At 53.6% G+C, this 42676-nt stretch carries 36 protein-coding genes, 5 tRNA genes and 1 pseudogene; 15 read left to right on the plus strand and 27 right to left on the minus strand.

Annotated features, from left to right (window positions below; genetic code table 11):
• The first annotated feature begins 91 nt into the window (after window positions 1-91).
• Window positions 92-207: transfer RNA gene (locus HXY34_04480), tRNA-Ser, on the plus strand.
• 124 nt (window positions 208-331) lie between these two features.
• Window positions 332-1135 (plus strand): alpha/beta hydrolase, encoded by an 804-nt coding sequence (locus HXY34_04485; protein NWF95379.1) that lies wholly within the window; start codon window positions 332-334, stop codon window positions 1133-1135.
• Here HXY34_04485 and HXY34_04490 read toward each other — a convergent pair.
• Window positions 1122-2720, minus strand: coding sequence for a tRNA uridine(34) 5-carboxymethylaminomethyl modification radical SAM/GNAT enzyme Elp3 (locus tag HXY34_04490; protein NWF95380.1), 1599 nt, complete (start codon window positions 2718-2720; stop codon window positions 1122-1124). The two genes, HXY34_04485 and HXY34_04490, sit on opposite strands and share 14 nt — an antisense overlap.
• Window positions 2721-2839: 119 nt before the next feature.
• On the opposite strand from HXY34_04490, the gene HXY34_04495 reads away from it, so the two are divergent.
• Entirely contained in the window at window positions 2840-3001 is a 162-nt protein-coding gene (locus HXY34_04495) for a 30S ribosomal protein S30e (protein ID NWF95381.1), read from the plus strand.
• On the opposite strand, the gene HXY34_04500 is transcribed toward HXY34_04495, so the two are convergent.
• Together HXY34_04500 and HXY34_04505 are read right to left on the minus strand one after the other, a co-directional pair.
• Entirely contained in the window at window positions 2991-3806 is an 816-nt protein-coding gene (locus HXY34_04500) for a dihydroorotate dehydrogenase electron transfer subunit (GenBank protein NWF95382.1), read from the minus strand. The two genes, HXY34_04495 and HXY34_04500, sit on opposite strands and share 11 nt — an antisense overlap.
• A gap of 23 nt (window positions 3807-3829) precedes the next feature.
• On the minus strand, window positions 3830-4699 hold the full coding sequence (locus tag HXY34_04505; protein NWF95383.1) for a dihydroorotate dehydrogenase: 870 nt from the start codon (window positions 4697-4699) through the stop codon (window positions 3830-3832).
• Between the two features lie 112 nt (window positions 4700-4811).
• Between HXY34_04505 and HXY34_04510 the strand changes: the two genes are divergently transcribed.
• The 4 genes from HXY34_04510 to HXY34_04525 all read left to right on the plus strand — a co-directional run bounded on the left by HXY34_04510 (window position 4812) and on the right by HXY34_04525 (window position 8240).
• Window positions 4812-6059, plus strand: coding sequence for a C/D box methylation guide ribonucleoprotein complex aNOP56 subunit (locus tag HXY34_04510; GenBank protein NWF95384.1), 1248 nt, complete (start codon window positions 4812-4814; stop codon window positions 6057-6059).
• The gene (locus HXY34_04515; GenBank protein NWF95385.1) at window positions 6056-6742 is read left to right on the plus strand and encodes a fibrillarin-like rRNA/tRNA 2'-O-methyltransferase; all 687 of its coding nucleotides are present in this window, start codon (window positions 6056-6058) and stop codon (window positions 6740-6742) included. Before HXY34_04510 ends, HXY34_04515 begins: the two co-directional genes overlap by 4 nt.
• Before the next feature lie 8 nt (window positions 6743-6750).
• Window positions 6751-7185 (plus strand): DUF61 family protein, encoded by a 435-nt coding sequence (locus HXY34_04520; protein ID NWF95386.1) that lies wholly within the window; start codon window positions 6751-6753, stop codon window positions 7183-7185.
• Between the two features lie 86 nt (window positions 7186-7271).
• On the plus strand, window positions 7272-8240 hold the full coding sequence (locus HXY34_04525) for a transcriptional regulator (protein ID NWF95387.1): 969 nt from the start codon (window positions 7272-7274) through the stop codon (window positions 8238-8240).
• Window positions 8241-8244: 4 nt separating this feature from the next.
• Here the strand turns inward: HXY34_04525 and HXY34_04530 are convergent, their stop codons facing one another.
• From HXY34_04530 to HXY34_04580, 11 genes and pseudogenes are all read right to left on the minus strand, one after another.
• The gene (locus HXY34_04530; protein ID NWF95388.1) at window positions 8245-8898 is read right to left on the minus strand and encodes a ribonuclease HII; all 654 of its coding nucleotides are present in this window, start codon (window positions 8896-8898) and stop codon (window positions 8245-8247) included.
• A 331-nt stretch (window positions 8899-9229) separates the two neighbouring features.
• Window positions 9230-9334, minus strand: a tRNA-Trp gene (locus HXY34_04535).
• Between the two features lie 677 nt (window positions 9335-10011).
• The gene (tuf, locus tag HXY34_04540; protein ID NWF95389.1) at window positions 10012-11307 is read right to left on the minus strand and encodes a translation elongation factor EF-1 subunit alpha; all 1296 of its coding nucleotides are present in this window, start codon (window positions 11305-11307) and stop codon (window positions 10012-10014) included.
• A 214-nt stretch (window positions 11308-11521) separates the two neighbouring features.
• Window positions 11522-12700, minus strand: coding sequence for a PLP-dependent transferase (locus HXY34_04545; GenBank protein ID NWF95390.1), 1179 nt, complete (start codon window positions 12698-12700; stop codon window positions 11522-11524).
• 96 nt (window positions 12701-12796) lie between these two features.
• Window positions 12797-13474, minus strand: a complete 678-nt coding sequence (locus HXY34_04550) for a 30S ribosomal protein S7 (protein NWF95391.1) — start codon at window positions 13472-13474, stop codon at window positions 12797-12799.
• Between the two features lie 7 nt (window positions 13475-13481).
• Entirely contained in the window at window positions 13482-13925 is a 444-nt protein-coding gene (locus HXY34_04555; GenBank protein ID NWF95392.1) for a 30S ribosomal protein S12, read from the minus strand.
• A 130-nt stretch (window positions 13926-14055) separates the two neighbouring features.
• On the minus strand, window positions 14056-14469 hold the full coding sequence (locus tag HXY34_04560) for a NusA-like transcription termination signal-binding factor (GenBank protein ID NWF95393.1): 414 nt from the start codon (window positions 14467-14469) through the stop codon (window positions 14056-14058).
• 32 nt (window positions 14470-14501) lie between these two features.
• Window positions 14502-14795 carry a 50S ribosomal protein L30e gene (locus HXY34_04565; protein NWF95394.1) on the minus strand — a complete coding sequence of 98 codons (294 nt, stop codon included), beginning with the start codon at window positions 14793-14795 and terminating at the stop codon, window positions 14502-14504.
• A 102-nt stretch (window positions 14796-14897) separates the two neighbouring features.
• A complete protein-coding gene (rpoA2, locus tag HXY34_04570) occupies window positions 14898-16106 on the minus strand; it encodes a DNA-directed RNA polymerase subunit A'' (GenBank protein NWF95395.1) in 1209 nt (402 codons plus the stop codon).
• Window positions 16107-16121: 15 nt separating this feature from the next.
• Window positions 16122-18776 (minus strand): annotated as a pseudogene (locus HXY34_04575) (DNA-directed RNA polymerase subunit A').
• Window positions 18777-18781: 5 nt separating this feature from the next.
• Window positions 18782-22288 (minus strand): DNA-directed RNA polymerase subunit B, encoded by a 3507-nt coding sequence (locus HXY34_04580; GenBank protein NWF95396.1) that lies wholly within the window; start codon window positions 22286-22288, stop codon window positions 18782-18784.
• Window positions 22289-22947: 659 nt separating this feature from the next.
• On the opposite strand from HXY34_04580, the gene HXY34_04585 reads away from it, so the two are divergent.
• Window positions 22948-23089: transfer RNA gene (locus HXY34_04585), tRNA-Asp, on the plus strand.
• Between the two features lie 7 nt (window positions 23090-23096).
• On the opposite strand, the gene HXY34_04590 is transcribed toward HXY34_04585, so the two are convergent.
• Entirely contained in the window at window positions 23097-23816 is a 720-nt protein-coding gene (locus tag HXY34_04590; GenBank protein NWF95397.1) for a ubiquinone/menaquinone biosynthesis methyltransferase, read from the minus strand.
• A gap of 102 nt (window positions 23817-23918) precedes the next feature.
• On the opposite strand from HXY34_04590, the gene HXY34_04595 reads away from it, so the two are divergent.
• The 3 genes from HXY34_04595 (at window position 23919) to HXY34_04605 (ending at window position 26456) form a co-directional block, all read left to right on the plus strand.
• The gene (locus HXY34_04595; GenBank protein ID NWF95398.1) at window positions 23919-24407 is read left to right on the plus strand and encodes a DinB family protein; all 489 of its coding nucleotides are present in this window, start codon (window positions 23919-23921) and stop codon (window positions 24405-24407) included.
• Window positions 24404-25402, plus strand: a complete 999-nt coding sequence (locus HXY34_04600; protein ID NWF95399.1) for an SIS domain-containing protein — start codon at window positions 24404-24406, stop codon at window positions 25400-25402. The genes HXY34_04595 and HXY34_04600 overlap by 4 nt, the downstream gene beginning before the upstream one ends.
• Before the next feature lie 76 nt (window positions 25403-25478).
• Window positions 25479-26456, plus strand: a complete 978-nt coding sequence (locus HXY34_04605) for a HEAT repeat domain-containing protein (GenBank protein ID NWF95400.1) — start codon at window positions 25479-25481, stop codon at window positions 26454-26456.
• A gap of 1 nt (window position 26457) precedes the next feature.
• Here HXY34_04605 and HXY34_04610 read toward each other — a convergent pair whose 3' ends face one another.
• Together HXY34_04610 and HXY34_04615 are read right to left on the minus strand one after the other, a co-directional pair.
• On the minus strand, window positions 26458-27219 hold the full coding sequence (locus HXY34_04610) for an SDR family oxidoreductase (protein ID NWF95401.1): 762 nt from the start codon (window positions 27217-27219) through the stop codon (window positions 26458-26460).
• A gap of 52 nt (window positions 27220-27271) precedes the next feature.
• Window positions 27272-27628 carry a hypothetical protein gene (locus tag HXY34_04615; GenBank protein ID NWF95402.1) on the minus strand — a complete coding sequence of 119 codons (357 nt, stop codon included), beginning with the start codon at window positions 27626-27628 and terminating at the stop codon, window positions 27272-27274.
• Window positions 27629-28391: 763 nt separating this feature from the next.
• Here HXY34_04615 and HXY34_04620 point away from each other — a divergent pair.
• Window positions 28392-30617, plus strand: coding sequence for a DUF1156 domain-containing protein (locus HXY34_04620; GenBank protein NWF95403.1), 2226 nt, complete (start codon window positions 28392-28394; stop codon window positions 30615-30617).
• Here HXY34_04620 and HXY34_04625 read toward each other — a convergent pair.
• From HXY34_04625 to HXY34_04645, 5 genes are all read right to left on the minus strand, one after another.
• Window positions 30600-31415, minus strand: coding sequence for an energy-coupling factor transporter transmembrane protein EcfT (locus tag HXY34_04625; GenBank protein NWF95404.1), 816 nt, complete (start codon window positions 31413-31415; stop codon window positions 30600-30602). The two genes, HXY34_04620 and HXY34_04625, sit on opposite strands and share 18 nt — an antisense overlap.
• Window positions 31416-31648: 233 nt before the next feature.
• A complete protein-coding gene (locus tag HXY34_04630; GenBank protein ID NWF95405.1) occupies window positions 31649-33094 on the minus strand; it encodes an ABC transporter ATP-binding protein in 1446 nt (481 codons plus the stop codon).
• A 10-nt stretch (window positions 33095-33104) separates the two neighbouring features.
• Window positions 33105-34172, minus strand: coding sequence for an ECF transporter S component (locus HXY34_04635; GenBank protein NWF95406.1), 1068 nt, complete (start codon window positions 34170-34172; stop codon window positions 33105-33107).
• Window positions 34169-35725, minus strand: coding sequence for a metallophosphoesterase (locus HXY34_04640; protein ID NWF95407.1), 1557 nt, complete (start codon window positions 35723-35725; stop codon window positions 34169-34171). The genes HXY34_04635 and HXY34_04640 overlap by 4 nt, the downstream gene beginning before the upstream one ends.
• A gap of 91 nt (window positions 35726-35816) precedes the next feature.
• A complete protein-coding gene (locus HXY34_04645; GenBank protein NWF95408.1) occupies window positions 35817-36791 on the minus strand; it encodes a hypothetical protein in 975 nt (324 codons plus the stop codon).
• A gap of 391 nt (window positions 36792-37182) precedes the next feature.
• On the opposite strand from HXY34_04645, the gene HXY34_04650 reads away from it, so the two are divergent.
• Window positions 37183-37291 (plus strand) — tRNA-Arg (locus HXY34_04650).
• A gap of 50 nt (window positions 37292-37341) precedes the next feature.
• Here the strand turns inward: HXY34_04650 and mtnA are convergent.
• Both mtnA and hycI read right to left on the minus strand, forming a co-directional pair.
• A complete protein-coding gene (gene mtnA / locus HXY34_04655; protein ID NWF95409.1) occupies window positions 37342-38403 on the minus strand; it encodes an S-methyl-5-thioribose-1-phosphate isomerase in 1062 nt (353 codons plus the stop codon).
• Window positions 38388-38903: a hydrogenase maturation peptidase HycI gene (hycI, locus tag HXY34_04660; GenBank protein ID NWF95410.1), complete on the minus strand. Its 516-nt coding sequence runs from the start codon at window positions 38901-38903 to the stop codon at window positions 38388-38390. The genes mtnA and hycI overlap by 16 nt, the downstream gene beginning before the upstream one ends.
• A gap of 76 nt (window positions 38904-38979) precedes the next feature.
• On the opposite strand from hycI, the gene endA reads away from it, so the two are divergent.
• Both endA and tadA read left to right on the plus strand, forming a co-directional pair.
• Window positions 38980-39606, plus strand: coding sequence for a tRNA-intron lyase (gene endA / locus HXY34_04665; protein NWF95411.1), 627 nt, complete (start codon window positions 38980-38982; stop codon window positions 39604-39606).
• 80 nt (window positions 39607-39686) lie between these two features.
• Entirely contained in the window at window positions 39687-40892 is a 1206-nt protein-coding gene (gene tadA / locus HXY34_04670; GenBank protein NWF95412.1) for a Flp pilus assembly complex ATPase component TadA, read from the plus strand.
• A gap of 48 nt (window positions 40893-40940) precedes the next feature.
• Here the strand turns inward: tadA and HXY34_04675 are convergent.
• From HXY34_04675 to HXY34_04685, 3 genes are all read right to left on the minus strand, one after another.
• Window positions 40941-41100, minus strand: a tRNA-Arg gene (locus HXY34_04675).
• A 328-nt stretch (window positions 41101-41428) separates the two neighbouring features.
• Window positions 41429-42118, minus strand: coding sequence for a ribose 5-phosphate isomerase A (gene rpiA, locus HXY34_04680; GenBank protein ID NWF95413.1), 690 nt, complete (start codon window positions 42116-42118; stop codon window positions 41429-41431).
• Window positions 42119-42368: 250 nt separating this feature from the next.
• The coding region (locus HXY34_04685) for a hypothetical protein (GenBank protein NWF95414.1) at window positions 42369-42676 on the minus strand (308 nt) is incomplete at its 5' end.

Raw genomic sequence — 42676 nt, forward strand, 5'->3', positions numbered from 1 at the left:
CTGTCAACCTCCCGGAGAGAGGACGTACAAGAAGCTTAAAAGCAGTTCTCACGGCTGACACATAGACAACCCTTCAGGGGTGGCATTGGGTGCCGAGGTAGCCAAGTTGGACCACGGCGCCGGTCTTGAGAACCGGTGTGCTCTGCACGCAGGAGTTCAAGGGCTGCGACACTACGTCGGGCCGAACACATCTCCTCCTCGGCGCCACCAATGGCAGTACTCGTGGACGGCTGCCGCAGAGAGCGAATGAGGACATGGGACTCTCGCAGGTGCATTAGGGGAGGAACAAAAGAGCGGAATCCTTTTCGTTTGTATCTGTGCATCAGTATCCATGCCATTTGTAGAGACCAATGGAGTGCGGACATACTACGAGCTCGAGGGAGCTGGTCCTCCGATTGTCTTCATTCACGGGGCGGCATGTGACCGGGACATGTGGCGTCCACAGGTGGAGTACTTTGCAGACAAGTGCAGTGTGATCACATATGACCTGCGTGGACATGGCAAGTCTCAGGGCTCGGACGGCAGATACAGCTGCAGACTCTTTGCGGACGACTTGAATGCACTGCTACAGAGTCTCGATGTCAGGGAACCAGTAATCTGCGGCATCTCGTTGGGAGGTATGGTAGCTCAGGAATACACTGTGAGATATCAGCAGAATCTTCGTGGTCTAGTCCTTGCTGACACTGCAGTGTCAACCACACTGCGTTTCTCGGACAGAGTGCAGAAGGCATTGTTTCCGAAGAGGTTGGTCTTGTGGATGGTTAGGAACATGAGCAGGAAGAGGTATGCAGACTTCTCATTCCGGTTCTTCAAGATGGCCCCAAGTGTGCGTGAATACCTCGTAGAGAAGCAGCTTGCAATGAGTCAAGAAGAACTCCTGAAAGTGATTGAGGCGGCGTATGACTTTGAACTACTCGATTTGGCGTCTGTATCAGTGCCGACTCTGGTAATCATCGGGGAGAATGAACGCAAGTCGGTCTTTCCACACGCAGAGAAGATGCTCCAGCTGATATCAAACTCGAGAAAGGTGGTAATCCCAGGGGCAGGACATGCATCAAATCTGGAGAACCCGATGGGATTCAACCGGGCATTAGAGAAGTTCCTTTCTGAGCTTCCCAGTCCTAGAGCGACTTAGCCATGTAGGGGCCCAAGTCCCTGAAACCCAGGCGCCGGTAGTACTCCTTCACACCCAGACCACTGTTAACAAGAATCGTGTCTGCTCCAAGCTCATCGCGCCCAATGCTCTCTGCAGCCTCTATGAGCCACTCACCCATTCCGAAGTGCTGCCACGCATCACTCCTTCTCTGACGCAGTTCAACAGCTGTCCCATATACCCTCAGTTCTCGGATAATCGCGCAAGGCCCAGCTGTCATCTCCCGTCTGTGCGATGCAGTGCTCGGGCGTCGGAGGCGCAGGAAACCAACTAGAACGTCATCTTCAGGGACTTCCAGAGACAGGAACAGTTCCTTGCCCCCAGAGGCGTCGTACTCCCTTCGGACCAAGACCACATCCGCCATGTTGACTCTCTTGCCAGTCCTGAGTTCGTAGTGTCCCACCTCCCGATATCGGATGGTACGGTCCCTGAGACCAAGCTGGTTCATCCGCTTCTGGACAAGCTCGCGAAGGTTGCCACAGTCAAGTCCTGCCTCTATCTGATGAAGTGGGATGTCTCTCTGCATCCTCTGGATTCGGACATACTCGGGCATCTCGGCTATGGCAGTTGCCAAGAGACCTACAGTCTGGTCAGTATCATATGGCCGGTATTCCCCAGCCGTCCACCATTCATAGAGCTTTGTGTGCTTGACCACAATCGTAGGGTAGATCTTCAGCATATCGGGCCGGAAGGCCGGGTCTGAGAAGAGACGGCGAAAGTCGTTCAAGTCGGACTCGAATGTAGCCCCCGGGAGCCCCGGCATCATGTGGTACGCCACCTTTATGCCACTGTCACGGAGTAGCTGAGAGGCGCGGACAACGGAGTCAACGCCATGGCCTCTCGAAACGCGGTGAAGAATTGAGTCAGAGAGAGTCTGGACACCAATCTCGACCCTTGTAGCGCCCATGTAGAGTAGCTCGTCAACGCTGCCAGGGGTCACCAGATCGGGTCGTGTCTCAAATGTTGTGCCAATGTTCCGGACAGGCGCTCTCTCATTCTTTCGCTTTGCCTCGTCCAGACTCCCACTCTCGGATTGATTCATCGCGTCAAGGCAACGCTTCACAAACTCTGCTCTATACTGGGCGTCCTTTGAGCACCAGTCGCCACCCATGACAATCAGTTCGGCCTTCTGGGTTGTGTGACCGGTGGCCCGGAGCTGGTCAAGCCGACTGTGCACCTGTCGAAACGGATCGAAGTCATTCTGAATCCCTCGCATGGTTGCAGGCTCATGGCCGGTGTAGCTCTGGGGAACACCGAGGTCTGGCCCACCGGGACAGTAAGCGCACTTGCCATGGGGACAGGCCTGCGGTCGAGTCATGACAGCAATCACTGCCACCCCGGAAGCAGTCCGGACCGGGCGTTTGCGTAGCAGTCTGCTCAGAAAGTCCACCTCCTCCGGTCGCGCATGTCCAAGTATGTCCGCATTAGATGGGATTGTGGGTAGATGATACCTTGCGCAGACCCGGTTCTTCAGCCGGTTGATGTGATGCCTGTCGAGGGGTACCTCTGAACGCAGGATCTCTTCGATAATCTCTCTGCAGACGGAGGCGGATGTCGCTTCAGGCATTGGAGCCTGCTGAGTGGGATGTGCTCATTAATGCCACGATAGGGGGCAAAAAGATGGTGATGCTTGGATAGCTTTTTATTGGCTTGGCAGAGCCATGAATATGAACAGGGGAACAAGATATGCCAGGTTCACACGGCTCACTCACAAAGGCGGGAAAGGTCCGAGAGTCCACGCCAAAGGTCACCGGGCGTGAGCGACATACTCCAATCCCGCGCGTGCGCAACAAGCGCAACTATGTCAAGAGGTTCATCCGCGGGCGTACCGTCGGTGTCAGAGCTTAGAGGAGAAGCTCCTTTTCACTCCTGTGGCATCCCTCTGGTAGTTTCCAAACTCAGTCAGCTCCATGAGGCGTGATTCATCAAATACAGGACCGTCCAAGCAGACCAAGTCACCAGTCGGGTCCATGGCACAGGTGCCACATAGGCCGCAGCCACACTTCATATGCCTTTCCAGAGATGCCTGAATGTGAATACCAAGTTCACGTGTGAGACGATACAGGTTGATCATCATCATCTCAGGACCACAGGTATATACCCTGTCGAAACTCGACTCATTCAGAATCTCCGCTGCCAGTTGTGTCGCGAGCCCGCGGTATCCTGCGGACCCGTCATCTGTAGCAGTCCTGACAGTCAGTCTAGGGGTCTTGATGGACCTCAGCTCGGTTTCAAACAGCAACTCACTACTCGTTCTAGCGCCTACGACCACAGTGGTCTCAGCCCCCAGCTGGACCAGACTGTGAATGAGCGGCCGAAGAGGCGCCATTCCAATGCCGCCACCTACAACCAATGCTCTGTCCCGGAAGACTCGGAAACCATTCCCAAACGGGCCACGGAGTCCCAGACGGTCGCCTTCTGACATCGATGCGAGAGCCTGAGTGGCAGGTCCCACAGGCAATACCGAGATGCCGGTCTCAGAGTCCTCCCAATAGGATATGCTCATTGGAATCTCATCTATGCCCGGCGTCCAGACCATCAGGAATTGACCGGGTTGGAATGGTTCAGCATGGTCCGACTCAAGATACAGTGTACGCACACGCTTGTTTTCCTGTCTCACGCGCCTGATTCTTACAGACCTTGGACGACCCATCCTGTGCTCTATAGTCATGACAATCAACTCCGCGCAGCAAGACCTATGATTTCAGAAAGCTCAGAGAAGCCCGCTTCTCGCAGGTAGGCCTCCACACCCTCCCGAACTCTCTTGAACACGTCCATTCCCCAGAGGACACCCGTACCAATCTGGATGGCACTGGCGCCCGCCAAGTGCATCTCTACTGCATCTTCCCATGTAGACACTCCGCCCACACCAATCACAGGTATGCTCAGCGCTTGATAGAGGTCGTACACACAACGTACGGCAATTGGGAAGATTGGAGGACCGGACAGCCCACCAAAACGATTGCCCAACACAGGTCGTCGCTGGTGGATGTCAATGCGCATTGCGCGTACGGTGTTGATTGCTACCACTGCATCCGCACCTGCTCTCTCCGCGGAGGCGCCCACCGACACGATGTCTGACGCATTCGGCGTCAGTTTTGCGAAGACCGGACAACTCACTAGGTCCTTCACGGTCTTTACGTAGCGATACGTCAGCTGGGGGTCATGCGATATCTGACTTATCTCTGCATGAGGACAGGACAGATTCAGCTCTATTGCGCTAGGCCGGACTTCGGCAGCCTTTGATGCGACCTTTGCAATCTCGTCAAGAGAGTTACCGAATATGCTGAGGACAACAGGGACCCCGATCGTTGCGAGGTCTGATAGCTCGTCCACAAAAGCATCGATACCGGGGTTGGTCAGACCGACTGCGTTCAGGAGACCTCCATGTGAGACTGTCAGTACCGGACCGTCATGTCCCTTGCGCGGGGTCAGACCAATGGACTTCGTCACAACTGCGTCGGCCCCGTTTCGCGCGACTCTTCTGAGCAGTGATGCAGTCATCCCAAGCACGCCCGATGCAAGCCAGTAACCGGAGATCCTCATGCGCACTCGCCCCTGTCAGATACCGGACGGGTGTAATAAGCACAAGGGCGGCCGAAGAGACAGACATTTATCAGGCACCTAGACTCCAGTGAACTATTGGAGCTCCCGAGTCATGTTAGTCTACCTCGTCAGTACTGCATACGGGTTGTTCGCCCTTGATGAAAACAGCAGAGTCCTGATTGAGATGTGGACCTATCCGGATATCGAGAAGTCCATACAGGAACTGAGCCAGCTCAATCAGGGAGAGACCACTGACATGCTGGGGGAGATGGTCAACAGAGTCAGAGCCCTCAACCCCGAGGCAGTGGTGGTCGAGCAACCGGAGATGGCGAGGGCACTGACCAACACGGGGCTAGAAACTAGGCTTGAAACTGTGTCTTTGCCAATCAAGTGGTTCAGGACAGCCTTGGTGGACCAATTAGTCAATGCCAAGACCGCAGGTCCAGAATGTGACACAAAGCGGTTCTTGAAGCAGGTCGCAGTTGGGCTCGCACAACAGACGATAACGCGAGCCAGTGAAGAGAGGGACATATTGACAAAGCAAGCGATAGATGCCATTGACGAGTTGGACAAGGCCATCAACATAATAGCCATGCGAACCCGCGAGTGGTTCTCCATGTACCAGCCAGCACTTGACCGTCTGGTGGAAGACAATGAGGTCTTCAGCAGACTCGTGACTAACGTGAGGACGAGTGAGAATGTGGACCTTGACGCACTCCGAGAGATGGGTCTGACGGCAGAGCTGGCGGATGCGGTGGTGTCTTCTTCAGTCAGCGGCACAGGAGGAACACTGAGTGAACAGGATTTGGAGGCCATCCGCACTCTGGCTGAAACCGTTGAAAACATGTATAGGTCACGACGGCGACTTGAAGAGTACATTCAGACAATGATGAAGTCCATCGCGCCGAACATAACAGCCCTAGTGGGCCCAGTGGTGGGGGCCAGATTGATTAGTCTGGCAGGCTCGCTAAAGGACTTGGCAGCCCGTCCGTCAAGCACAGTTCAGGTACTGGGTGCTGAGAGAGCACTCTTCAGAAGTCTCAAGACAGGAACGGACCCACCCAAACACGGAGTCATCTTTCAGGTCGCCGATATCAACGCAGCACCCTACTGGCAAAGAGGAAGAATTGCCAGGGCTCTGGCAGGCAAACTCTCGATAGCAGCAAGAATCGACGCATTCTCCAAGAGAGACATGGGCGAAGAACTCCGACTGAGCTTCCAGAGGCGTGTTGAAGAGATAAGAAGGCAGAACCCGGAGGCACCTCCGCCAAGACCAACCAAGAGGGGCGAGCCGAGGCGTACATATCGAAGAGGGCGTGGTTTCGGAAAACCATCTGGGAGAGGAGGTAGGCGACATTGAGAGTCACCAACCATCGATTTCCCGGTGTCTATGTGACAGAAGAGGAAGACAGGAAGTACCTTGCGACGAAGTCGCTGACGCAGGACATTCAGAGCTTCTATGGAGAGCGAGTCGTGAAGGTCGATCAAGATGTCTACCGACAATGGTCTCCGAGAAGGTCCAAGCTGTCAGCAGCCATTCAGAATGGACTGAGGGAACTCCCAATCCAACCCGGTTCCAGAGTGCTGTACTTGGGGGCAGCATCTGGTACCACAGTGAGCCATGTTTCGGACGTGGTTGGGGAAACAGGTCTGGTTGCTGCGGTTGAGTTCTCAGCAAAGACCGCAAGGGGACTCCTGCGGCTTGCAGGGCTGCGCTCGAATGTTGTGCCGATAGTAGAGGATGCGCGACACCCATCCAGATACACCTCGTTGCTGACCGGCACGGTTGACGTGGTCTACCAAGATGTAGCACAGCCGGACCAAGCAAGAATCCTCTCTGACAATCTCAGGACATTCTGCTCATTCGGGTCATGGGGGATGATTGCCATCAAGGCAAGAAGCATAGACTCCGCATCAGACGCATCCCAAGTCATTGATCGAGAGATAACGAATCTCGACTTGCTAGGACTGGAGGTCGTTGAAGAGGTCAACCTAGAGCCCTTCGAGAAGGACCACATGATGGTAACAGTCAGAGTGAGGTAGAGCGCTCCTTGAGCGATCACATTGAGCGTATGCTGGAACGCGAGATTGACAGCGTAAACGACCACCTTCCGAAGAAGGCTGTGCCTCTGAGGGACCTAATGAGGATGAGCAGACCCACGTACGAAACAAGAGGGGGCGAGACCTCCTTCCTAGTCAGGAAGGAGCTGGAGTACGTTGCCAGTGAAGTCCCAGAACGGTACCACGGTGATGTGATGATTCCGGTGGTGATTCTGAGACGAATGGACTTAGGACAGGGAATCTACACAGTGGCTGGGACAAAACCAACACTCTTCTTGATCCATCGCATCTTGGGCGACGCAGACGGAGACTGGGACAGACTCGGAAGCTGGGAGGCAGTCGACAGACTTGCCCGCCCTCAAGTGCAACTGGTCAGGAGAAGGTTGCCTTCGACCACTTGCATCGGATTCACCACGCAATGCTAGAGTCCGTTTCTTGCTTCGGTCTTCGACTCAGCTGCCAATTAGCAAATCTGAAAAGGCAGGTTCACGGAGTCTTTCTGATAGTGAGTATGACAAGAGATAGAACCCAGCTCCTAGAAGAGGCCGAAAACCGCCTAGTGGAGGCTGGATTTACTATATCCACTCGCTGTGACATCAGACCCAGCTGCTTTGACCTAGTGGCTCGCAGGGGAGACCAGATTGTCTTGGTCAAGGTGCTCGCAAATATAGATGCCATGACAGAGGAGGATGCCAAGGCTTTGGGGATTGTCGCCGCTTTCTTTAACGCAACCCCGCTCGTGGTAGGGCTCAGGACACGTCGCAGCCCTCTAGAGGAGGGACTGGTCTACCGCCGGTATGGAGTCACAGCAATCACACCAGCGCTAATAGCTAGCGAGGTCTCAGAAGACAAACGGCCTCGGAGCTTTGTACAGAGGGGCGGCAGGTTTGTAGAGATAGATGGCGCGGAACTCAGGAGGGCTCGTGAAGTCCGCGGGATGACTCAGGAGCAGCTTGCAGACTGTGTACAGGTGTCTGCACGGGCGATTCTTGCCTACGAGAGGGAGGAGATGGATGTGAGCACCGAGGTCGCAGAGCAGCTTGAAACAGTCCTTGAAACAGACCTGATAATTCCAATTGATGTGTTTCGCAAGTCGGATACCAAAGGTCTGACACAGAGAAACCTGCCTGAAATCCCAGAGAACGTTTCATATCTGGAGAAACGTGTCAGGGACTTCTTTGAACGCCTGGGAATGAAGGTGCTGTGGACGGACCGTGCACCATTCGACCTGGCTGCGAAGGAGAAAGGTCCTCCACTGATGTCGAGTGTGGGGTCAATCAGGAACCCGGGGCTACAGAAGCGGGTGGAGATAATCAAGAGCGTTTCCAAGGTCACCGAGTCGGAGGCAGTGGTGATTATCGAGGAAGGAAAGGCTGACGAGAATATCGCGGACATCCCGGTCATAAGACAACTCGAGCTTGATGAGATAGACAAGCCACAGGAGCTGCGGAGAATAATAGCGGAACGTTCTGATGGCTGATTACTCATTCTGACAGACGAGAAGACCTCCAAGTCTTTCGTACTATGTCTGGCAGTTCTTCGTGCCGTTCTAGGAAGCCTCTGACAAAGGCGATACTCTTGGGGTCGGAGGGATAACCAGACCCAAAGTCACCATACTCGCGATGCAGAAGCTGCACTGCAGAGTCGCGCTCGACCTTTGCCACTATCGATGCAGCAGACACGACGGGATATGTCGAGTCCGCCTTGTGACAGGATATCAATGTGCAGTCTTCTGGCTGAATCCCGGCGTGCTCCAGAACCATCCTGCCAAATCGTTCCGGATTGACGTCTGCTGCATCCAGTATGGCACTGGAGGGCTTCATAGTACGTAGCGCCAGAGCAAAGGCGCGGACCTCTATCACGTTCAGCGTGACTCCTTGTGTCCTGAGCCGATCAATGTCTGCAGCAGAAACTGTCTGTACAGAGACGTCAATGGCAATCTCCCGAATCGCCTCACAGAGGGCACTCCTCCTTCTGGGAGTCAGGCTCTTGGAGTCGCGCACACCAATCTCCTTCAGACGCAGAATGCCCTCCGGGTCTGCAAGGACCCCGCAGACCACGAGTGGTCCAATCATGGGCCCCCGTCCGGCCTCATCGACGCCCGCAATGCGCCATGACTCAGGAGGCAGGGGACTCATTCCAGCAGATTCCTCAGCATCGTTCGTATCTAGTTGGACATTGTCCTGTATAGGAGACTTGTCATGCCCAGGACACTGCACTGAAGCCATTCCTTAGAGGCACGCAAGTCTCGGACGGCCTGATTCTCAGTACAAGTACATCTGGCCATATAAGTTCCACTTACAACGCGTTCGAGTCGATCCGGCACTCAGGCAGTCTTTTGCAGACTCTTGTGTCGTCGACATCTCTCTCCATGAATTACACTCGATGGTCTTCGGACACCACAGACACGAACTCTAGGCACAATTCCTCTCAACGGCAATAGGCTTCTAGGTATGTCCTGAGAGAATGTGGGGGCGCCGAGATTTGAACTCGGAACCTGCGAGTGGCTCATTCTATGACCCCGTTGTCATAAGATCTGGAGCCCGACGCCATACCGGATTAGGCCACGCCCCCGTTGCTAGTGTGGGCATACCGACGCAGGGAGGGCAGTAATAAGAAGATTTCGCCCGTTAAGGCAGTACGAGATGACATTACATATGAACGGATGAAGACTGACAACGTTCACTACAGCAAGGTGGGCACTCCTACCGCATCGAAGACCAGACGCACGTCCGCGGTCAGAGGACGGTCAGCGATGATGTCTCCTGCACTCGGGGACTGTTGAGCGAGGAGGCAAGGACCACAGATGGGGATGTGAGTCGCGACTTGATTTAAGGTCATGTCAGTTCTGCCGAGCAGGATAGTGGAAGATGGGGTTTTGATACATCGACGCTCTTGTGGGTGTCATTTGAAGTCGCGGGGACGCATTCGGATGAGGTCAAGAACTGTGAAACGAGGTGAACAAAGTGTACCCAGCGTTGCCCCCGGACCCAAGTCTACCCTGGTGAAGACTCAGGGAAGAAGACCACATACAGGCGAGGTTGTTCATTCCTGTGCAGCCTCGCCTCAGCTTAGCCCGAAAGGACGTCAGAAGCAATCTGGTCGGGTATTCATCTTCTTTTTTTTTGAGTCTGACTGAGTATCGACTCAATGAGTAATAGTTGTACCTGAAGCTGATACAAAAGATAGTGCTTTCAGAAACAGAGAAGAACGGGGGCCTTGCAGGCCCACGTTCTCAGAATGACAGGATACTATCTCTTGGTGATGTCAAGAACAACTCCAACGGCCACAGTCATACCCATATCACGTACTGCGAATCGGCCCAGTTGGGGGAGCTCCTTGTACTTCTCGATGACGAGCGGCTTCAGGGGCACCAGCTTGGCAATCATGGACTCGCCCTTCTTGACGAAGTCCGGATTCTCCTCAATCACCTGACCAGAACGCTGATCGAGCTTCTTGAGGATTTGATCAAACCTGCAGGCCACCTGGGCGGTGTGAGTATGGACGACAGGGGTGTAGCCCACCGTGATAGCGGTTGGGTGCTGTATGACCATCACTTGCCCCGTGAAGTCCACAGCGACTGTTGGCGGATTATCAACAGGACCGACAACGTCACCACGTCCAACGTCCTTGCGCTCGATGCCGCGCACGTTGAAGCCGATGTTGTCGCCAGGGACGGCTTGAGCAAGCTGCTCGTGGTGCATCTCTATGGTCTTGACTTCTCCGACCTTGTTGGGGGGCATGAAGATGACCTTCTGGCCGGGCTTCATGACACCAGTTTCGATGCGGCCTACGGGTACTGTGCCAACACCCTTGATGGAATAGACATCGTTCAACGGTAGTCGCAGGGGCTTGTCAATCGGTTTGGGTGGGAGCGTGACAAGGTCGAGCGCTTCCAGCAGACAGGGACCATTGTACCAAGGTGTCAGATTTGGTGTGCGGACCTTGAGGTTGGCTGCATCAATTGCAGATGTGGGAATGAAGGGAATCTGGTCAATCTTGTAGCCGATACTCTTGAGGAAACCGCCAACCTCCTCCTTGATCTCCTTGTAACGTTCCTCGCTGTACTTGACGTCATCCATCTTGTTGATACAGACAATCAGTGATGGAACGCCTAGGGTCATAGCAAGGTAGGCATGTTCCTTGGTCTGTCCACCGACACCAACGCCAGCCTCGAACTCACCAGTCTTCGCAGACACAACAAGCATTCCCACGTCGGCCTGAGAGGCGCCCGTGATCATGTTCTTGATGAAGTCCTTGTGACCCGGTGCGTCGATGATGGTGTAGTAGTACCGTTCGGTGATGAACTTGAAGAAAGCGATGTCGATTGTGAGACCTCGCTCTCGCTCTTCCTTCAGACGGTCCAGCGCAAAAGCCCATGCCCAGCTGGGCCGCCCAAGTCTCTCTGCTTCGGCCTTATGCTGTTGGAACGTTCTCTCGTCAACAGCGCCTGTTTCGTAGAGCAACCTGCCAGTCATCGTGGACTTGCCATGATCGACATGTCCGATGACGACCAGGTTCAGGTGCTCCTTATCTTTCTTGGACAAGGGTTGTTCACCTAGTACATATCTACAGAGTCCCCTAGTTGGGAACCTGCTTGGGCCTCTCTTGGTGAGTTGCTTTTAATGCTTTCGTCAAAGCGCAGTGACCAGAGAATGAGAACTCTGACTGAGGAGCTGGAGTATGTGGTTGACTATACTGTTAACAAGACGGACCACCGTTGGACTTCAACGTCGAAATCGGTGACTGTAATGGAAACAGTCACACACTGAATGCACTCTCAAGTGAGTCCTTTATGTCTTGAAGCAAATCAACGGGATCCTCGATTCCTACGGAGAGCCGAACCGTCGACTCTGTTATGTTCATGCCAGCGAGCACCTCATTAGGAATACCGTGGTGTGTAGTGAGTACGGGGATACTGACCAGACTCTCGACGCCGCCTAGGGACACCGCGTTCAGAAACAGTTCGAGCGAGTCAACAAACATCTCTGCGACTCTCAAATCACAGCAGAGGTCAAGTGTGAGGATGCCTCCAAAACCATCCATCTGCCTACGCGCAATGCTGTGACCCGGGTGGTCAGGGAGGCCAGGATAATGGACTCGTCTTATTCGCTTGTCTTTGAGTAACTCTTCCGCCAAATACAAGGCAGAGGAATTGTGCCGCTTCACACGTAGCTCAAGAGTCTTGATTCCTCTGTCGAGAAGGAAGGACGCGAAGGGGTCGACTGTCCCGCCCAAGAGCTTGGCCGTGCTCCGAATCCTTTCAAGCTGTGTTTTGGAGGCGGAAACTGAGCCTGCTATGATATCACTGTGTCCACCTAGGTACTTGGTTGCGCTGTGAATCACCACATCAATCCCCAACTCGTGGGGGCGCTGATTGATTGGTGTCGCAAAGGTGTTGTCAATCACAGAGATGACTCCGCTGGACCTAGCACCTTCTGCGACCGCAGAGATATCGACTATTCGCAGTGTAGGATTTGTGGGGGACTCAAAGAAGCAGAGGCGGTACTTGGATTTGGAGTCGACAATTGCGTCCACAAGGCACTCCGTGCTGACGAAGTCCGTTTCGATTCCAAACTTGGGAAGGATGTCCTCGAACAAGTGGAGCGTGCCGCCATAGATGGAGTCACATGAGAGAATCCTGTCACCTTTTCGTGCAAGACCAAGGACTGTGGACGATATTGCAGCCATCCCGGAGGATAGGACTACACTGTCATCGGTGCCTTCGAGAGCACTGAGCTTCTCTTCCACATTCCGTGTTGTAGAGTTACTCCAGCGAGTGTAGACGTCTTTGTTCGAAACACCAGTGACCGCCGCCAACAGATCCTGCTGGTTATCGAAGACAAAAGTGGAGGCCTGTACAATCGGTTCTACGGCCGGGCCCGCATGCTTTGGACGGTTTCCCTGTACACACCTGGTGCTTAGAGACCTCTTTCGCATTGTGCTCAACTGGTCAGTTCAATGAGATTGGAAACTGATAACATATGCGAAAGAGGAAGACTTAGTTCTCTTGGTCGTGGGCGGCTCTGAACTGGACTACCTCGCAGACCTGGCAACGCGCTCGCGTTCTTCCTTTCTAGACACCGCGAAGCTGCCCGGGTCACCCTTGAACGCCAATAGGAGTTCGTCAACAATACATTCCTCGTAGGACTTGGTGTTTCCGTGTGCACTGCGGGCCGCTCCGATTGCGAGATACCTGAGGGCCACGTCAACTCTCCGCTGTGGTGACACGTCCACAGAACGCGGATAAGCCATTCCACCATAGGAGATTCTGGTGGTCTCCTCTGCAGGTGCAGCATTCTCTATGGCGGTCACGAGCACTTGGATGGGGTTCAGACCAGTCCTGAAGTCAATCATCTCAAAGACCCTTCGGACCAGAGAGACTGCTCTCAGCTTTTTGCCTGAGCTGCGGCCAGTCCGGGTCTTCTTCTCCTTGCGGCCACCGCCATTAAGGAGCTTGTTGGCAAATCGCTCAACAATCGGCACACACGACTTGTGGAAGCTGCGGGCAGCGTGCCTACCGGAGGTGTGTGGTACAAGTACAGGCTTGAGGCTGATGTATCGGACGAGACCGGGGTCTTTGATCTCTACTCCAGTCGGGTCCCACTTGCCAAACAGAAGCAGTCCTGAAGTTGTCTTCGATGCCGCGTCTATCGGGGCACTCTCAGAGGTCTCAGTACGTGCCGAGTCGTCTCTCCTGTCGTCGGACATCATATTCACCTCAGCGTATAGGCTTCTCCTTCTTTCCATAGATGAGTGACTCAAGTGATACGCCATTGACCTTTGTAACACGCCACCGAACACCAGGCAGGTCACCGAATGCACCACCGTATGCGCCACCTATGCCTTCCACCACTACTTGGTCATGCTCATCTACGTACTTGAGAGCTCCATCACCCGGCAGGAAGGCCGAGATCTGCTTTCCGTTCTTTGAGAGCTGCACGCGGACACACTTCCTGATAGCGGAGTTGGGCTGTTTGCTCTCGACACCGACGCGTTCGAGAACTATGCCTCGTGCCTGGCAGGCTCCCTCAAGTGGGTCAGTCTTCTTTGCAAGCTTGAGCTTTCTACGTTTGTAAGTTGACCTGCTCCAGCGGAACTTCCTGCGCTTGAGCTTGAGAGTTCGTCCGGCGAACTCACCGACAGGACTCTTCGAATCTGTCAATTGAATACCTCGTATGGTGGTTGTGCGCTGTGATGCACCCACATTTGGGGCGCACTAGGCGGTAATCAGAGCATCGCCCTGCTGTCGCCTTTTAAGCATTGTGAAACGGAGGCCTATGCAATGCAGGAAACTAGGCAATCATGACGTTGTCGAGACCAAAGTGTCTCTTCGCTAGAATCCTTGCCCGTGCCACATTTCGGCCGTCGCGACCAATAGCAATACCACGGTCCTCGCTCTTCACTGTGACTGAAGCCACCACCGCCCCATCTCTGGTCTCGGTGAGTCGCACTTGCTCGACGCGGGCAGGTGCCAATGCACGCTTCACAAACTCCTCTGCGCTGTCAGCCATCTCAACCACGTCTACAGGTCTGCCGAAGGCATCAGATGCGGAACGAACATTGCAGCCGCCCTTTCCAATTGCCTTTCCAAGCTGCTTCTCAGGCACGACGAAGATGAGCCGGTCTGCCTCATCATCGCGAACAACGTCGACGGCTGAGGCGCCTGTGATTCTCTCGAAGGTGGCAATCAATGCCATGTCGTCCATGGACAACTTGACGCTAGGCAAGAGGCTTCGCCTCACGGAAGCTTGAGGATCTTCGAGTCACCAGGGTCTATGACTGCAACGGCGGAGACCATAAACGGTCTGCCGATGACCTCACCGAGCTCCCAGGTGGTCCCTGCGAACTCCTCGATTCTGACGCCAGTCAGTTGTGCGTATCGCTCCAAGTCGCTGTAATCATCGCGGGGACAGTTCCTCGCAACAACAATCATTTTCGCCTCGCCTTTCTTGACGGCATCTATCGAGGACTTGGCACCAATCCTGCACTTGCCGGTTCGAACTGCGCTGGCAATCGACTCGTTAAGGCTCAAATCAGTCTACCTCTCTATTCAATGTTTCACGTTCTTGAGAGCCCGTGGCGGATTGCTGCAGACTTGCAGTGGTTTTATGCCTTCCGCCGTGGGCGTGCGCTTCTATGGACTCTTGGCAGGTGCCTCAGTGACTGGTGCTTGGGGGTTCATCAACAGGTCTATTGAACCTGTACCGAGAGGAATGAGCTGCCCCAGAATCACATTTTCGGTGATTCCTCTCAGTGGATCTTTCGCCCCCGCGATGCCCGCGTTCAGAAGGTGGTTGATTGTCACCTCGAAGGCTGCTCGGGCCAGAGCGCTGTTCTTCGACCCAGATATGCCATGCCTGCCAATCTGACGGATGGTACCGTCAGTGGTCATCATGTCAGCCACCAATATGATGTGCCGAACGTCGACATCCATCCCCTGTTCACTAAGCACGCTCATGGCCTCTTGGATGATGGCGTTGCGAGTCGCTTCAATCCCCAGAATCTGGTAGATCTCACGAAGGTTATTGGTATATATTCGGTGAGGATTGACTCCCTTGACCTCCAATGCCTCTTGGAGATTCGAACCCTCGGTATGAAGAACGTACTCCTCGCCTTCTTTTCGGATGACAACATGGGTGATTGCATTCAGTCCCTTCACTCGGACCTCTCGAATCTTCTCGCTCAACCGCTGCAGCTCAGCAAGGGTCTCGTTGGCCGGGTATACGAACACCGAGTTCTCACTGACCTCTACTTCTCCTTTGGTCTTGATCTTCAACTGTATCGCCTCGGCAATCTGCTCGGGAGTGAGACCCTTGTCTTCCATCAACTCGGGGTCAAGTCGTACATCAATTGCCTGTCGCAGGAGGTCAATCGAGATATTGCTGGCGACGCTCTCCACTAGGACCATCTCTATGTCTCGGGCCACCATTCGGGCCTTGCTGCGATCATTGGCAACCGAAGGGTCCAGATGAAGGCGCATTATGGGGGTACTGGGGTTGTTCCGAGCGTCTACAATCTCAATCAACCTAGGGAGACCTTGTGTCACGCTGAGCTCAGCCACACCTGCATAGTGGAACGTCCGCAGGGTCATCTGTGTGCCGGGTTCTCCTATGCTCTGAGCCGCGACTGTCCCCACGGCCTCGCCGGGTTCGACAAGGGATAGCTCATAGGATTCCAGCACATTGTCGCATATCTCATCGAACTCCTTCTTAGTGAGGCCGGGTATCTGACGCGTCTTGGCTTCAAGCTCTTCGATGACCTTCGGAGGAAGTCTACGCTCGTCCCTCATCTTGCTGAAGCGTTTTTCCATATACTCATCGATTGTACTTGCGGTCTTGGACATGAGTAATCAACCACCTTAGTCGCTCCGGCCCTTGCCGAGAACCTTCTCTATTGCTATGTCAATGTTCACAGAACGTCCATGGTCGGACTTGCTTGGGTCGACGCCGTCGTCTCCAAACTTGAACTGCACAATCCTGCCAGGCGCCGTACGGACTGTCCCGTCGGTCTCCACCTTCAGGTCTTGTAGAGCTGTCATCAGTCGCCGCTGCATATAACCTGAAGTGGATGTGCGCACAGCCGTGTCGACAAGCCCCTCACGCCCTCCTGCTGCGTGGAACTAGTATTCAATTGGGTCAAGACCCTTCTTGTAGCTTGCAGTCACAAAGCCACGAGCACGAGCGCCTAAATCGCCACGTTCAAAGTGAGGAAGTGTGCGGCCGACATAGCCCCTGCTGATGCGCTGACCGCGAACTGCCTGTTGACCAACCACGGCTGCCATCTGCGACAGGTTGAGTCGAGAGCCCCTTGCGCCCGTCTGGGCCATGATGACAGCAGAGTTCTCAAGCCCAAGGTGCTCTCCGGCGATATTACCTGCGGAGTCTCGCGCCTGAGCCAGTGTGGCCATGATCTTCCGCTCAAGAGTTTCAAGAAGCGTCTGACCAGGGCTGGGTTCGAGCTCTCCACGCTTGTAGGTCTCTATGAGCTTTTGCACCTGCTCTTCAGCGTCTTCTAGAATCTTCTTGATTCTCTGCTGTGCCTCTCGCGGCAGTGTCACATCATCCAGACCCATTGTAAAGCCCCTGTCAGTGATGAGACGCACAAGAAGTCGTCCTATCGAGTCCATGAATACACGGGCTGCTGTCGAACCCTTCTCTTTGATTATCCGGTGAAACAGCGAGTCCGGTTCACCTGCGCCAAAGGCCTTCTCATCCACTACTCCGAAGAGTAGGTGGCCATCACGAATGACCACATACGCATCGTATTCACAGTTCTCCTTCTTGCAGACAGAGCACTTCCTGCAGATATTCGCTTTGAAGGAGATGTTGATACCACTAGGCACAAACATGCTAAAGATCTGTTTGCCAGTCCAGAGCTCTACAGGAGCCTTGATAGCAGGCTCAGGGAGCTGGCCTTCATACTTGGCAGTTGCCATCAGCTGGTTGACCTGATTGAGAGTGTAGAGGCTTGATTTTCTGGTCAACAGGAAGGCAGCAGAGATATAGTCCTGCAGCGCTCCGATGATTGGGCCGCCATACCTGGGAGAGAGAATCTGTTCCTGTACGCGCATGAGTACGCGTGCCTCCGCACGAGCCTCCTCCGACTGTGGTACATGTAGGTTCATCTCGTCCCCATCAAAGTCTGCATTATAGGGGGGACACACGTATAGAGAGAGCCTGAAGGTTCGGTATGGCATCACTCGCACCTCGTGAGCCATGATTGACATCCTGTGAAGGGAGGGCTGTCGATTGAACAGGACTATATCGCCATTGTCGAGGTGTCGCTCGAGTATGAAACCTGGTTCCAGACTGTCAGCGATAATGGTGCGCTCCTTGACAAATCTCAAGTCCACTCGTCGTCCGTCAGACCGAATCACATAGTTACAACCCGGATGAACGTCTGGACCACGCATCACAAGAGCTTTCATGTCTTCCATGTTCCACTCGGTGACTCTCTGCGGTATTGTCAGTATCTTTGCAATCTCTTCAGGCACACCGACCTCGTTCATGCTTAGATTCGGGTCCGGAGAGATGACCGTACGAGCCGAGAAGTCGACTCGCTTGCCAGACAGGTTTGAACGGAAACGACCCTCCTTGCCTTTGAGCCGCTGTGAGAGTGTCCTCAGCGCACGTCCTGACCTGTGTCGTGCAGGGGGAATGCCACTCACCCCATTGTCAAAGTATGTAGTGACATGGTACTGAAGGAGTTCCCAGAGGTCTTCCACGATGAGCTGGGGAGCTCCCGCATCCAGGTTCTCGCGCAGCCGCTGGTTGATACGTATGATATCGATGAGCTTGTGGCTAAGATCGTCTTCTGATCGGACTCCAGACTCGAGAGTAATCGAGGGGCGGACTGTCACGGGCGGTACTGAGAGAACGGTCAGGATCGACCACTCCAGTCTTGCGGCCTCAGGATTGATACCTAGTAGCATATAGTCTTCATCAGACACGTTCTCGAGTCTTGCGCGGATGTCAATAGGGGTCAGTCGAACGGAACCTGTTTCTCCGACTTCATATATTGAGGTGGGCTTTTCGAGTTTCAACTTCAGTTGTTCGGCCTCACAGTGAGGACACTGTTTGACCTTGGATGCCCGCTTGAGAATCTCCTTTGAGAGGTTTGCTGTTCTCTGACCTATGTCAGGGTACTTCTTGAAGAGTCGGGAGAAATGAGCGACTTCTTCTTCAGTCAACAGAATCCTGTTGCACTCTCTGCAGATGGCACGCAAGACCTTGTGAATCACCTTGGCGTAGCCTGCATGCATGACTGGACGCGCGAGCTCAATGTGCCCAAAGTGTCCGGGGCAATTACCTACACGATTTCCACATGTCCTGCAGCGCTGTCCGGGGTCAATCACGCCCAGTCGAGTGTCCATGATTCCGCTCTCTATGGGGTAACCATCCTCATCGTAAGTGTCAGCAACCACTATCTGCGCAACGGACATCTTGCGAATGTCCTCTGGCGAGAGGAGACCAAACTCAATTTCATCAATCTTCTTGGTAGAGATACCAGACATCATGGCTAAATCATCTCCTTCAATCTCAGCCTACAGGCCAAGCCTAATGACATCATTTCCTGGATGAGTAGCTTGAAAGCATAGGACACAACAACACTGCTTATTCTAGCATTGGTACCGCAGATGGGACAGTAGTAGATATCCTTGTTACGATCGTAGACGCCAATCAGCCCACACTCCTCACACACAAGCATGTTGCTTTTGTCAGACTCGTCGAGAAGCCTGCCTTTCAGGAGTATGGCCGCCCCATGACCAATCAGGACATCTCGCTCCATCTCTCCGAACCTGAGACCGCCCTCCCTTGCTCGACCCTCGGTTGGCTGTCTTGTGAGAATCTGGACTGGTCCTCTGGCGCGGGCGTGCATCTTGTCAGCGACCATGTGGTGTAGCCGCTGATAGTAGATGACACCGATGAATATGTCTGTGGTGAGTTTCTGGCCTGTGACACCCGAGTACATGACCTCTCGACCTGTGTGCTGGAATCCATGGTCGTGAAGAGTCTTGAAGAGCTCTTCTTCCGTGACACCACAGAAAGGAGTGGCATCCTGTTGCTTGCCATCCGCACAGCCAGCCTTGCCAGCAATCATCTCCAAGATCTGCCCGATTGTCATTCGGCTCGGAATGGCATGTGGGTTGATTATCAGGTCCGGTACAACACCGTCCTCAGTGAAGGGAACATCCTGCTGTGGCACAATGTAACCCACAACGCCCTTCTGGCCGTGACGAGACGCAAACTTGTCGCCCAGCTCAGGAATGCGCAGGTCTCGGACCTTGACCTTCACAAGGCGGTTTCCGTCGATGGTCTCTGTGAGAATGACACTGTCGACCACACCAGCCTCTCCATGTCGTACTGCAACTGAGGTCTCGCGTCGGTTCGGAGAAGTGATTTCGAACTCCGAGTACTCCTCAAGAAACCTAGGTGGGGAGGTTCTGCCAATCAGCACATCGCCGCCTTGTACTTCCACCTCCGTCTCGACTATGCCGTCTTCACCAAGGTTGCGGTAGGCTTCAGATGCGCGATATCCTCGAACACTGCGGTCAGGCACCTCGAACTTGTCCTCCTGTCCGCCAGGGTACTTTCGCTCTTCGCTCTCGTAGACTCTTGCAAATGTGCTTCGGCCCAGCCCCCGTTCGATGGAGGCCTTGTTCATGATTAGAGCATCTTCTATGTTGTAACCCTCAAAGGACAGTATCGCAACTACGAAGTTCTGACCTGCGGGACGCTCCTCATAGCCGATGGAGTTCATGGGGCGTGTCTTCACCATCGGTACTTGGGGGTAGTGGAAGAAGTGCGACCTCGTGTCGGCCCTGTATCTGAAGTTCGATGCAGGAACACCAACGGACTGCTTCGCCATTCCAGCCATGTACACATTACGTGGGGACTGGTTACGTTCAGGGAACGGTATGAGCGCTGCGGAAATCCCAAGTATCGTAGACGGAACAATCTCAAGATGAGTCGTCTTCGAAGAGATATCCTCGGGGGTCATAGCAATGAGAGTGTTCTCTTCCTCTTCCGCATCCAAGAACTCGACAATCCCATTCCGTAGAAGATCCTTGAATCCCCACTCCCCATCGGTCACCATGCGCAGGTGCTCTTCAGTGAGGCGACTGCGTCCGTTCTCCACGATTATCAATGGGCGCCGGACCCGTCCCGCATCACAGTTGACTTGGACTTCCCGAGTGTCCTCGTAGTACGCAATATTGACCTCGTTGTCTATCTCTCCAGCGCGACGCTTCTGCCGAATGACCTTGACAAGCACTTGCGGAGCGGCATGGATGCCAACTAGACGTCCGTTGAGAAACACATCTGCTCCCTTCGTCCCCCGTTTGCCCTTCAGACGCTCGATGTGTTCCACATCGGCCTTGAGCAGAGCGCGCTCTACCGATTCCTCATCTGTACCGACAGAGATGTAGGCCATCATGGCGATGTTCTTGACAAGTCCACAGTTGGGTCCCTCAGGGGTCTCATTGGGGCAGATCTTTCCCCAGTGAGTCGCGTGGAGGTCCCGCGCCTCAAAGTGTGGCTGAGACCTAGACAGAGGCGACACTACGCGTCGTAGGTGTGATAAGGATGAGATGTAGTTGGTTCGGTCAAGGAGCTGGGATACTCCAGCCTTTCCTCCGACCCAGTTGCCGGTGGCAAGAGCATGCTTGAGTCTCTGGGTTATCACATCCGCGCGTACTGCAGTCCTTATGTTCGGTTTTCGACCTCGAACCGCGGTCCGTTCAAGCTGGTACTTGATGTCACGTGTCAAGGAATAGAGTGCCACTCTGAATAGTGACATCAAGAGGTCACCAGACAGCTTCAACCGCTTGTTCGAATAATGGTCCTTATCATCAGCTTGGCGTTTGCCAAGGACCAGTTCGAGCAGCCTTTCGACCATCTGCCCAAGATAGTAGGCCTTCTGAAGTCTGTGCTCAGGCTCAGTGCCTATGTGAGGCAAGAGATATCGGTCAAGCACCTTCTCGGCACGGGACAGCCGGTATTCCTTCGTCTGGCCGACCGCGACTCGCTTTCCAATGAAGTCCAGTGCGTTCTCGCGCGTAGACCCCGTTGCCTCCTCGCTTGCCCCAGCGTTTATTGGCGCGGACTGTTCAATAGTCACTATGAGCTCGTTCCGAACGTCTTCGTCATCGGATATTATATCGACAATCTCGCGGTCAGACTCTACACCCAGAGCCTTGAGGAGGATTGCTAGGGGAATCTTGCCGGGAACTGATGGAAATGAGACACGCAGCTCTCCTGTGCGCTTTCTCTCGATTGTGACGGGTGCTCGGAAACCACGGGATGTGGAGAAGACCTTTGCAATGTGCGTATAACTTGAGCTCTTGCTCGCTTCTTCGATGAGTATCCTGTTTGGCGCCAAGTCCTCCTGGGTGACCAATACTCGCTCAGACCCGTTGATAATGAAGTAGCCACCAGGGTCCTTTGGGTCCTCGCCATGACGGATGAGTTCCTCATCACTGAGACCATGCAGAAGACACTTCTCGCTTCGAAGCATGATGGGGAGGTCGCCAATGTAGATACGAAGGGTTTCCATTCGCGTGGTGACTGTGCCCTCCTTTCTTACAGGAGTCATGTTGAGGTAGAGCTTGCTTGCATAGGTCAGGTTGCGTATACGAGCCTCATTTGGATAGAGAGGGTGTTCACTGCCATCTGCCTCTCGAACTGACGGCGCCTCGACTTCAATCTCACCGAGCTCCACGTAGTAGCCCTCGACTTTGGGAGCGAGGCGGCCCACGCTCGTGACTACCTCTTGCAATTCATGGTCAATGAACCGATTGAATGAGTCAAGATGCTGTCCTACTAGACCACGATCCGCGAAGTATGCCTCAATTACGGGCCAGTACTTCTGCCGTTCTTCTATACCCAAACCTGTCACCACATCCTGATGAGGGACGGGGAAACTACTGCGGGTCTGTTGCTTCCCAATGCATGAACCCAGAGAAGTCCGAGTTCGCTCACTCGCCGCAATAGCCGCCCCGTTGCTGTCACCCGGGCAGTAGAGCATACCCACGCTTGTCACGGACCATGGCGGGCTCGGCGGGATTTGCTCCGCGCCGAGGGACTCTCGACACGCTTGAACCCGCGGCCCCTGCCCGACCAAGACATCGTTTCTTGGCCTTCAGGTTAAAAGCCTCAGCCGACGAGACAGAAGGACTGTTTCGAAGACTGCTGCGCTGCCTGCCTGCGCCACGAGCCCGGAACACACCTGCAGCCATCTGACACTCCATTGCTGGCAATATCAAGTATGGTCATGCATGTATGGGAAGCTGTTCTGCCTGAGCACCGGAGCCGGGTTGCTGTGTCAATAAAAGGCTTACGATGAAACGAAGACATTTGGCATATCAGCTGCCACCAATCTGCGTTTCTGTGATGTAGAATGTGTGAGGTACTGCGGCATAATAAACTTACTCTGCCACCGAATTCGGCTGCAGAAGTCAAGTCCGAAGTCGGCAGAAGAACCAGCGCTGCCTGATTTGCACCTAACATGAACACTGAAGGCCACCCCCTGCCTCAGTCTCAGCCATGCGGTGACAGGTCGTGACCACTTGTGCAAGAGCCCTGTCCCCGGGACATGGAAGAGACGGAATGCCAACGACAACTTTAAGTGAAACACGGTCGTCGAGGGTCAGAGCATGCCCGTAAGACGGACAGCGTTTCACAGGTGCCCCTGTGGTATAGCTCGGCTAGTATTCAAGACTGTCAACATCTGGTCCTGAGTACGAGCCTGATGGCAGATCTCTTGAGACCCGGGTTCAAAGCGAAGCGCGATTGTTCGAGCCTCCTGAAACTCCCGGCGGGGGCGCCACTTCATTCTACTGAGACCATACAATGCTGACAGGTACTTTCCTAGCGAAGTGGATCGCAGCTGCGCCTAGGAGAAGATGCTCATACGCCACCTGAGTGAAACCGGAATGGCTCAGCATCGTTGCAAGTGCTGAGGCGTCATGGAACCGAGTAACAGTAGTTGATAGGTGAACATATGCTTCATCATGTCCAGAAACAAGAGCCCCTATGAGTCGGACAATCTGCCGAACGTACAAATGAAACATCCAGCGTATGCAAGTGCGTGGCGGCTGACTGGTTTCAAGGTTGATGAACAAGCCACCGGGTCGCAGAACTCTGAGAAACTCGCCAAGTCCGCCATGCAGCCCGTCGGGGGGAGTATCAAGATTCCGAGTTGCGAACGAGATGCTAACCACGTCGAAGGTGTTGTCCGAGAATGGCAGACTCTTCGCGTCAGCCAGACTGAACTCTACGCCTATGGTCTCAGTCTTCTTGCGGGCCACTCCGAGCATCATTGGACTGAAGTCCACTGCGACAACTCGTGTTCCAAGTGGAGCAATGCGGTAGAGGTATGCGGCCATCTCTCCCGTGCCAGTACAGAGATCCAACCACAAACGCCCACCATGGAGTGCAGCAGCCCTTGCAGCACGGCGCCTCCAGAACACGTCAAGGCTCAGAGTGAGGAGGTGGTTCACCAGCTCGTAGACGTAATACACTCGGTCAAACAATGTGCGAATGGTCCTTCTCATCTCATGAAGACTTCCTAGTTTGGCATAGGTGAGGTCATACGAAGAGGCTCTGTTTCCGTTAGCATCATCCACATTAGGACAGAGGCAAAGTTGCAGAAGGAAATGATCCAGGCTATAACAACTCTCTTTGAGCACAACTTCATTCAGAGGGAACGGATGAACAGGATGCTCAGGCAGTTGACGCATGAAGAACTCAACAGGGACTTTGTGGCACAGGCGTCAATCATACGAGTTCTGCATCACATTGCAGCCACGGAACACTACTGGATTGGCTCAGTGCTTGGTCACAAGTACGAAGAGGAGGAAATCGCATCAGGAGGACTCGAGTTGGACGAGGTCATGCGATACTGGAAGAAGGTCGAGATGGGCACCAGAGACTACTTGGGTACACTCAACGAGAGTAGGCTGGCATACGTGATAAGCGTCCAGTGGCCGATAGGCACAGTGAGCTTCACAGTCGGCAAGGCACTGCTGCATCTTGCAAGTCACGAAGTGCATCACAGAGGCCAGATTGCGATTCTGATGAGACTGCTTGGCTACGAACCTCCTGTTGTCGACATGATTCAGTCCCCCGAGTGTGAGATAGAATGAGCCAGTTCTTGGAGATGAACTATAGAGCAATCATAGGACAGGCACTCGCACTGCGTAGGACCGCTCAATCTGTTCGACCAGATGACTCGGTCGTCACTCAGGGAAAGCACAGGATAGTGTTGTTCGGTTGCGGGGACTCCTATGGAGTGGCCGAACTCGGTCGGTGGACCTTTCTCTCTATGGGGCTCAATGCGGTCACACTCTCACCGGGAGAGACGAAGTACGTACAGCTCACAGACCAAGACTTAGTGATAGCTGTGACCGCGTCAGGACGGAGCATTGAGCTAATTGAAGCACTCAAGATGACAAAGAGAAACGGTGTCAGCACAGTAGTCCTGACTGACAATGGCGAGGGGATGGCGAGTGACTACGCAGACTGGCTCTGGTTGACAAAGTCAGGTGCTGAGAGTTACAACATCAGTCCTTCTGCAACAACAACATCAGCCATGGCATATCTCCTGCTTGTTGCATCTCAAATCGATGGGACGCATCAGCAACTGAAGACGGACTTGGACAGGCTGTTGGACAAAGCTGATGATGCACTACAGTGGGCAGAGGCAGAAGGTTCACGTCTGGCGGAGTTGGTAGTTCCACAGAGTGCGCTGTATATGATATCCGAAGGACCAAATCTCGTCGCAGCACAGATAGGCATGATGAAGTATAATGAGTTCGGAGTTGCGAAAGGCATAGCAGCAATTAGGGAAGAATTCAAGCATCACTATGTCCTCTCAACAGGCGGTACCGACAGCGCTGTGCTTATTCTGGACACTCCTAGTCCCCGAGATCAGGACTATATGAACTCGTTGAGAAAGGTCCTTGATGCGCGAGTATATGGTCTGTCTGCTTCTGCTGCACTGGGACTTCACAGTTCTCTGGTTCAGGTGATACCGAACACAATGGCGATGCAGATGGCGGCATACCACACAGTCAAAAGACACAGCCCCTCCATGATGTGGTTTAGGCAGCCTAACGCCCAGGCATTCAAGATATACTAGCAATATGCTTCAGCATTTGCAGGGAAAGAAGCCTCAATACACAGAGAAACAGGCACAATGGTGGTGCTACAACCTCATGAGTACGAGTGATCTCCTCGGCATGCTACAAGACATGGCGAGTCCAGAGAACCGGAGATGTGTAGCGGAGTATATCAATGCACATGAATCCGAATTCAGAGAGCTCCTCACGAGTCTGTTTGAGAGGAGCACGGTTCCGGCAGAAGTAAAGCTTCAGCTTATGAACATAGTAGACCTCCTCTCGGAGCAGAACACTGTGGCGTTTCTTGAGTGCGCGATATCCGACACTGATTCAGTGGTGAGGGTGCAGGGCCTGCAGGCGACCTATCGGACCAGAACGGAGTCGCTTAACAAGAGGATTGTGTCCATAATGAGAGACCAACACGCTTGCTTCGAGGAGAGGAAGTGGGCAATTCACATCCTTGCCAGCACCGACCCGGAGAGATATGGAAAGGGAATACGAGAGATTGTCAGAGATTGCTCAGAGCCCGCAGAGATCAGGAAGGAGGCAATCTTTTCTCTCACATGCCTACACGACACCGAGAGCCTTGGGCTGTTATGTGGAGTGCTGGGAGACCCTAGTGTTGAGATACGTCAGTCAGGAGCGTGGGCATTGAGCAAGATAGGCTCTCCGGAAACTGTCAACTGTCTGTTCTCAGCGATGGAGGATCCCGATGGTGTCGTTCGTGACTGGGCAATACGAGGTCTAAGGGATATGGACGACACAAAGGCGCTTCATGGTCTTGCAAAAGCAATCGTCAGAGCAGAGCCTGAAGATCAAGTGCGGCTAATCCGCTTGGTTGTGGAAAGACGTTCGGAAGTCGTGCTGAGGGCAATAGCACAGGTACTCAACTCCCATGATGTGAGAGTGAGGAGAGAGGCAGCTTGGGCCATGGCTGTGTCCCCATATCCTCCCGCGAGCAGCTCACTAGAGGCACTCCTCGAGGACGAGGACGAGGACGTACGCAAGTATGCACAAGCGGCACTTACGAGGATTGGAAAGGGGGACGTGAACGAGGGAGGCTTCTTGTTCTGAGTCACATCAGTCCCCGATATAGACCACCATCTATGAGCAGCAGGGCGCCATGTATGTAGCTTGCTAGGGGGCTCATCAGGAAAGCACAGACTCTGCCGAACTCGTCCGGGTGGCCCATGCGACGAAGGGGAATTCTGGACAATATGTGCTCTTCACCAGACGGGCCTTTGGTCTTGGCCATCAACTCATCAACGCGCGCGGTTCGGATATAACCGGGACACACTGCATTCACGCGTACTCCATACGGAGCGAACTCGTCAGCGACAGTGCGCATCATTCCAATCACAGCAGTACGCAGGGAGTTGGACAGAAGCAGGTTGTCCAGTGGTTGTTTCACAGAAACTGATGTGCTGTAGAGGATTGATGCGGAGTCGGCCTTGCGCAAGAGAGGTAGTGCACACCGAGTTAATCTGACCGCACTCATCAGAGTCAAATCGAAGGCCGACGACCATTGTTGGTCAGATAGGTCTTCGAACCGGCCGGGCGGCGGACCCCCTGCATTGACGAACAGCCCATTAAGATGACCGTGTTTCTCGCGAACCAGACGCAAGAGACGCTCGATGTCATGATGTACCTTTAGGTCAGCAACCACATACTCAGCGCCTGTTCCGAGCGAGTCAGTTGCTGACTTCAGCGAGGACTCATTTCTGCTGCAGATGGTCACCTTGGCGCCCTCTTCAACAAGAGACTTCGCCACGCTGTAGCCCAGACCACGAGAGGCAGCAGTGACAAGAAACACCTTTTCCTTCAGTAGAAGATCCATTCTCCAAGACCAGAGTGATAGGAGAACAAACCTCTATTTCATTGCGACGGAGCTAGCCAGCCTCTGGATGGACAAGAGGTTCCGTTCTGGCACCCATGGCAACTTCCACCTGTCTGCCCTTGTCCTCTCCATGCGGAGGCATCTCTGGTTGCGTCTTTCCACACATTGTGACTTCAAGGTGGAGGAAAGCTGCACTCAGTCGACGAAAGTCCTCTGCCAACTTGAACTCACCAAGCCCGAGTGAGTTAAGTGCCTTCTCTACCTTGCTTGCTGTCAACGTACTGCTGCTTCCAGATGCGAACGAGATTAGAATGCGTTGTTCGTCAACATCGGGCATCTTGTAGACTGTGTGACAGGCTATGCCCATCTCCCTTAGACCATGTTTAATCCTAGTTTCAATTGGATTCATTCTAGCTGTCCACCAATAACTGGTACGTGTCAGAGTACTAAAACACCTGTAATGGCGGGGTATTACCAGTCACGGATGACCCGGACAGGTGTATGCCTGTAGACAGGGGCAGTATGAGGAGAAGAGGCTTAGCCAACGGTACAACGGCAGGACCCGGCGGCCGATGTTGTAACTCTCGCGGAACAGGATGACATCGAGAACAGACCAACGAAGAAGCAGAAGCAATGAAGTGGTCGGGACGGGGGGAGTCTCCGTTAATGCGAGATACGCACACTTTTGAGCCCCCAACAGGCGGATTGCGGCTGCGCTAGCATCTACAGTCCGCTGCTCTGCCAGGTTTCACAGAGCTCGGAAGTCGAGGCTCTATTGAGCTACGTCCCGACACGGACTACTCCATACAGAGCGGTTAAAAGCGTTACTCCGTGCCTTGTCGGAGCTTGAGAGAGAGGGGCTCAAGCACATGTGTCTGTTGTGGTGCTGTTGGACGATAAGCAGCCGGTCCACACAGACTTGCAGAGCCGGGATTCATTTTCTGAGCGGGAGTATTAGGTGAGCAGTTCTCACGCTCTGGAAACTAGTCGAGGCGTTGAGTCGACCTCAGGCTTTCTGTGTTCACAGATTGGTGCACAAGCACCGCGTAATGCATGTCGAAGGCCGTCCAACTTCCGGGCAGATGCTGCAGACCAAGACGCCACTAGGCGCACATTCGAGGCAGTGACTCATTGTGACCGGGGAAACACAGCGCAATAGTGAACTCGCTAGATTGATAGGGCTGGAAGCTGTAGAACGACCACTCATGGGAGGGCTTCAACTGCCAAAGCGTGCCATTGAACATACGTTTCCCACGATTGAACTCAGCAGGATAGCGGAGCGCGAATCGACGGGATTCGGTCGTCGCCACTATAGACCCGTGTACCTAATGCATAAGTGGTGGGCAAGGAGGCTCGGTTCGGTCTTCAGAGCGCTTGTCCTGTATTCTCTGCTGGAACCCACAGAAGACGACTGCAGCGCCGATTCGTTGTGGAAGTTGTACTCCAGGGATATTGACCTCTCAGACAAGATTGTGTTTGACCCCATGATGGGGGGCGGAACCACGGTGGTTGAGGCCCTTCGCTTCGACTGTAGAGTGATTGGAGGCGACATCAACCCGGTGGCATGGTTTGTGGTAAAGAAGCAGATTGAAGACATTGAACCGAACCTCCTCAAGACGGCACTCAGTAGGCTCGAAGCAGAACTGGGCAAGGAACTCCGCATGTACTATCATACATCATGCCCGGAGTGCGGAGAGGATGCAGAGGGCATCTACTACTTCCACTGCATGGAAGCGCAGTGTCCGGACTGTGGAAGTATAGTCGCTCTAATGCGGGACCACGTCCTGGCCAAGTCTATCACAGGACGCGGAAGCACTGTGGTATGTCCGCAGTGCTGGGAAGTGTTCGATGCGCCCACGGTGCGAGAGCTCGTGGTGTGTCCGAACTGCGCAAAGGCATTCGTGCCAAAGACCACCTCGTCAGTCAAGGGTGGTGTCTTCAAGTGCTCTCGGTGTTCAGGCGAGCACAGACTGTCTGGTTTCTATCAGCACCGGGCCCACGGGAGCAGGATGTATGCGGTTGAGTTCTACTGCAAGGTATGCCATGACAGAGGCAATCCAAGACTGAAGAACGGCAGAGGGTACAAGAAACCAGATGATAGAGACCTTGCACTTCTCAGTCTCGCGGAGGAGGAGTATCGGAGAGTCGAAGCCGAGCTGCCATTGCCTGAAACAATGATACCTGTAGGTATTGAAACAAGAAGGGCCCTCAACTATGGATACCAGAGATTCAGGGACATGTTCAGTCCGCGCCAGCTTCTCAATCTGGGTAAGATAAACAAATGGATCATGAGGTGCGAGGACTGGCATCTCAAGGAGTTCCTTCTCCTTGCGTTCTCCAACTGCCTAAAGTACAACAACCTCTTCTGCAAGTACAACGGCACTAGGGGATTCATCACAGACATATTCAGGACTCACTCGTTCTCTCCTTCGGTGTCGCCGGTGGAGGCGAACTGCTACGACACAGCTAGAGGAAGGGGCGCATTCACCGCCTTTGTCAGGCTTCTGATAGAAGGCAAGGAGTATTGTCGCAGACCATTTGACAGACTACCAAGCGAGAGCGGCCTCAAGCAGGTCTGGTCCCAGCGTCCGATATCTGCAGACATGGTTGACTCATTCATTTCACTCAGTAGAAGGAGAAGGGTAATGCTTCAATGTGCCTCTTCTGAACATGTCAATATACCCGAGTCATCAGTGGATGCAGTGGTGACGGATCCGCCTTATGAGAGCAATGTGATGTATTCAGAGCTCTCCAACTTCTTCTATGTGTGGCTGCGGCTCTCACTTCGAAGCAGGTATCCCTGGTTCGCGGATGATGTCGTCCCATGGGAGAGGGAGGTCATCTCAAACAGGGTTCAGAACAAGGGGCACAGGGAGTATCTGGACGGTCTCACACAGGTGTTTAGAGAATGCCATCGTGTTTTGAAGAGTGAAGGAGTGATGACGTTCACATTCCATCATATGAATCCCAGATCTTGGGGTTCAGTCCTTCGGGCGCTCCTGAACGCGGGCTTTGTCGTTTCGTGTGTCTGGCCCGTGAAGATCGAGATGGATGCTTCCACACACCTTCGTGGACTGAATAGTATGCACTATGACTCAGTTGTTGTATGCAGAAAGCGAACAGAACATGGTACTGAGGCGGACTGGGGTGAGCTGATGGATGAAGTCAGAGAAGTGTCTGAAATGCAGCTGCAAACATTGAAACTGCAGGGACTAAGGTTCAGCGCGTCTGATGCGCTGGTAGTTGTTCTTGGGAACTCATTACGGATCTACTCGTCTCACTATCCTAACGTCGTGAATCAAGGGGTACCAGTTGACACGGAGGAGGCACTCTGCACTGTGGCAAGGTTGGCTCAGACTGAGTGGCGCTCAGGCCTGCTGCTAGAAGGGGAGAAATGAGGGGACCAGTCCGGAGGCGATTAGAAGACAGAGTATGAAGGCAATCAGCACAGATGCCATGACTATCGAGTCAAACCTCCTCCATCTGACAGTCCGTACGTAGGTCCGTGTCTGGGAGTAACCGAATCCCCGACCGACCATCGACTCAGACAAGGTCTCCACTCTTGAGAGAGTAGAAACAAGTAGGGGAAAGAAGGTGTATCGTAGGGTTCGTAGCGTCTTTGAGGGACGTCCAACCTCGATAGATATGCCCCGAGAGCTCTGTGCCATACGAACGGTCTGGGTCTCCTGATCGAATAACGGGAGAAAGCGCAGAGCGATGACAATCAGGAAGCCATATCGGTAGGGTATTCCCAGTCTTGAAAGGGAGTGGGCCAGCAGTGTTGGGTCAGTGACTGAAACGAATAGCATGCTAGAGAGGACTATGACAAGAAAACGCAGCGAGATGGTGACACCGCGTGCAAGACCATAATCAGTGACAGGAATGAAGGGGCCAAATGAACCCAACTTGGGTACCAAGAAGAGCACTATGGTACCGTTTGAGGTTACCAATAGCTGCACAGCGAGAATCATCGTGGAGAAGAGGACAATTAACCGCAGACGTCTTGCGACAGTTCCGAGAGACAGTCTGGCAAGCCGCATGCACATGAGGACTACTAACAACACAGAGAGTGCCAACAACCACTCGTCGTACACTAGGACTCCGGTCGTACATAGAATCAGAGATATCAGCTTCAATAAGGGGTGAAGACGATGCAGTGTGGTGTCCTGTGCAGTGAAACCAAGACGCAACGCCATCTCACAGTCTCCGGTGGTTCGTAACAGCTGCTCTGAAGCAAAAGGGACTCTCGTGTGTTAGTCCGCAATTGCTGCTCGGATCTTCAATGCACTTGAGTGTGTCGTGTCGTACGGAGCTCAAACGCGGAATGTGCACACACTGAGACTGTGGTCGGTTCAACAACGCTCAACGGACTTCAACAGGTGTCAAAGTTGGTCCATAGGAGTGGCAACACGCCCATGACAGACTCTGTTCAATCGACAGTAAGCGGCGAATATGCCTCATGACCGGACTGTCTGAGTCGTTCAACCACAGCATGGGGCGCACCATCCATTAGAATCTCTCCTCGACGGAGAAAGACGATTCTGTTGCACAAACGAAGTGCAAAGCTCACATCGTGCGTGACTACGACTACCGCACCCCCTTTCCGTGCAGTGCCTGAGATCACTTCCTCCATGTGGGCACGACCGAACCTGTCTTGTCCAATGAAGGGCTCATCTAGGAGGAGCAGTCGTGGATTGTGACAGGTCACAGAAGACACATTCAGACGGCGCTTCTGTCCGTGACTAAGCGCAAATGGGTTTCGATCCATGTAGTCAATCAGTCCTGCAGACTCCAAGGAACGGCGGCACGCAGCAGCGCTCTCCGCATCCAGACGGTTCAAGACCTCTAGGGATAGAGTCTGCTCTCTCCAGACAGTTCTCTCGAAGATCTGGTGATTAGGGTTCTGGAACACAACTGCAATTCTCTCTGCAACCTCTGCCCGTGACATCTTTCGAATCTCTTTGGACATCAGAAGAACACTGCCCTCTTGTGGTTGCAGAAGCCCGGCAAGTACCAAAAGAAGCGTGGTCTTCCCCGAACCGTTGTCGCCCATGAGAGCGACAATCTCGCCGGAGCCTATGTCGAGAGATACTTCTCGCAGAACCATTTCCAGTCCATAGGAGAAGCTTACTCCTCTCAGGGACGCAATCACTGGTCCCGATGTGACGCTATGGGAAGAGGCGGCAGGTAGCACAGCATCCGAGTCCGCGGGTGTCCAAGCTCGGGCCACACCCTTCTCAACTCTGACCACGCGGTCAGCAATGGGCAGCAGCGGCGCCAGCTGGTGTTCGATACAGACAACGCCTGTACTCTGTTTGACTCGGAGCAAGACCTGTCGGAGACTCTGAATGCCGTTGGGGTCGAGACTTGAGGTGGGTTCGTCGAGAATGAGGTATTCCGGAGAACAGGCAAGCACTGCCGCAATAGTGATGCGCTGTTTTTCGCCGCCCGATAGAGCATAAGTGGGCCGATGCAGCAGATGAGATGCGCCAACATCCTTCAACGAGTCAAAAACAATGGTACGGATTCGTTCGGGTGCCATCAGGTAGTTTTCCGGCCCAAAGGCAACCTCGTCGAATACACCGAGTGTACAGATTTGACTCTCAGAATCCTGATGTACAAGCGCTACCCTCTTGGCAACCTCGGCCATTGACCATTGAGAGGTGTCCTGTCCATCAATCGTCAGAACACCACTGCAGAAGCCTCTTGTCTGTCGCGGGATGAAACCAGAAAGGAATCTCGCAAGGGTGGACTTGCCGGATCCAGTTGGTCCTGTGACTAGGACCAGTTCTCCAGGTTGCACATGAAAGGACAGCGAGTTCAGCACCATTGTTTCGCCGTCGTAAGAGAACACGACATCGTGGGCTTCCAGCATAGGTTTTCGCCTAACAGACCTCGATTAATACAACCTGGCGAACCCAGTATTGACCCTCATAGTCTCCCGCAATCAGCCACAGGCCATCTCCGGCTGAGGAGAGTATGAGCCTATTATCAATCATCACCGAACTGAGAGCAAAGAGCGCGCTGTACCCGTCCCGCGCTTGCACCCTGAGACAAGTCGCGTCCCGTTGAGGACCAGCTCTAGACAGTATCACATGGACAGGTACGCCAGTGTAGTTGGCTGTGGGGAGGTGTGTGTAGGACCCGATGAGTGTGGCCTCAATGGTAGTCTCTTCGCCAATGAAGTCAGATGGTCTATAGATGAATGGATTGTCCACAAGGCCAACCACGTCACAAGAGAACGGATCCGTGAACGTCCTTGCCACTGCAACAGAATAGTACAGCGAACCTGAAATCAGGAAAATGACGAACGCTAATGCTGGCAGACTCTTCTTTGAGATGAAATGGTCAGTCGTGCTCTGAAGCGCACTACTAGTCGTGGCATGCCGCAGGGGAAGATGTAGTTCTGTGAGAAAGTCCAAGGTTTCCCAGGCAAAGTAGCCTCCGAATATGACCCCTGAACAAAAGGCCAATACTGAGATGACCACAATGTACATGAGCGGCACATTGGAGAAGTATAGGGCTTGGAAGATTACTACATTGGACGCGGCTGAAAACCCTGCCACCAGCCACGACTTGACTCTTGTTGAGACCGACCAGAGGGTATTCAGACTGGTGCCGATTACACCGATGTCAACCACGATTCCCTGTACGAATGAGATCAGCACTATCACAACGCCGTGAGTACTGCCTGCGAAGAGCTCAACAACACCCTTTACAAGGCCGCCTAGTGAAGCTGCACCACTGCGTGGTATTAACAGGCGAATCAGTACAATCCAGAACACATGGAGTCCGGCCACAAACTGACCAGCTCCAAATGGAACACCGAGGGCCAAGTTCACAAGATTGCCGAGATAACCAACGAAGGCACTGAGAGCTCCACCAAGCGAACTCAGAAGCGCAAGTGTGACCAACTCGCTTGTAGTAAGGGGCGCAGAGGCGGAAGCGTTCAATCTGAAAGCACCTCGATAGCATTCACATACCGGACCCATCTAGAGCCAGCGGACGGATACTCGAACCAGCCGGTCCCCGGAGCAGATGTCAACATACAATCGTCGTTACTGTACTCTCCGTCGGGGGGAATCATCACCACTCTTGGTCCTTCACTCCACAATGGCACTGCGGTGTGATTGTAGGCGTAGGCCAGAATCATTTCGCCCTGAATAAGGAGCCAGCTGGAGTCTGGATAGACGTTACTATAACAGTAGGCCTGAGCGAAGCCATCATGGGCGATAATCATCAGATGCCCGTTCAATGCCATTCCGCCAACCAATGCAACGAGGTCTGAAACTCGCACGCCTCTGTAGACACCTGCGCCGCCCCATACTCCGTACTGGTTCTGAAATGCTGATTGTCCCTCCACTGATTGCATTGACGACAGGTCAGCGACTGTGAGCACAACGCAATCATCACTGCTTCTAATCACGAGGGTCTCGCGATCCATTGCGGGTTCATCTAGCAGAATAGGTTCGACAGTCATTCCCGACGGGGCAATGGTGACGTTCACATAGTGGTAGAAGCCACCTTCCTGTTCTGAGGCATACAATCCGGCCCCTGCGCCTCCCGTCACGACATACAGGACACCGTTCACGGCGACTGAGCTAAAGAGATGGATATGTCCTGAGAAGACAGCGTCGACTCCGTGTGATTCGAAGAGCCGCATCAGACGACGTGCGGTCTCCTCTGGAAGCGCATGTTCCCCATTCGTCCGAGGGTCGAAAACGGGAGTGTGAGTGAACACAATCCTCCAAGTCGCATCTGAAGCGTTCTCTAGGTCCGCCTCCAGCCACTCAATCTCGCTCTCCTCCACATCCGGGCCAGATGAGTTGAAGACAGAGAAGTGGACATGTCCAAAGTCGAACGAATAGGTCGCTGGTCCCAGTACATGTCTATATGTGAGACCTCCACCAAGTCGGACATCGTGGTTGCCTATCGTGCTGAAAAACGGGACCCTAGATTGGTTGAGAACTGACAGAGCCGCTTCGTATTGATTCGGCTGGCCGAAGGGTGTAAGGTCTCCGCAATGAAAGATGAAGTCAGGACTGTAGATGTTCGCTGAACGGACTATCTCCTCCAACCCACCTTGATATCCTTGGGAGTCTCCGAACACGAACATGTTAAGCGTTTCCTTCGAAGAGGATGACATCAGTATGGAAACGCTCGCCTTACTTAGAGGAGTGCTTATGCGAATGGTTTCGGAGTTTGCCTCGGTGCGGAGAACAGTAAGTTGCGCCAGCGATTCGTACTGCACCCTACGAGTATCCACATTGGTGATTCTGAGGTCGAATACTCCCAGGCCGTTGGTGTCAGCCCACTCAAGTGTGACAGACACATGTGCGCCCAGTGCCCTGATGGTGGCAGAACATGGGTAGATGGCCAAGAGATGGCCGCCAGTCACGGACACTTCGGGATGGCTCAGTCTGATTCGTGGAACCGCCACCATGATTCCAACTGTGGTTGTGAGAACAATGACGACTAGGGCCAAGGTCACATCTCTGCGATTCAAGTCCGACACCATGGGTGTGCTGCATCACTGATATGTTTGATTGTGCATTTCGGACGTTTCGGTTAAGAATGTTGGGAATCTGTACTCCGAACTAGACGGGGAGTCCGTTTTGGCGTACTTCTTCGGATAAGTTCAGAATTCGTGTGTCACCTCGCCATCTATAGGTCTCGACCAACCAGTCTGCGATGCAGTCTATGTATAGCCTCTCAATCTCTGGCGTCCGGGTCTGACCTATCGCCTTGAGGTAACGGTCAAGAAGCCGCCAAGACAGGGATCTCTTTCTGTGGTCAAAGATGGGGTCGGTGTCAAGGAGGCTTGCTCCAATGCCACTTATGTCGGCCAGCCAGTTTCCGGGACGAGCCTCTTCAAAGTCAAGACCGATGACTACTCCATCGCTGACCACGAAGTTGCGAAGCTGAGGGTCGCCTTTCAACAGTCCTGTAACGCGGTGAAAGCGCACATACCAGTCCGCCAACTGGTCAATCAGATGGGGGTCGAACGTGGAGTTGACTACATCCACAAGAACATCGCCGGGTACGTATTCCATCAGGATGACATTGTCCTTGGACTCTATCACATGCGGCACCTCTATCCCGGAAGAACTACAGACGGCGAGGGCCCATTCTTCCACGGTGAACCGTTCATCTCCGGGTGGACGGAGTCGGACACACGAGTCGTGTCGCTCCCAGAAGACGGCACTGGGGTCACTCCTTGAGGTCTCAAGAAGTGCCGAGCCGACCTCGGGCGTTCTGTGATCACACAGAAGCATATGGACACCACCCTGCGTATGTTCAAGACTGTCCAACTTCGCGGCAGCTGCAGCCAACCCCGGTTCCACGAACAGCTTGGCAACAAAGAACCTCGTCGCGGAGTCCACGCCGGACTCGGAAACATCAAGTCTAAGGACAACGTTCTTCTTGCTCTTCAGTCTCTGGCTCCGCACCAGTCTGGCGTGTGGACCAACTTCCGTTCTCAACATGTCCCAGAGCGTGACCAGTCGCATCGGGTCAAGTCGTTTGCCGTCTAGTCCTGTGAACACCATGCGGAGACCGGCTGGGAGGCTCATTTTCATCAACTCGACGAGACTGCACATCTAGGTTACCAATCAGGCTTTAAGAAATTACATCGTTACACCAACGGAGAACCATGTCTGTCAGAGTTTGTAACCTCGAACGCAATAAGAGCCGCTGTAGATGCACGTATCCAGAGTGCTCACGTCAGGGGATCTGCTGTGAATGCCTTCACTATCACTGGCAATACCGAGAACTCCCCGGTTGCCTCTTTCCCCCGGATGTAGAGAAGGCATACGACAGGTCTCTTGAGAACTTCATTAGAGTCTGGAGCAAGGAACTCAAGAGGAGTTAGGATTTGGCATCTACTGCTTCAGGAAGAGTCGCTCATTTCGGAGTGTATTCGACAGAAAGGACTTAAAGGTCAACCAGTGTCAAGGATGATGTGGGCGCGTAGTCTAGTCAGGGTTCAGAGCAGTTTGCTGCTCTGAAGTACAGATAGGGCGCCAGCCTTCGGAGTTGGATGTCCCAGGTTCAAATCCTGGCGCGCCCGCCACTTCCTTCTGGCACGCCCTCGGCACATGGTGTCGTCCAGCAACCAGCATACTAGAACACATGTTCTGTGGCCGGTTGCTTACCGAAGAGCTTGGCCATGCGGTGCCTGTTGGGTTTTCGAATCACACCACGGTCAGTGATGATAGCGGTAATCAGCTCAGGAGGAGTGATGTCGAACGCAGGATTGTACACCTTTGCAGTAGGGACTGTGATGTATTGACCGTTGATGATTCGGACCTCATCTGGGGAACGTTCTTCAATCTGGACATCCCTAGAATCGGTCACCATGTCAACTGTGGACGTGGGAGCAGCGACGTAGAATGGTATCTGATGGTACTTCGCACATATGGCCATCGTATAGGTACCAATCTTGTTAGTGACATGTCCGGTCTTGAGTATCCGGTCGGCGCCGACAACACAACAGCTCACTTGTCCCTCTCTGAAGACAGTACCAATCATACCATCGGTAATGAGTGTAACATCGATTCCATCCTCCATCAGCTCAAACACTGTGAGACGGGCACCCTGTTGCCTCGGGCGAGTTTCGGCAGCAAAAACATGTATGTCACCATTGTACCGCTCGTGTGCCACTCGAATTACAGCACCAACAGTACCAATGTTCACAGTGGCCAGAGAGCCGGCGTTGCAAATGGTCTGTATTGTGGAACCCGGACCTATGAGGGGAAGCGCATACTCACCTATGGAACGACACATCCGGACATCTTCTTCAGCAATCTCCTTTGCCTCTTCGACAAGACGCCGGACTATCGCAGATACTGTTCCTTCAGACTTCATCGCGACGGAGAGCATACGAGATGTGGCCCATGTGAGATTCACAGCAGTAGGTCGCACATTTATGGTCTTGGCGGCCTGCTCCAGAAAGCCTATGAGTTCGTCCTTGGTCTTGGCGCGACTCTCGATTGCAGCGAGTGCCATAGCCATGCCTGCAGCGGCACCAATGGCTGGAGCCCCTCTGATCTCCATCGTACTAATCGCCTGTGCAACTCGTGCATGGCTTTGCGTCACGATGTGGTCTGTTTGAAGAGGCAGCTTGGTCTGATCAACAAACCGGACTGCGTCCTTGTCGTCCAACCACTCTATTGTCCTAAACACGTCTTGTCCTCCAGATGATGACTCAGGATGCGTTCTAGAAGCTTAATAAGATTCTCAGCGGCCACTTGTACAGGGGGAGTCAGGCCCTCACCGAACGCAATGCTCTGAGGCTGAATCCCCAGAAGCACGGTCTTGGCGCCCGTTTCCTGCTCAAGGTACATCATCAATAGCGAGAGAGGCATACCATGGGTACTTATCGCCATTCCTCCAATCCGTTCTCGCGTAATCAGCTCTACGTGACCCGGGTGCTTCCTCATATCTGCGGCATCCACCAGAATCACTCGTTCGGCTCCAAAGTCAGTAAGGGAACTGGTGAATGCCTCTGGTACTGACCCGACGTTTTTCACAAGTGCACACGGGTTGTCAATCCCAAGATGTTCAACAATGAACAGTCCAACACCATCATCAGTTCGCAAGTCGTTTCCTATGCCTAGAACCGCAACTCTCGTGGCTTCGTCTAGGAAAGCAGACAATGTGGCTTCTATCGAGTCTGGGCACATATCTCTCGCATCACAGGGATACGTCGAAGGGTTTTTCACAATACCGTTCAGACCGCATTGCGTTGGCGATGAGAGATTGTTTGATGAAGATGGCGAAAGCCCTGAGCAGCCGGACCTAGAAGTACCGGAGGAAGTCGAAGGACAGGAGGAGGAGATAGAGCCTGCTGAAGCAATCTTCGCAGACGGGAAAGGTTACGTTGGAGCTGATGACGCCGACAGGATATCACAGCAGGGGTTCTATGGTACAAGGACTGACGACGGCAGGCTAGAACTCGAGCCTGTTGAGATTCTTCACCTCATCGAGAGGAAACGTTTGATTGTAAGGCTACAGAGTGGTGAGCCTTGTTCTGCAAGCACGATTGTCAGTAAACTGCTCAGGGAACAACCGGACTTGTGGACAAGGTATCTCGTCTTCAGAGACCTGAGAAGCAGAGGATACGCGGTGCGTCAGGGCTTTGGTGGGGGAATTGGGTTCAGAGTCTATGCTAGGGGAGAGAAGCCGGGCTCGGCCTCTGCCAACCAACTTGTCTATGTTCTCAAGGAAGGTGATGTAGTGTCCCTACAGGAGCTTGCTACAATTACAGAAACCGCCTCCGCAGCAAGAAAGAAGCTTGTCTTCGCCCTCGTCGACCAGAACGGTGAAGTCAACTTCTACAGAGTCGCTCAAGTTGTACTCCACAACAGGCAGGGTGATACGGTTTGACACACAGATGGAACAATAGCGATGACATTGAAGCATATGAAGAGATCAGGAGGCTGGAGTCATTCTTTGACCCGCACACTATGAGTGTTCATCTGGTTGAGAACAATCCCCCCAGGGCAAAGAGGGGTGCTCCCGGCGACTGGTCACTTGTAGAACTCTCCAGTCAGCCGCTAAACCGCGAGGAACTGGAGGAAATGGCGGAAGCAATCGTTGTCGCAGCCCGCAATGACCGAGGCTCGTTTGTGGAGATTGAGGAGGTGGGTGCATTGGTGGTTCAGTTGAGGAACTACAGGATAGCAATCGCGCAACCCCCGTTTGCGGACAAGTTTGAGATTTCTGCAATTCGTCCGATTACCAAGCTCTCCATAGCCGATTATGCCCTGAGTCCGAAGTTGATGAAACGCCTTGAGAGCAGAGCAGAAGGAATACTAGTATCAGGTTCACCGGGCTCAGGCAAGAGCACTTTTGCGGCCGCTCTTGCAGAGTTCTATAGTGGACGCGGTAATATTGTAAAGACACTGGAACAACCTCGGGACCTTCAGGTGACAGAGGACATTGTCCAGTACGCACCCATTGATGGCAGCATGGAGAAGGCGGCAGACATACTTCTGCTTGTGCGTCCGGATTATGTGGTCTATGATGAGCTCAGGAAGGACTCGGACTTTCAAGCATATGCAGACCTGCGTTCTGCAGGAGTGGGTATGGTGGGCGTTGTTCATGCGGGGTCCTCGATTGATGCGCTCCAAAGGCTCATTCATGGGGGAAGAGTGGAACTGGGTCAGGTGCCTAGCACAGTCGACACGGTGGTTCATATCGAGGCAGGTAGAGTTGCCAAGGTGGTATCATTGTCGCTCAAAGTGAGGCTACCCACTGGGATGAGTAGTTCACAGAGAGACTTGGCCAGACCTGTCATTGAGGTGAGAGACTTCGAGCGCGGATTACTGGAATTTGAGATGTTCACGTTTGGCGGCGAGAAAGTGGTGATGCCTGTACACGGGACCGATGTGACAGCAGCAGGAAGAGGCGGGAGGGACCATGAGGCGGGAGCAGCTGCGGGTGAGAGTGTTCAGGTGTCAGTAAGCTACTCGTCCAAGAGAGTGACACTGTTCGTGGGCAGGAGGTATGCAAGACAACGACTGGATGTCTTCGCAGACGACGTCTATTTGCTTACCACTGTTGTGGGCCGCAATGGGGAGTCCACGATTCGAACAAAGACCCGTCAAGGCAGCGCTCTGGTTGATGCAATGGAAGAAGGTGCAAAGATTACCGCTCGTGTGGCGGACTGAATCGGCGAATATCAGTTGCAGGTTGTGAGTCGTCGGTCCAAACGAGTGTGGCGGGCCCGACCAGAGACTCACCCGACGTGGATCTCACGTGATACGGGGTTTGAACTGGTGGCAACCAACTGACTCCATTGCACTTGGCATTAGGAGGCTGGTGCCCTATGAACACCCTGCAGAGCAAGTCTGATTGACCATGCTAGGCGACGGGCCCTTATGCTGAATGGGGGGAGGTGTGTTGTTAAAGATTACGCATTTGAGTGTCAGTCTGCCAACGAGGCAAGACAGTAAGTGTACTTTCGAGTGATGTGGGCATATCCGATGACAGACATGTGTTCATCAAGTGTCCTCATGTTGACATCAACGGATACGGAACAACTATCAGGAAAGTGGACTGCCTTGGACATGATTGCGTGTTGTTGTGCACAACGAGCGATCACAGAGATAGAGGTCGACTCTATACTTCAACTGACCTTAAGGTGGGGAATGACCTCAGTGCCATCTGTTGGGAGTTGAGGACTCCGTTGTCCCACTCTGTCCAACTAAGAGTGAATGGTCAGAACGCGACAGCCTTCGCTTGTGCCCACATAGACCCGTTCCGCCATACCAACGAACAGACCCGTTTCAATAACACCGGGAATCATCTTGAGAGCCTCAGCAACTTCAGCGGGATTGTCAATTGGATTGGGAAACTTGAGGTCCAGAAGGAAGTTACCATTATCAGTCACGACGGGACCCAGCTTCCCCTGGGCTTCTCTTAGGATGGGCGTCATGCCCATGGCCTCAACTCTCCGTCGAACGAAGCCGAGAGAGAACGGCAACACTTCGATGGGTATGAGGAACCTACTGCCAAGACGATCTACGAGCTTGCTCTCGTCTGCCACAATCACAAGTCGTCTGGAGGCTGCAGCCACTATCTTCTCGCGTAGCAGCGCACCTCCACCCCCTTTCGTTAGGTTCAGGGCTCTGTCAATCTCATCTGCGCCGTCTACCGTCATGAGTAGCTCCGGGTTTTCATCGAGGTTGGCAAGAGGTATGCGGTGAGCAACAGCAAGCTGATATGCCTGGTAGGAACTCGGGACAACGCTGACTGCCACCTCTCCGGAGGCGACGAGTCGCCCCAGCTCTTTCGCGAAGATTGCCACCGTGGAACCGCTACCCAATCCGATGGGTCCAGACCTAGGCAGCTCCTTGAGGACTCCAAGTGCCGCATTGACTTTGGCTTCTGCCATCTAACATCATCACTTTGTTCGTATGATACTACCAAAAAACCTTCTCCAATCAACGATGTGTGAATCGACAGATTCGCTGCGGCATGAAGGCACGTTCTGCCAGACTACGTAAGGTCTCCAGACAACAGACCAAGCTTACTAGGACCGAGAAACTGGAACTCCGAATTCGAAACGTTTGACATCTGCCCGGGCGGAGCATTACGAAGACTAGCGAAGACCACATCTGGTCTATACGGTTGGCGGAGGTAGTCTAGTCGCCACTCATCAGCGCTTTTAGCCGCTCCATCTCTGCGAGCATCTCACTCTGAAGAGAGCTCTTGGGTGCGCCTGAGGATGCAGGTCCGCCGGGACGACCGCCGGGAATGCCCTCGGTGGAAACCACACCGCTAGGACCACCACTGGGACGACCACCACCGGGAGGACCACCGCCGGGAGAACCGCCGCCGGGAGGACCACCGCCGGGAGGACCACCGCCGGGAGGACCACCGCCGGGAGGACCACCGCCGGGAGGACCACCGCCGGGAGGACCACCGCCGGGAGGACCACCGCCGGGAGGAC

The sequence above is a fragment of the Candidatus Thorarchaeota archaeon genome, from assembly GCA_013388835.1.
Classification (GTDB): domain Archaea; phylum Asgardarchaeota; class Thorarchaeia; order Thorarchaeales; family Thorarchaeaceae; genus JACAEL01.

Bases quoted from the DNA above. Each gene is read 5' to 3' on its own strand.
- HXY34_04485 (NWF95379.1), top strand. From the start codon at position 332: ATGCCATTTGTAGAGACCAATGGAGTGCGGACATACTACGAGCTCGAG.
- HXY34_04490 (NWF95380.1), bottom strand. From the start codon at position 2,720: ATGCCTGAAGCGACATCCGCCTCCGTCTGCAGAGAGATTATCGAAGAG.
- HXY34_04495 (NWF95381.1), top strand. From the start codon at position 2,840: ATGCCAGGTTCACACGGCTCACTCACAAAGGCGGGAAAGGTCCGAGAG.
- HXY34_04500 (NWF95382.1), bottom strand. From the start codon at position 3,806: ATGGGTCGTCCAAGGTCTGTAAGAATCAGGCGCGTGAGACAGGAAAAC.
- HXY34_04505 (NWF95383.1), bottom strand. From the start codon at position 4,699: ATGAGGATCTCCGGTTACTGGCTTGCATCGGGCGTGCTTGGGATGACT.
- HXY34_04510 (NWF95384.1), top strand. From the start codon at position 4,812: ATGTTAGTCTACCTCGTCAGTACTGCATACGGGTTGTTCGCCCTTGAT.
- HXY34_04525 (NWF95387.1), top strand. From the start codon at position 7,272: ATGACAAGAGATAGAACCCAGCTCCTAGAAGAGGCCGAAAACCGCCTA.
- HXY34_04530 (NWF95388.1), bottom strand. From the start codon at position 8,898: ATGAGTCCCCTGCCTCCTGAGTCATGGCGCATTGCGGGCGTCGATGAG.
- HXY34_04545 (NWF95390.1), bottom strand. From the start codon at position 12,700: ATGCGAAAGAGGTCTCTAAGCACCAGGTGTGTACAGGGAAACCGTCCA.
- HXY34_04550 (NWF95391.1), bottom strand. From the start codon at position 13,474: ATGATGTCCGACGACAGGAGAGACGACTCGGCACGTACTGAGACCTCT.
- HXY34_04560 (NWF95393.1), bottom strand. From the start codon at position 14,469: ATGGACGACATGGCATTGATTGCCACCTTCGAGAGAATCACAGGCGCC.
- rpoA2 (NWF95395.1), bottom strand. From the start codon at position 16,106: ATGTCCAAGACCGCAAGTACAATCGATGAGTATATGGAAAAACGCTTC.
- HXY34_04580 (NWF95396.1), bottom strand. From the start codon at position 22,288: ATGCTCTACTGCCCGGGTGACAGCAACGGGGCGGCTATTGCGGCGAGT.
- HXY34_04590 (NWF95397.1), bottom strand. From the start codon at position 23,816: ATGAGAAGGACCATTCGCACATTGTTTGACCGAGTGTATTACGTCTAC.
- HXY34_04595 (NWF95398.1), top strand. From the start codon at position 23,919: ATGATCCAGGCTATAACAACTCTCTTTGAGCACAACTTCATTCAGAGG.
- HXY34_04600 (NWF95399.1), top strand. From the start codon at position 24,404: ATGAGCCAGTTCTTGGAGATGAACTATAGAGCAATCATAGGACAGGCA.
- HXY34_04605 (NWF95400.1), top strand. From the start codon at position 25,479: ATGAGTACGAGTGATCTCCTCGGCATGCTACAAGACATGGCGAGTCCA.
- HXY34_04610 (NWF95401.1), bottom strand. From the start codon at position 27,219: ATGGATCTTCTACTGAAGGAAAAGGTGTTTCTTGTCACTGCTGCCTCT.
- HXY34_04615 (NWF95402.1), bottom strand. From the start codon at position 27,628: ATGAATCCAATTGAAACTAGGATTAAACATGGTCTAAGGGAGATGGGC.
- HXY34_04625 (NWF95404.1), bottom strand. From the start codon at position 31,415: ATGGCGTTGCGTCTTGGTTTCACTGCACAGGACACCACACTGCATCGT.
- HXY34_04630 (NWF95405.1), bottom strand. From the start codon at position 33,094: ATGCTGGAAGCCCACGATGTCGTGTTCTCTTACGACGGCGAAACAATG.
- HXY34_04645 (NWF95408.1), bottom strand. From the start codon at position 36,791: ATGAGCCTCCCAGCCGGTCTCCGCATGGTGTTCACAGGACTAGACGGC.
- hycI (NWF95410.1), bottom strand. From the start codon at position 38,903: ATGTGCCCAGACTCGATAGAAGCCACATTGTCTGCTTTCCTAGACGAA.
- tadA (NWF95412.1), top strand. From the start codon at position 39,687: ATGAGTGTTCATCTGGTTGAGAACAATCCCCCCAGGGCAAAGAGGGGT.
- rpiA (NWF95413.1), bottom strand. From the start codon at position 42,118: ATGGCAGAAGCCAAAGTCAATGCGGCACTTGGAGTCCTCAAGGAGCTG.